Raw genomic sequence first — 57,671 nt, forward strand, 5'->3', positions numbered from 1 at the left:
TCGGCGGCAGAGCGGGCACGTGGTACGAGCGTGACCTCACCCGTTCAGCCGGAGACGGTCGGCTGACTCGGGGGACGCCACCGGATTCGATCAACGCCTAGCATCGGCCCGGTGTGGGACGTGAACCGCCTGACCAGGATCGCTGCCACGGCCGCTGTCCTGGCCGTGGGCACGCTGGCGTACTCCACGTACCTAGAACCGCCCGAGCCGCCCCCGCCACCGGGATCCTTCGTGGTGAAGCAGGCACTCGATCCCGCGGACCCGGCCCACCTGATCGTCCGGGAGGGCGATCTCGTCGAGGCCAGCGGTTCGGTCGAGGACGGCCGGTTGTGCGCGCCGGCCCCGATCGGCGGCATCTCCTGCCCGCACGGGATCAGGGTCACCGGCGTACGGCCGTCGGGTGGCACCACCCTGCGCGGCCGGTGGCATCCCGGCGCACTGACCGACGTCGCCGAGTTGCCGTACGCGCCGACGACGGCCGGCGAATTCGGGCCCGGCCCCTACCTGCCGGACAGCCCGCCGTGCCCGGAGCGGCCCGGCGGCTGGTCGCAGAGCCAGGACTGGGACGACGAGCCGGTCCGGGCCTATCTGCGCGAACACGCCGACCGGTTCGCCGAGCCGTTCGCGACGCACATCGGCAACGCCCGCATCCTCGTGGTCGAGGTCGTCACCGGCGACGCCGACGAGGTCCGGGCGACGCTGAGCGCCCTCTACAGCGAGAACCTCTGCGTGGTCGCCGCACCGGGCAAGCGCACCATCGCCGACGACACCGATCTGCAGGCCACCCTCGGCAACGCGGTCGGCACACTGATGGACGACCCGGCGTCGGGTATCTACCTGGCCGGCCCGGTGGACGGCCGGATGCGGGTGAACCTGGTCCAGCTGACCCCGCCGCTGTACGACAGGTTCGCCGCGATCGGCCTGGACCGCCTCGACCTCGACCCGTGGATCCGGCTGGCCGGCGCGTAGCTCACCCGTTCCGGATCGCTTGTTCGGCCACAACGGCCGCCATGACGGCGTTCCGGGCGGTTTCCTCCTATCGGGGCATCGGCAGGACGGCCGTACATCTGGGAATCTGCGCCGGTGAAAACGCGCTCCGGCACCCGCCGTTGGACCCCGTTGGCCGCCCTCGTCCTCACCGGCGCTATGGCGCTGCCGGCCTGGGCCGGACCCACGACGTCCCCACCCGTCGAGCCCGGCAACCTGCGGGTGATGACCCGCAACGTCTATCTCGGAGCGAGCCTGACGCCCGCGCTGGCCGCCCAGGACACTCCCGCGTTGCTCGCCGCGGTGACCACGATCTATTCGAGGGTACGGGCGACCGACTTCACCATCCGTGCCGAGGGCCTGGCCGACGAGATCAAGCGGGAGAGTCCCGACCTCATCGGCCTGCAGGAGGTCACCACCTGGACGACGAGCGGCCCGGGAACCGGCCCGTCGCAGGACTTCCTGGCCATTCTCCAGCAGGCACTGACCCGGCGCGGCCTGCACTACGCGGTGGCGTCCACATCGCCGGGTTCCGATGTCGGCCCGATCCCGCTGGCCGCCCCCTGCGCCTCCGCGACTATCGGCGCGTGCACGCTGCGCCTGCAGGACAGTGAGGCGCTGCTGGTGAACGAGCGCACCCCGGGCCTGCACTGGTCGAACCCCCGGCACGGCGTCTACCAGGCGCGACAGTCCGTGCCGCTGCCCGGTGTCCCGCCGATCCAGCTGGTGCACGGCTGGGCGTCGGTCGAGGCCAGGCATCACGGTGTCGCGTTCCGGTTCGTCACCACCCACCTGGAGACCCAGCAGGCCCCGTCCGTGCAGCACGCCCAGGCGGCCGAGTTCCTCGCCGGTCCCGCCGCCGGCCCGGGCACGGTCATCGCCGTCGGTGACTTCAACTCCGCGGCCGACGGCAGCACCACCGACACCTACCGGCTGCTGACCGGACGTTTCCGCGACGCCTGGACCGAGGCGTCACCCGGCGGGCCCGGCAACACCTGCTGCCAGAGCGCCGAGCTGAACAACCCGGACCCGCAACTGACCTCCCGGATCGACCTGGTCCTGCTCGCCGGCGCCGCGTCGGCCAAGTCGGCCCGGGTCGTCGGCGCCGACCCGTTCCGGGCCGCCGTGCCGCGCTACACCTCCGACCATGCCGGCGTCACGGTCACCGTCGACTGGCGACGCCCGGCCGGCCGATGAGACCAGGACGACGTTGACCCCCGACATCGGCTGAACGGGCGCTGAACCCGCAAAGCGGCTCCCCGGAGCAGCACACATGGTCGTATTGCCAACGGTGGCGCACCTGGCGTCGCCGTTGGCGAAAAGGTCTGTCAAAGGAGGACGCCATGTTTGCCTCACCGAAGAGTCGCGGGCCGGGAAGCCGTGCCGTCGCGGCCGTGACAGCAGGCGTGATCGGAGGATTCGCGCTGGTGGCCCCACTGCCGGCCGCGGCCGCGGCCGGGCAGGCGAGTGGGACGAAGGTCGGCTGGAACTGGTCGAGAAGCAAGAACAGCGACTCCGTCTCGGAGTGCTCCACCAGGACGGCCCGGATATCGGTGAGTTACAGCGGCGAGCATCGTGTCGTCCTCCGGTTGAAGAACAACATCTACTCCTCCTCGCCGACCTATGCGGACGTCAAAGCGGCGAGCGGTGGATACAACACCGGATATCTGCACAGTGGCCGGCCGTACTCCTCCGGGGTGTACACCGTGTCGACGGGCGCGATCATCGACACCCTGGGAGTCGGGGTCTACGACAGCGCCGACACGTTCCTCAGTTCTGCCGCGAAGAAGTTCTCGGTGTACTGCGGGTACACCTACACCTTCGACCTGTACGACACGGACTGAGCGCCATCGGGATCGGCAGCCGTCACACGGCCCGCAGTGCCCGTGCCGTGGACCGGGCGGCGACCGGGGCGCCGAGCCGGGCGACGACCGCCTCCCGGAAGGCCGGGCTGTGTGCCGCGATCGCCTGCCGCCGGGCGAACCACCGCACGATGTCCAGGTACCGGTACCGCTGGTAGCCGGCCGGTTCGACCAGGTGCGCGTCGGCCAGCAGCTCCATCAGCCGCTCGGCCTCGGTCTCCGGCAGGTCCAGGAGCCGGGCCGCGGTGTCGACCGTGACCTCGGGAACGTCGGGCAGGGCGACGAGACCGAACGCGACGGCGGCGAGCGGATCGGCGGCACGCAGGGCGGCCAGGTCGCGTTCGAACGGTGCCTCGACCCGGATGCAGTCCTCGTGCAGGGCCACCGGCTGGCACATCTCCACCCGCAGCCGCTCACCGATCGCCGCGATCGACCAGGTGGGCCGGGCGGCGAGTCGTTCCGCGCCGAGACGGACCGCCAGCGGCAGATGGGAGCAGGCGTCGGCGAACCGCAGCGCCGCCTCCCGTTCCGCGTCGACCCGGTCCCGGCCGGCGATCAGCCGGAACAGCTCCACCGAGTCGGCCGGCTCGAACGCCGGCAGGGTCATCCACTGCGTGACCGGCAGACCGGGGAGGCGGCGGCTGCCGGTGACCAGGGCGGCACAACCGGTCCCGGCGGGCAGCAACGGACGCAACTGCCCGGCGGTACGGGCGTGGTCGAGCACCACCAGCAGGCGCCGGCCGCAGGTGACGGTCCGCCACAGCGCGGCCCGCTCGGCGGGGTCGTCCGGTATCGCGGTGTCGGCGACACCGCACGCCCGCAGGAAACCGGTCAGCACCGTGGCCGCGTCGACCGCCTCGCCCGAGGTGGCGCGCAGGTCGGCGTACAACTGGCCGTCGGGGAATCTCTGCCGCAGACGGTGACCGAGATGGATCGCCAGCGTGCTCGTGCCCATGCCGCCGAGCCCGGCCAGCCCGACCACCGGAGCGCTGATGCCGTCGGCGGCCAGCAGCCCGCTGACCTGGTCGATCAGCCGCTCCCGCCCGACGAAGTCGCGGATGCCCGGCGGCAGCTGCTCCGGCGCGGCGGTGACGGCCGGCTGCCGCACCGGGGTGGCCGGGACCGGGGACGGCTCGCCGCCCAGGATCCGCTGATGCACGTCGCGGAGCGCCGCACCCGGGTCGAGGCCGAGTTCGTCGGCGAGCAGGTCCCGGATCCGCTGGTACTCGCCGAGGGCCATCGCCTGCCGGCCGGTCCGGGACAGGCCCAGCATCAGCAGGGCACTCAGGCCCTCGTCGAGGGGATGCTGCTCGACCAGTGTGCTCAGCTCGGTGACCGCGGCGCCGGCGCGGGGCGAACCTACGGCGAGAGCGAGCCGTTCCTCGGTGGCGGTGTGCCGCTCCCGGTCGAGCCGGACCCGCTGAGCCGCCGCGTAGGGCCCGGGCACGTCGGCCAGCGCCGGGCCCCGCCACAGGCCGTCGGCCTCACCGAACGCCTGCTCGGCCGTGTCGTGGTCGCCGTCGTCGCGGGCCGCGCGTGCCCGTACCACCGTCGCGGTGAAGTCCGCCAGGTCCAGGCTGCCCGGCGCCAGCCGCAGCTGGTAACCACCGTTGACCGTGGTGATGACCTCGGCGCCGAACGACTGCCGCAACCGGGAGATGTACGTACGCAGAGTGAGTGCGCTGGTCCGTGGCGGGTCCTCGCCCCACACCGCGTCGATCAGCGCGTCCAGGGTGGCCTGCCGCCCCTCACGCAGGGCCAGGGCGGTCAGCACGGCGCGCTGCTGCGGTGTGCCGAGGTCGAGCTCCTGGTCGTCGGCCCAGGCACGGACCGGGCCGAGCACCCTGATCCGCAGTCTCCGGCCTGCCGCCACCGTCATCGCACCTTCCCCCGTCGTCGCGCCCGGATCCATTCAAGCCGGTCGGTGCGACCCGCCGCCACCAAGGGTGACCAGCACGTCAATGTTCCACCAACGCTTCGTCGACCTCGGCACCGCTGAATGGGCGTGACTTTTCCGACCGACCAGCCCCGGAGGCTGACATGAACCTTTCACCCGCCGATCTCGCCGGCCTCACCGCCCAGATCGCCGGCCCCGTGCTGGCGCCCGGCGACGAGCGGTACGCCGAGGAGACCGCCACCTGGAACCTCGCGCTGACCCATCATCCGGCCGTCGCGATCGGCGCCACCCGGGTCGCCGACGTGCAGGCCGCCGTACGCTTCGCCGCCGCCCACGACCTGCCGGTCGCCGTGGTCGCCACCGGTCACGGCGCGTTCGTCGCGGCCGACGACGCCGTGCTGATCAACGTGCGCCGGATGAACGACATCAGCATCGACCCGGACGGGCGCACCGCCACCGTCGGCGCGGCCGTCGAGATGCAGCATCTCGTCGACGCTGCCGCCGGGCACGGGCTCGCCCCGCTGGCCGGGTCCTCACCGAACGTCGGCGCCGTCGGATTCACCCTCGGCGGTGGTCTGAGCCCGGTGCTCGGCCGCCTGCACGGCTACGCCGCCGACCACGTGCACGCCGCCGAGATCGTCACCGCCGACGGGGAACTGCGCCGCGTCGACGCCGCCACCGAACCCGAACTGTTCTGGGCGATCCGGGGCGGCAAGGGCAACTTCGGTGTCGTCACCTCGCTCACGATCGGCCTGTTCCCGATCACCGGCTTCTACGGTGGCGGCCTGTTCTACGCCGGTGAGCACGCGGCCGACGTGGTCGCCGAGTACCGGGCTCTGGTCGCGGCCGCGCCCGACGAACTCACCGTCTCCCTGGCGTTCCTGCGGCTGCCGCCGGCGCCGTTCGTGCCCGAACCGCTGCGGGGCCGGTTCACCGTGCACGTGCGTGTCGCCTACCTCGGTCCGGCGGAGGAGGGCGAACGCCTGGTCGCCGGCCTGCGCAAGACGGCACCGGCACTGATCGACGCGGTCGGGCCGATGCCGTACAGCGGGTTCGCGGCCATCCACGCCGACCCGGTCGACCCGATCCCGGCCTACGAGGTCTCGGCCGAACTCGCCGCCTTCCCGGACCTGGCCGCGGAGGCGCTGCTCGCCACCGCGGGGCCCGACGTGGACCTGCCGGTCCTGATGGTGGAGATCCGGCAGCTCGGCGGCGCCCTGGCCCGTGCGCCGCGGACGCCCAGCGCGGTGGGCCGCGCCCGAGGCGGGTTCCAGCTGTTCGCGGCGACCGCCGGCGCGCCCGGCATGGCACGGGAGATGCGTCCGGCGCTGGACGGTGTGATCGATGCGCTCGCTCCCTGGGCCAACGGCCACACCCAGATCAACTTCCTGACGGGGTACGACCTGAGCAGCGCCGAGGTCGCCAGGGCATATCCGCACGAGACCTATGAGCACCTGATGCGCGCCAAGAAGCGGTACGACCCGCGCAACCTGTTCCGGATCAACCACAACATCCCGCCGGCCGCCTGACACCGTCCGGTGGGAAGGCGGCGAGCTTGCCGGCCGCGGCGGCGACGATCGTGGCGAACTCGGTGTCGGTGACGAACTCCGGGTCGCTGCGGTACCGGTCGACGGCGACCGTCAAGACCAGGTCACCCTGGGCCACCGCGGCCGTCACGTCGCGTCCCCAGCTGGGATCGCCCTCCCGCCACGTGGTGTTCCAGTCGTCGGCCATGGCGGCCGCGTCCGGGCCGGTGCCGGTCAGCCGAACCCGGGTGATCCGGTGTTCGGTCTCGTTTACGGTGTCGGTGTACTCCGGGCAGGCGGCGGGATAGTCGGTGATCTTCCGGACCGTCTCACGGGCCCATCGGGCTCCCGGCGAACCGATCGACAGGGTGACGGACCGGCCGTCCCGGACGAAGATCCGGTGGTAGGCCCACGCCGAGGTGGTCGTGGCCGTGTCGCGGCAGGCGAGGGCGTATCCGTAGGTCCGTTCCCCCAGCGGGGAGTCGTTCATCTCGGGCTCTGTGAATCCGGGCGGCATCTCGGCCTCGGTGAGCAGCGCGGCCGCCAGGTGATCGAGGTCGGGCGGTTCTGAAGCCGGGACGGTGGCGAGGGCGGCGGCCACGGCGACGGAGAGCGCGGCGATGCTCGGCATTCCCCCGACGGTAGGTGGTGGCGGGCCGCCGGGACGGGCATTCCGGCGAACCGGGCGGGGTTTCGGGCCTACGCCTTGAGAGGCGGCGCGCGGTGGCGTAGACAGAGATTGTCCTCAATGGGATGTCAGGGGGTGCGCCGTGTGGCGCCGACTTCTGCTCGTGGCGTTCGTCGTGCTCACCGGTGCGGTGCCGGCCACCGCCGCCGTCGCCGAAGGCCGGCGTCCGGTCTCCGGGCTGCTGCCGTTCCCCAGCGACCGGTTCACCGTCGCTGACCGGAGCAGTCCCACCGGGCGGCGCGTGCACTTCCCGGCCGGTGCGCTGCCGGCGAACGTGAGCGGGGTGCCCATCGACCCGGCCGAGTGGAACCGGCAGGACGGGTTCAGCCCGGGCACGCCGATCCTGGTGCACGTGCCCGGTGTGGATCCGGTGGCCAGCGGCATCGCGCCGGTCACCGACATCGGGCGGTCACTGGCACGGGACGCGCCGATCGTGCTGCTGAACACGCGGACCGGGCAGCGTACGCCGTACTGGGCGGAACTCGACGCGCACGCCGCCGACGAACCGGAGCGGCAGCTGCTGATCATCCGGCCCGCCGTGGCGCTGAGCGAGGCGACCCGCTACGTCGTCGTGCTACGGGGGCTGCGTGACCGTACCGGCGCGGTGATCTCCGCCCCGGAGGAGTCGTCGTCGCGGCGGCTGGCGGGGGAGATGGGGCGGGCCGGGGTCGGCCGGCACCGGGTGTATCTGGCGTGGGACTTCACCGTCGCCAGCACGGCCGGGCTCACCGGGCGGGTGCTGCGGATGCGCGACGACGCGTTCGCCGGGCTCGGGCGGGCCGCTCCGGGGTTCACGATCACGCAGGTGACCGACTACACCGTCGAGCAGGACGCCCGGATCGCCCGGCAGATCCGTGGGACGGTCGCGGTGCCGAGCTATCTGACCGGTGCCGGTGGGCCCGGGGCGCGGCTCCACTATCCGGCGGGCGGCGACCTGCCGGTCGCGTCGGGTGCCACCTATCCCGCCGGGTTCGTGTGCAACATCCCGCGCGGGGTGAGCGCGGCACGGCCGGCGCACCTGTCGCTCTACGGGCACGGGCTGCTCGGTTCGCCGACCGAGATCAACGCCGGGAACGTCAAACAGATGGCGCAGACGTACGGCTTCCTGTTCTGTGCGACGAGCTGGATCGGGCTGTCGTCGGCGGACGTGCCGTTCGTGGCCGGCGTCTGGAGTGATCTGAGCGCTTTCCCGTCCGTACCGGATCGGTTGCAGCAGGGTTTTGTGAATTTCCTGTTCCTCGGCCGGGTGATGGTGGCCGCCGGCGGGTTCGCGACACATCCCGCCTTCCAGGACGAGCAGGGGCGTAGCCTGCTCGATCGGCGCGGTGGGCTGCACTACGACGGCAACAGTCAGGGCGGCATCAACGGGGGAGCGCTGACCGCCATCGCCCAGGACTGGACGCGGTCGGTCCTCGGCGTGCCCGGCATGAACTACAGCACCCTGTTGCAGCGCAGCACCGCTTTCGCGCCGTTCCAGCAGCTCCTCGACCAGTCGTATCCGGACAAGGCCGATCAGCAGATCGTCTTCGGGCTGCTGCAGATGCTGTGGGACCGGGGGGAGGCCAACGGGTATGCCCAGCATCTGACGTCCCGGCCGCTGCCGGGCACGCCGGTGCACCAGGTTCTGATGCACGTCGCGTTCGGTGACCATCAGGTGTCGCCGGCGGCCGCGCAGGTGCAGGCCCGGACCATCGGGGCGCGGCTGCACCGGCCGACGCTGGCTCCCGGCTGGTCCGACGAGGCGGTGCCGTACTGGGGCATCGGGGCGATCCGGTCATATCCCTACCGGGGGTCGGCGCTCGTGGTGTGGAACAGCGGTGAGGCGTACGCCCCACCGCCGACCAACCTGGCACCCAGTGGCCCGGAGTACGGCCCGGACCCGCACGAGTTCCCCCGGGCGCAGGCGTCGGCCCAGCTGCAGAAGGCGACGTTCCTGCTCACCGGCCGGGTGGTCGACGTGTGCGACGGCGGCCCGTGCCCGTAGGTCGCTTCAGGCGGCTGCCAGTGCGGACAGCAGACGCTGCACGTCCCAGTACGCGCGCAGTGAGGTGATGCGCCGGTCGTCGCCGACTGCCCTCGCGCACGCGGATCCGGTGCAGGCACTGGAGGACTTCGTGCTCGCCTGGCTGCACTACGCCGCCCGGATCCACCCGATCGCGTCGGTGTTGCCGGCCTCCCGCCGCGACCGGCCAGTTCCGGGCCGGCCTGGACGCCGCGCTGACGACACCCATAGTTCAGTGAGCGGGAGGTCAGACGGCGTACATCTCCGCATTCTCCTGCCGGCCGTGTGTGGTGAGCAGAAGCTCCCACTCTCTGCCGAGGGCGAGATCGATCCGATGGTCGCGGGCGATGGCCTCCTTGAACCACGCGATGGTGGCGGGCGCCATGGCGAGAATCTGGTTGTAGTTGAGAGCTGCCGGATTGAGGCCGAACAACAGTCCGGTCTTGAGAAGCGTGCCCGAGGTGGCGATGGTGTGCCCGAGCAGCAGCATCGAGGTGAGCTTGGCGTGCTCCAGCTTCCGCTGTTCCCTGGTCCCGCCGGTGGCGTAACTGCGCAGAAGCCAATATCCGCGGATGATCGCGGACACCACGCCGGGAGTGATTCCCATCGTGAAGAAATGGCGCAGGTCGTAGCCGTTCGTATACATGTGCCGGGCGACGTCGGTCCAGGGAACCTTGACGCCCGAAGGGCCCAGCGCGAACGGGGAATCGATCTGGCCGAGCTGGAGCAGGGTGAAGAACGGCGGCTGCAGGCCGGCGGGCGTGTAGACATCCGAGAGCAGATGCCGCACCTGGGTGATGAGTGCACCGATCAGGCCGACCGGATCTGCTCCGGCCGGGACCTGAATCAGTTGCCCGACGTTGTCGATGTAGGTCCCCGTGCCGCGCATGAGATCGGCCAGACCGACGAGAAAACCCAGCGCCGGATCGTGGCCGGGGCTCTGCAGCCGATGGGTGGCCGGCCGCATACCACCGACCAGACCGCCGGTCGCCGCCGTGGTGGCGGCATCGTAGGGCACCTTGGCCAGTTTCTCGAACCCCTTGAAGTAATGGCTGTGGATGTCTCGGGCGCGGTCACGGTCCTGAAGCCATTTGGTGAGCGGCGATCCCGTGTACTTCTCACCGAGGAACGTGGAATCCCGGGGAATGCGGACGAGCACGACGTCGAGCAGGGTCGCGATCGTCCCGGCTAGCAGGACGACCGTCCAATCGGTCTCGTCCCAGCTGACGTCGCCGTGTTCCGCGGCGTAACGGCGCAGGCCGTCACTCATCCGGCCGTGCGGGACGACCTGCTGGAGCGGGTCCCGGGTGAGATCGATGCCCAGCAGATCCAGCCGGGCTTCGGCGAGCTCGACCAGCTCAGCGAAGTCTCCACCGGCCGCGACCACGGGTATGGCGTACCGAGTACCGGCAGGCGTCTCGCCGATCGGGGCGGACGCCATGCGCGGCGGGGCCGCCGGGGCCGGAACAGCGATCCCCAGGGCCCGCAGACGGGCACGCACGGCGTCGAGTTCGGACTCGACCGCGTCCAGGCCGTCGCCGACGCGGCGTTCGCGTTCGAGGACCTCCCTGAGGTCGAAGTCCACCTGGTGGAGCAGGCTCTGCAACTCGGTCACCGTGACGGCCTGGTAGGCCGTCACGGTGGCGGCGGCCGTCAGCTGGTCAGCCGGCACTGACCGGTTCCCGCCGCTCGAAGGACTCCTGACTGGTCTGCAGACTCATCAGGGCCTGCTGAAACGCGTCCAGCTCGGCCCTGAGCGCGGCGAGGCGCTCCTCGTTCTGTGTGGTCTGCGCGAGGCCGGCCTCCATCCGGTGGGCGAGGCCGGCGATGTCGTCGGTGAGCTCGGTGATCGCCTGCTGGTGGTGCTTGAGGACCTGCTGGATCAGATACTCGCGCCGCTTCTCCCGCTCCCGCTCGTTGGTGGCCAGCAGGTAACGCGTGCCCTGATGGACCGCGACGCCGAGAATCACCACCGTGCCGATCCCGGTGACCATCGCGCTCAGGCCCAGCAGCCCCCCGAACCCCAGCGCCGCCAGACCGGTGGTGATGCCTGCCCCGCCGAGACCGGAGACACTGCCGGCCATGCTGACGGCGGCGATCGGGGCTCCGAACGCGGCCACCTTGGAGATGATTTCCTTGGTGGTGGACTCCATCTGGCTGGTGGTGACCTTGCCGGAGGCGAAGTCCTCCTCGGCGATGGTCAGCTTCTCGGTCGCCTGCACGACGCCCTCGGCCGTCTCGGGGAACGCGAGGTCGGCGACCAGCACGATTCGCTCACGCTCGGAGTCGGCGGCATGCCGGTCGGCCCGCGAGATCCGCACCAGATCGCGGACCAGCATGGTGAACACCGGTTCGCGCTGGTCCTCCGCGAGGAGATCGTGCAATTCCCGGGCCAGTTCCTCCGTGGCGTCCGGTGCCTTCACGCCACGCTGTGCCGCCGTGATCTCACCACGCAATGCGGAGCGTGCGTCGTCCTCGAGGCCGATCGTCGATGCGAAAAGGTAAAGGTTGGCGATCTCGCGAGGATCCAGCACGCCGTCGACCAGTGCCAAACTCACCAGAACACGGCAATAGAGCAACTTCGCCTCGCCCTTGAGGCCGGCCAGGTCAACGGGCTCCTCGGAGTGGCGCGACAGGCTGTCCTTGACGTCCGCGACCTTCGCCATCACCACCTCCTGGGCATCGTCGGCGGCCTCGGCGACCAGCTTCATGGCTGCGTTCGTGCCGTCGGCGACCCTTCGCCCAGCCGCGTCGGCAACTGCTTTCAGGCGCCCCAGTCCAAGGTCAAGCGGTTTCATCGTCGTCCCTTTCACGTTCTTCGGCGAAAGGGTATCGGGAGCCACCGACAAAATGATCTCCCCCGAACGGCCGGGCTCCTCCGATTCACACGATTCGGATTCTCCTCGCATTCGCCGCGACGCAAAGGCGTTGACCGGCATGGCATTATCCGGCACGTTACGTCTAATGCTGCCCACTTTTGTGGGGCTGTCCTCGGCCGCTGGTTGGGATCGGCGTCGGATGCCGTTCCCGTACCGCCTCGCGATATGGTCCGCAGGAATGGCGGCCGTGCTTCTCGCCGCTTGCGATCCCGGCACGGCCGACGCAGCGATGCGGCGTTTCACTGTCGACCATGAGGATGTCCGAGGAGGGGTCGAGTGACCGCAGATCCGGCGGGCGGCCCGCGGCCGGCCGGTGCTGTGCCCGAGCCGGTCCAGGGTCGTCGGCTGTGGGCGTTGGCCGGCGCGCCGGTGTTGGCTCTCGTCATCGCCGCGGTGACCGGTGTGCTGGTGGGTTTCGTGGTGGCTGCCGTTCAGATGGCCGACGCCGGCAACGGCTGGGCGGAACTCGCCGCCTTCCTCTGGGGCCTGTTCGTCGGGACCGTGGTCGCCCTCGTCGTGTACGTGGCGGCGCTGATCGTCGTGGCGCGACGGTTGTTCGCGCCGGGGCGACGTGCGGTCCCGGTGCTGTCGACCCTGCTGGCGCATGCGGTGGTCGTCGGGGTCGTCGCGGGCGTCACGTCCGGTCTGCAACCGACGACCGGCGGCGGGGTGGCCGGCGTGCTGCTGTTCCTCGCCTTCGCGGCGTGCGGCCCGGCGGCCTTCGTCGGATACGGCACCACCGGCAGGCCTCGTCTGGGAGCCGTCATGGTCGTGACCGCGCTGACGCTCGGCACCGTGCTGGCCGTCGGCCTTTCTGATCTGGCTCAGTGACTTCGGAGCACCTGACCGATCTTCGATGGCACCCGCCGAACTCGGGCACAGGGTTCGATATTCTGGTGGGCTGCCCGACGGAAGGATCACGCATTGCCCACTGACCGTGTCGACCTGCCCGAGTTTCGGCGCCTCACGTGGCGTGACGTCGACCCGGCGACCCGGCCCCATATCGGCTCGGCCGAACTGACAAAGTTGGTGCGGTCGCTGCCTCCGGCCGCTGAGGTGCCGCCGGCCGGCACCGACTGGCGGCTCGCCGACCTCTGGTGGGACCGGATGACGGAAGCCCTGGTCGAGCGCCTCGGCGAGTGGGTGGTCGGCTGGCAGCACACCGTGGTGATGGAGGACTACCCGGGTCGCGGCGTCATCCCGATCTGGTGGAGCGTGGAGCTGCCGATCACGACGCCGGACGAGACCTTGGATCGCCTCGCCGAGGCGGTGATGGCCTGGCACGAGCTGACCGTCGAACTCGCCACCGACGCCCGCGGCCGATTCGCCGCCGCAGCGCCGCCCACGACGGACGGCACCGGCGATCCGGTTGCCTGGCGGGCCGTGAAGGCACCCGGCATCAGCCGGTCCGACCCCGGACGGTTCACCAGCACCATTCCCTACCCGCGGAACCTGAGCTGGGCCGACGTCGACCCGCGAGGGCGGGACTTCGACCCGGCGACGGTCGCGGCCGCTGTCGCTGAACTGGTCACGGCCGGCAACATCCCGGCGCAGGAGGCGGACTGGCGCTTGCGGGACCTGTGGCTGGAAAGCGTATCGATCGGTTTCGCCGAACGGTACGGGCTGTGGGCGGTCGGCTGGCGCTGGTCGGTGGGCGAGGGCGACCTCGACGGCGGGCCGGTCGGCCACTGGTGCTGCTTCTCGCACTCCGTCACGACCCCGGAGGCCACCGCCGCTGCCGTCGGCGCCGCACTGATCGAGTGGCGTGACTGGCTGGAGGACATCGCGGAACGGTTCGACCGTTTCCTGCCGCTGGCCGTCGACGACCTGGACGGCTGGGAACGTGCGGTGGCGCACCTGGTGACCGCGGTCGGTGACCGTACCCAGTACGACTCCGGCTGGTACGGCTGCTGCACCACCGTCCTCGGGTGGTTTCTGGAAGCGGCCGGCATCGCCCCCGGCCGCCGTGAGGAGCTTCTCGATCACGCGATCGGCGGCCGGTTCGCCAGCTGGGTCGAGCCGGACCGGAAGACCGTCGCATCGGTGGCCGAGCTCCTGGCCGGGCAGGTGGCGGGTGCCTGACCAGCTCACGACCTGGTTGCATGTCCGCGAACAGGTACCGTGGGGCAGCATCGTCGCCCACCTGCCGACACCGATTCTCGCTGTCCGCGACGGGTTCACCGCCCATGCCGGGACCGGTGCGGACCCGCGACGGCGAGGTCTGCTCCTGGCCGCGTACGACGAGGTCCGTTGTGCGGCGGCGACCAGCCCGGGCCTCACCGCGGACATGACGGCCCGCTGGAACGGCATGCTGCTGGGCATCCCGGCCCCCGGTTTCCGGCGGGACCCGGCTTTCGCCAAGAACGGCCGGGAGCGGTACGGGCTCCACGCCGACACCCGGCAGCGGTACGAGTCGTGCCTGGCGCAAGCCACCGACCTGGCGATCCCGGTGGCGGCGCGCGCGGCACGGGCCTATCTCGATGTCGCGTTCTTCCACCCGTACGACGACGGCAACGCCCGCCTGGGCGGCTTGGTCCTGCACTTCGTGCTACGCCGGGCCGGCGTCGAACTCGACGAGGTCGGGCCGATCCTCACGATTGTCCGCCGCGCCGACGACACCGAGGGAGCAGCCGGCCTCGCCCGTCTGGTGCACGGCATCGCCACAGCCACTCACCGCCGCTGGGTCCGACGGTGTCACGACCTGGCCCGCTGCGGACCCGGCTGATCGCGCAGGCGCAGCAGGAGCCGGGCCGAGCCCAGGCCGGAATCCCTTTCGGGGTGGCGGTAGGGCGCCGAGGGCGTGAAGGACCCGGAGTGCGGCGGCGAATTCCGGTGGGCCGGCGGTGTAGGGGAGTTCGAGTTCGGCGCTCAGGAGTGGTCCGTGGCCGGCGACCGTCCATTGTCGGTGGGTCCGATATCCGTCGGCGTCGGGCTGGCCCGCGATGATGGCCACGCTGCTGCCCGACCTGTCGGGTGCGAGTGCTGCCAGGTAGAGGTCCGGAGCGTCCGGGTCGAACGGTTCGGTTCGCCAGGTCGGGACCAGTCCGGCCAGCAGGCGGGCGAACCGGTCGGGTGCGGAGCAGGCCGGAAACGGGTAGTCCGGCGAGTCGACGGCCTCGCGCAGGGCCGGCTGTGTCTCGGCACTGTTCATGTGGGCCCGCTTGCGGCGGGTGTGAGTTCGTAGATCGCCCGGCTGGTTTGTCCGTCGTCGAGGTCGGCCAGGGCCAGGCGGTCGACGCCGACCTGTTTCACGTGGCCCGGTCCGGATCCGGTGTCGACCCAGACCCCTACCCGGCCGCCGGCCGGGAGTGCGCGTGGTCCTTCGACCAGGATCGACCGGTTCACGCGGCGTGTCTTGTCTGGTCGAGGATGCGTCGCACCGCGGCGCTGTGCTCAGCCGCCTGCGTGCGTTCGGCCTCCTGCCAGGCGCGGGCCCGACGCAGCCGCCGTCGCCACATCACTCGCCGCACGATCTCGGTGAACACGCTCGCCTCCGATCAGGGAGGCGGCGGGCGCATCACGGGACGCCCGCCGCCGACTCGGGGCGACGACGAACACGAGACTGCTCAAGGCCTCGAGATGCCCGCCGCCGCTACGACCAGCCTTGCGATCACCCAGGCGGGTTGAAAGCAGAATCGCGTTGCCACAGGGGGTCGCGCGCGGTTGGCAACACCGGCAACACTGGACGCGGGACAAGCACAGGGGGCAAGCCTGTGGAAACGTTCGGAGCGGCCCTACGCCGCTACCGCGAGGCGCGCGGCCTATCGCTGCGCGCCCTGGCCAAGCTGGCGCTGATCGACTTCGGCCACCTCAGCCGCATCGAGTCCGGCGACCGGCCCCCGCCAGGCCTGGCCACGGTCGCGATGCTCGACGACAAGCTCGATACCGGCGGCGCTCTGGCCGTCATGCTCCACCAGCCGTGGATCCTCGACGGCGGCCTATGGCACCCGGAGGACACCGAGCGCCTCGCCGGTGAACTGGTCGCGGTGAAGCCGACGGCGGAGAACGCCGGCCGCCTCGCCCACCAGTGGCTACTCGCCGAGCCCCCGCAGGTGACCGAGTCCCGGGCCGGACGCCGTATCGGCATGGGCTTGGTGCGCCAGGTACAGAAGCGGGTACGGCAACTTCGGCTGCTCGACGACCATGTCGGCGGCACCGACACCTACGCCATGGTCACCGCCGAACTCACGGCCACCCTCGACCTGCTCCGCACCCGTTCATACACCGAGGAGATCGGCCGGCACCTGCTCGTCGCGGTCGGCGAGCTGGCGCAGCTGGCCGGCTGGACGAGTTCCGACGCCGGCCGGTATGCCGAGGCCGAGCGGATCTACCTGCTCGGCGTGCGCGCCGCTCACGCGGGCGGCGACACGGCGCTCGCCGCAAACAACCTGTCGAGCCTCGCCTACCAGGTTGCGAACGTGGGCGACCCGAAGCAGGCCGTGCAACTCGCCCGGTCCGCGTACGCCGGCGCCCGCCACGTCGCTACAGCGAAAACGCGGGCGCTGCTCGGGGAACGGGTGGCATGGGCTGCCGCGCGGGCCGGTGACGCCCAGTCCGCCGACAAGGCGCTGGTGAAGGTCGAGAGGGATTACGACGGGCAGCAACCAGCCGACGACGAGCCGGAATGGGTCTACTGGCTGTCACCGGAGGAGGTTGAGGTGATGGCCGGCCGGGTGTGGACCGAGACCCGTCGGCCGCTGCGGGCGGTGCCGATCCTGGAGCGGGCGATTGCCGGGTACGGCGACGACACGGGCCGGGAGACGGCGCTTTACCAATCGTGGATGGCCGAAAGCCTGGAGCAGGCGAACGAGGCAGACCGGGCGGCGGCCGCGGCGACGAAGGCGTTACGCCTGTCCCGCCAGGCCGGGTCGGTGCGCGCCGACGACCGGATCGGCGTGCTCCGGAGGAAACTGCGGAGGCATCAGGGTAACGCCGCGGTGGACGCGTTCCTGGAGGAGTCGGTCTGACACGGTGCGGCCCCTGGGATGGCGGCCCTTTCGAGGGCAACCATGCGCCTGGCTGCCGTCCTGCTGCGAACCTCGGATCCAAGCAATGTTGCAGTCCACCAACAGCCGTACCCGCTCAGCAGCAGCACTACTCGCTGTCATGGCAAGCCCCGAACTGGCGAGCCGGCCGAGCGGTCATCGGCCGGCTCCTCGACCGGATCCCGCGCTGTACGGCGGGATCCGGCACGGCACCTACCTGTGCGGAGAAGTACGGACATCCCAGCGGGCGCGGCCCGCCGTCGACGCGGGACTATCCATGCTGGATGGCCGAACCGGGCCACCGCCCGGGTCCGCCGAGGATCAGCTCCGGCGCGCTACGGAGCCTGGACCAGGCCCACCCCGCGGTCGGCCGGGTCCACACCCGGCGCGAATCCGTTCGTCGTCGCGCTGGCGAGCAGCTTGGCGACCACTGCGGCGCGGGCCGTCGTCGCGGGTACTGCGGTGGTGAGGATCTGCTCCCACCACAGTGCGGCGATTCCGGCGACGTGGGGCGCGGCCATGCTCGTGCCGTTGAGGCTGAGCAGTCCGCCGCCGAGCCTGGCGGAGATGACGCCGACACCGGGAGCGCTGATGTTCGCGAACGTGTTGGAGAAGGGGGCGACCTGCAGGGCCCTGGCGGGTTGCTGCAGGGCCGCGACCGAGATCACGCCGTCCGCGGCGGCCGGCATCTCGACGCCGATCTCGAAGTCCGGGTTCACCTGCCGGCGGCTGGCGTTTCCGGCCGCTGCGACGATCACGCTGCCGTTCTCGAACACCTCTCGGCTGCGGACCATCCCCATCAACGCGTCGAAGGCCCGCACGTTCGCCCGGTACGCCTGAAGCGCGGCGGAGGTGGCCAGGTCCGCCGGCATGCCGGCTTCCACCTGCTGCCGTACGAATCCGGGAAGGTCGATCCCGATGGACATCGAGATGACGTGGGCGTTCTGTTCGACTGCCGCCCATTGGATGCCGCTGAGGATTCCGTCGGTGCTGCCGCTGCCGTCGTCGCCCAGGACCTTGCCGATGAGCGCCTTGGTGACTCCGCGCGCGACGCCGATCCGGGTGCCGTCGACGTCGCGTCCGAAGATGGTGCCCGCGCAGTGGGTGCCGTGGCCCTGCTTGTCGCCGTTGCCGGACCCGGTGAAGTCCTTCTGCACCAGCGTGACGCCGCTGAACGCCTTGTGCCCGGCGTCGATTCCGGTGTCCAGGACACACACCGTGACCCCCGAACCGGTGAGGGCCGAGACGTCGGCGCCGACCGCTTTGACGCCCCAGGTCGGGCCGGTCGCGGCGGCTTCCGGTTCGGGCTGGGTGCCTTCCATGTCCACCGGCCGGACCAGTGTGATCGGCATGACCGGCGCGATGGCCCGCACCTGCGGATCGCGAGAGAGTGTGCGGATGTCCCGCTTGTCCAGCGACTCGACCTCGATCTTGGCGTTGCTGGGCGCGGTGCCCTCCCGTTCGGAGATCGCGGCCTCGAACGGGCCCGCCATGTTCTGTCGACTCATATTGCGCAAGATCGTGTATTTAGCCATGAGTTTTCCTCGCCTGCTTCATGCGTACAGCTGGGCAATCCTAAAAAGGATGAGTGCCCGTAAAAGGTACAAAAAGCCCGGCCAGTCCGCGTCGGCGGGGCGAGGTTGGGACCCGTTCGGGGTGGCATCAGCCAGCCCCAGGCGTGCCGGGTGATCGCGATAGCCGAACCCGACCACCATCACCGCGGCAGCCCGGGTTGCAATGCCGGAGTCTCCCGCGGCCCACATTCCGGATCTGGGTTCGCCCAGGCGGCACTGCGTGACATCGGCGGCCGCGCCGGTGACGTGATAAACGAGTATCCAGAAGTCGGGTGGCGTACCAAGATCGATGAGTGACCGAATCCTGGGCCTCCCGGCATTTCAGCCTGACTAACCCGCGTGACGATGGCAGCACCGATCTTCCCAGGCTGCTGAGGCGAATCGCGGACGAGATCGAGAATCGCGACCTCGACCCCATGGACATCCTCGACCTGACGATCGCCCAGGAGATAACCGAGGACGGCCCATGGTGGTCCGCAACGCTCTACTGGTCACCGGATGCCGACGATCCGCACCCTTCACGGTCCCAGTAGCGGGTTGTCGGCGGCAGGTAGGTGCGTCGGTGTCGTCGCGTCGAAGACTGATCTCCATGACGGGCCGCGGGAGCAAAGGTCGGCGGACCAGTTTTCTGCCCAAGCCGCATCAGCCCTCACCTAGCCCGGGCTGACACCTTCGACCACCGCGGACTCCGGCAAGCCGAGCGCCTCCCGGACCTGGCCGGTCAGGGAACTGGTGACCGGCACCTTCCCGGCCGCCACCAGGTAGTCGGCGACAGTGTCGGCTTCGGAGGCCTTGCGGTACGCGGCCGCGCGCTTCTGGAGGTGCTCGTCCAAGGCGTCGATGATCGGCTGGACGTCGGTGGGCCAGTGATTCTTGCGAAGTCCCTTGGAGAAGGCGGTGGTGGCCTTGGCCGCACCGGCCGCGAGTTTCTTGTGCCGGGCCAGGTTCGCACTGGTCGGTGCGGGGGCGCTCATCCACTTCTCCCGGGCGGCGTTCGAAGCGGCGCTCAGCTTCGCGTACGTCTCTCCGGCCTTCTCGACCGACATGGCCGCGGCGGCAGGGGCGTCGGCGCCCGGCGCGGCACTCGCGGCCGGCAACGCCGGGGCGTCCTGGGCGGCGCAGCCGGTCAGCGACAGGCCCACAGCGACGGCAGCGACGACGAAGGTGCGCTTCACGAACGGTCGCCCTTTCCCTGGACGGGTTACTCGCCCGGCACTGTCGGCAGGCCACCGCCACGTTGAAGGAAAGTCGTCCGACGAGGGAGAAGGCGCCGTGGAAGAGGACTGCCAGGCGACGGACCAGGCGTCGCAGGGATCCCGACTGGTAGGCCGCTCATTCACCTGCCATGGGTTCGGTGCGCCCGGGCTTCGCCATACGCGATCGGCCGCAGATGCGAATGTGCAGAAGAGTGATGGATCATCGATGAATGCGGCTTCGGATGGAACTGTTTGTCGACGACATGGATGTCAGCGTCGGTTTCTATTGCGATGTTCTCGGGTTCGAGGTCGACCGACGCGCCGAGGACTACGTCAGTCTCCGTCGAGGTGCTGTCGTGCTCGGCCTCGGTCCCGTGGCGAAGCTGCCCGAACATACGGTGGGGCGGGGATTCACCAGACAACGGCTCACGGGAGACAAGGGGGCCGGCGTCGAGATCGTCCTCGAGGTCGACGGGTTGGACGAGCTGCGGGCGCTGTATGAGCACTGCCGGCAGCGGGCAGCGATCAGTGAACAGTTGGGGTTGCGGTCGTGGGGGCTGCACGACTTCCGGCTCGCTGACCCCGACGGTTACTACCTTCGGGTCACGCACGGCGATTCCGCGGCTCAAGGACGCTGACCGTTGGCACCTGGACTGGTGGGCGAACTCCGTCACCTGCCCGGCCATCGCCGCGATCGGACCTCGGCCGACGCACCGGTCGTCACGCCGGGCGTTCTCTGCGGCACGAGAGCTATTCCGATCTTGGCCGAGACGCGCTACCCCGGATGATGGATGCTGTTGGTTCTCGGTGGTTGTTCCGATCGTTTACTTCTGTATTCGCAGTTTTGTGTCGTGTCGTTGTTTCATGTCGGGGTGTAACGTCTCGGGCTGTGGCGGGGGTGGTCGCGGTACAAGGGATCTTGAATACGTTCATGACACGTGCGCAGATGGCGGATGCGTGGGGCCGGCGTTGGTGGGCGGCTGGCGTCGGCCTTCTTCGAATTGTGGCTCGACGCTCGCGATTCTGCGGGCATTCCGGCTCGGTCTGGGGTTGCCCATGTTCGGAATTTGTTCTGCGTGAATTGTTGTGGCTCAACTGACGGGTGTGGATGCCCCTCGCGGGTCAGTGTTAGGATGAGATTTTGTCGTCGCCATGTAAAACTGTGTGTCTTGGAGTCGGCTGTGTCGCAGGCTATTTTTGTAATCGTCGGTGCGTTGATCGGCGTGCTCGGTGCTCTGGTGAACGAGTTTGCAAGGTCTAGGCGCGAATACGATAGGGCTCGGAAAAAGGATCTACGCGAGGTTGCCGTGTCGCTCGCCGGCCAGGTTTCGCGTATCAGTATTCTTTGGATCAACCTAGATCCGGGTCCGGCTGACGACGCCGTTCTCGCTCAGATGAGGGATGCTCACTCCGAGATCAACATCGCATACGAGCGACTGCGGCTGATTGCCGAATCTCGCGGTATTCAGGAGGCGGCTCGACACGTATCCCACCACGCTTATTGGCTCGTCCGGGCCGCCGCCGTGGGCTCGCTGAAGGATGCGGAGCTTCTTCATCGCAAGATGAAGTCGTGTTTGGCGGAACTGTATGTCGAAGTGAGGCGCGAAGTGGGAATGAGATCACCTGGCGAGGTCTATCAAGATCCCGAAGATGGTCTGCCTGAACCATCTCTGCCGGTGATTTCTCCAGGCCGGCCAGAAGATTCATGATTCCGGCCACGCTGGCCCTAAATGGCGATTCGCGGAAATCGAATTGGCATGATCGAAGGAATTCTCATCGGCGCGACAAAGGCGTCGGCCAGCCGTGGTCGCCATCGATCGTTACGGCGGCGGCCGGTCTCCGTGCGGATCGCGGCGGATCCGGATGGTGTGGCCGGCTTCGCCGTCAGGCCACGGTGAACTCGGCCAGTTCTGTCACTGCGGTCTCGAGATTCGCGTGTACGCCATTCGCCATCATCCGCACGAAGCTTGGATCACCGGCGTTGGCGGCCCGTCGGATGCCCTCGGCGGAGGCGTGTACCCGCTGACGGACGATGTCGATGAACTCAGCGACCGAGCCGTCCCAGCCGTAGGAGTCCAGGAACAACCGCAGCCGGCGGGGGCGCTCGGCGAAGGCGGTGAAACCCTCCGCGGTCACGACGTGGCGCGCGTGCAGCGGTACCCATGCGAAGGCGGTGAACGCCAGGTCCCACTCGACCGTGACGGGGCCCGCGAAGTCCCAGTCGAAGAATCCGACCAGACGCTCGCCGGTCCAGACAGCGTTGTACGGTGCCGCATCGTTGTGGCCGATGATCAGGCCGGGCCGCCACTGCGTCCCCGACCGCCAGATCGCGTCGGCCGGGGGAACGAAACCGGCGGCAGCAGTGTGGAAGTCACGCAACCAATGCGCGACCTGCCGCAACGCATCGTCGCCATGGACCCAGCCGGGCCACGGCCGCGCCGATCCGACCACCGTGCCGGGCAGAAAGGACAGCACTTCACGGCCCTGTTCGTCGAAGCCCATCGCTTGGGGCACCCGGTCGAAGCCGGCGTCGTGTAGATGGCGTAGCAGATCATGCACTGCCGGGGTCCAGGGCCCGGGAACGCGACGGACCGTGTCACCGATCCGCACCGCGCCACCATCGTTTCCACCGGGGAGACGCTGTTCAGTCACCAGGCCATCCTGCCGTGGCGTGACCGCCGCATGAGAGGCTGGTTCGGCCGATCCGCAAAGGGGCCGGGCGGGTGTGTGAAGTCCTGCGATGCGTTGGCTGGTCGAGGACGAGTTCCAGCAGCAGCGTGCCTGCTTTTCCGGCCACCGCAAGCTCTGATGTCGTGTTTACTGCGCATCTCCCTCGACGGCCTCAGTAGCCGCAACACCGAACCCCTGCCCGAGGCCGCACCCCCGATGGGGACACCCGGCAACGACTGATCGGTGACCTCGGAATTCGTGGTTCACCATCGCCCTGGTCGTGATCTCGTACCGAGGAGATCCGCCACGGCAGCGCGGCAGCAAGAAGAGCAGGGCGGGGAAGGCTCCTCGACAAGCCCTTGCGGGACATGATCAAAAAGACGCTCAAGGCATCCGAACGAGGCGACCTTCCCCACATGAACCTTCCTCGGCACGGTCACAAGCCGTCGAGGTGGCCCGCCCTTGACAACAATCCTCGACAGGGGATCAGCCGAGGCCGATCTGGCGGGTGAAGGTCCCGCTGTCCATGAACAGGAACTCCTCGCTCATCACGCCGCGGCGGTTCCAGATGCCGACGGTGACCATGTTGACGGCGAAGCGCCGGCCGGTCGGGGCGATGGTGCCGCCCTGGCCGTCGGGCATCGGCTGGCTGAAGGTGCCGGCGACGACTCCGGTGACCGCGGTCAGGGTGCCCTTGGCGATCCGGATCGGGTGCTTGCTGATGCGGGTGTCGGGCGCCCAGACGAACTGGCCCTTGAGGTCGGCGATGTGCTGGTCGATGCCGTCGGTGAAGCGGCCGTCCGCGTAGTGGACACGGATGTTCTCGGCGTGACTCTCGTGCAGCCGGTCCCACTGCTGGCCCGAGTAGACGACGAAGTCGAGTTCGTCGAAGGTCTTGAGGTGGCGGTGCTCCTGGCGGGTCAGCCCGGAGGGCCAGGGCAGTTCTTCGCCGGTCTGGGCGGGGTCGCCCATCAGTTCCTGCAGGCGGGTACCGGCCAGGGCCGGGTCCTCTCCGGCGGCGACGGTGGCGAGAGCGATGGCGCCGAAGGCGACTCCGGCGCCTCCGCGCATCAGCGATCGTCGGTCGAGCATGTGGACTCCTTCTGCTGGGCTTCCCTCAGGAAGCTTCAACCTTCAACTAAATGCTGTGCAGGGGACGTCTTGCCGTGTTGTTGGCGGTGTGGTGCGGGGGTCAGGCGGTGATGCTGACGGTGAGGGCGGCGCGGTAACCGGCGGCGACGTTTCCGCTGACGGTGGCGGTCTGCAGGGCGGCCTGGTCGTCGCGGAACACCATGTCGCTGGTGAGGGTCACGCCGGACAGGTGGGTGGCCGACCGCCCGTACGCCGCCAAGTCGTAGACCGTCTCGCAGACGTCTTGGGGGAAGGCGAGCTGGGAGGTGACCAGGACGGTGTCGTGGTCGGTGATGCTGGCGCGGTCGGGGTAGATCTCGAAGTGGATGTGGGGCCAGCGGCCCGGGTAGCAGCCGGGGAAGACGCTGGTGAAACCGACTCGGCCGCTGCTGTCGGTGATCTGCACGCCGCGCAGGAAGGTCTCCTGGGTGACGCCGTCGCCGTACATCGAGTAGCGGCCGACGCTGTCGCACTGCCAGATGTAGACGGCGGCGCCGGTCAGCGGTCGTCCGTCGGCGGACAGGTCGTGGATGGTCAGGTCGAGGTCTAGGGGGACGCCCTCCGCCAGTCTTGAACTGCCCAGACTGGATCGGATGTCCTTGCGGATCACGCCACTGCGCTCGAGGATGTCGGGCCCGTTGGAGCCGTCCCCGGGAAACGGGCCCTGGGTTTCTTCGGGGATTTCGGCCGGTAGCGCCGCTGATTGCGAGGCCTCGGGCCGGGCCACGGACCGACTCGGAGCCGCACTGCCGGGTCGTGTGACGGGCTGTTCGGTGCAGGCGGCGATGCCGAGCGTTGCAGCGCCGGCGCCGACGGCGCGCAGGAGCTGGCGGCGGCCGAGGATGGTGGCGAGGTCGAATCCGAGACCCTGGTCGGTCAGTTCCTCATCCGGCCGGGGGAGTCGTCGTCCCTGATAGGCCGGTGTCGACCGTCGCTGCATGGGAGCCTCCGTTCTCGGCGGGCCTGGATGCCTGCCGGATTCGCCTGACTGAACAGTAACTGCTTAGTCAGGTATTTGCCCGCGAAGTCCTGTGACATCTCACATACTCGTCTGGCCGCCGGCGGCAGTCCGTTCGGCTGATGCGCGACGAAATGCGCGTAGGCCATCGATCCCGAGGCGAGGATTGCGGCGGGTCGTGTCAGCAGGCCGATCCTCGGCCCAGTTGTCGAAGGCGTGTGCGGCACCGGGCGCCACCGTCAGGAGCCGCACCGGGCGGGTGGCGTGGTCGACGCGGGGGACCCGGCGCAGCGAGGAAGCAGGGACGGGCCCACCGACACGATGACCGTATGGTCGCGTGTTCGATCACGATGCGGGCCTGTCAAACGGGCCGGGATATCGTAGCGGTCACCTCGGAAAGGCGGAGATCAACCGATGGCGCGATCCTTGTCGATGGATCAGTTGACGGCCGGCGCCCACGCCTGCCTCACCTTCACCGATCAGGACGAGCGACTCGACCTGATCGCCGCCTTCGTCGCCGAGGGCCTGGACACCCGGCAGCGGGTGGTGTGCCTGACCGACGCGGTGAGCGCCGCCGACCTCTCCCGGGAGCTGGACGGCCGGGCGGTCGGCTGCGACAGCGCGCTGGCCACCGGCCAGTTGCGCATCGCGGAATTCGCGCGGACCTGGCACGACGGCATCACCGCCGAGCGGCTCCTGGCCCTGGTCGACGACGAACTCGCCTCGGCCGGGGCGGCCGGCGCGCCGGGCGTGCGCATCACCGCCGACATGGGCTGGGTGACCCGTCCCGGCGCGGCCGCCCAGGAGCTGATCCGATTCGAGCGCAGCCTGGCGTCGAGAGCCGTCGACAACCGGCTGACCGCGATCTGCCAGTACGACCGCACCATCTTCGACCCGGTCACCCTCGCGGTCACCGCGGAGGTCCACCCCGAGGCCGTCGCTGCGCAGGTCTACTACGAGCACCCGTTGCTGCGGATCTGCCGCCAATACCGTCCGCCGGGCCTGCGCATCGCCGGCGAGCTCGACTTCCAGCGCCTGGACGAGCTGTCCCTCGCGCTGGCCGAGACGATACGACTCGACCACGCCGTGGATCTCGACCTTCGCCAGTTGCGATACATCGACGCCGCCTGCGCCGGGGCAATCACCCAGGCAGCGGCCCTGCTGCCGGCCGATCGGCAGGTGACCGTGCACTGCCGTCCGCTCGTCGCCAAGATGCTCACGCTGTGCGGCGGGAGTGGCTTGCTGCGTATCCGGGCAACTACCGACGCATGAGCGCTCCCGAACCGAAGCCGGAGGGCCTTCGGGTGAGGCACGCTCACCTCGAACAGCCCTTCACCGGCGGCGACCTCTACAGCCTGCGATCCGCTGTGGCGGCCCACATGACGCCGTTCTCCGAAACGCTGCGCGAAGCGGTCATGATCGTCGTCGGTGAGCTGGCCAGCAACGTCGTGCGGCACGGAGGCGCCTCGGGAACACTGCTGCTGCACGTCGAGGACGACACCGCCGTGTGTACGGTGTCCGACAGCGGGCCTGGTCTGCCGGGAGCGGACACCGTGGGCACGCAGCCGGTCCCGCCGCAGACGCTGGGCGGCCGCGGCCTGTGGATCATCCGCCGGTTGTGCCGCAGCCTCGACATCGTCACCGGCCCGGACGGTACGGCCATCACCGTGACGATCGACGGCGACCAGTTGACGTAACGGTCATTTCGCCCTCGCGATCACCGTCGCCGGCAAGGTGTCGCGACGCCGGCCTGCCGCCCGGTGCCACCACCGGCAGCAAAGTGGTCCTGGACTCCCGCGGCCCGCGTTGTGCCCCGGGCCGGTTGATCCCTCGGGGCCGACGATCTCGTGTCGGCCCCGAGGGATGCGGTGGAGGGGTGAAACCGGGTCTCGGGGGAGATGACCGGCGTTCGTCGGGTTCAGTGACTCGCCCGGGAAGTGTCAGGGCGGCGAGCGTGGGTTGTTGCCTTCGGCGCCGGGCGGGTGGCCGCCATCGTCTGCCGCCGGCACCGGAGAGATGCCGGATGGTGGGTGCGAGGGTGCCGGCTGGGCGGCGGAGGGGGCGGATGGTGCCGGCGGCGGGGGAGGTTCGTCGAAGCTGGCGCTGATGAGCGCGTCGAACTCGGCGCGGACCAGCTCCGGGTCGCCGCTGATGATTTCGGTGAACTCTTCGTCGAATCCGCGGTCCCATTCGGGGGACAACGCGGTGCCCGCCTGCGCTACGGGATCCTTGGTCATGCCGGTCACCACCCGCCACGTCCGGTCCTACTGGGAAGGGAAAGCTGGCCTTGGCGAACCGCCAGGTCAGCCGGTGATCACCTTCTGCTTGGTGTGCTCTCGTCCGGCCACGCTGATCTTGCGGGGTTTGGCCTTCTCCGCGATCGGGATCCGCACGACGAGCACGCCGTTGTCATAGGCGGCGTCGATGTGGTCGGTGTCCAAGGCGTCGCCGAGGAAAAGTTGCCGTGAGAACACCCCGAGCGGGCGCTCGCTCAGCTGCGCCGTGGCCTGCTCACCCAGAGCGATGGGGCGGCGCTCGGCGCGCACGGTCAGCACGTTGCGTTCCACGTCGATGTCGATCCCGTCGGCATCCACACCGGGCAGGTCGAACGCGATCACGAACTCGTCGCCGTTGCGGTACGCGTCGGCGGGCATCGCCGTCGGCCGGGACCAGGTCCCGGTCACCGGCACCCCGAACAACTGCTGGGCGATCCGGTTGACCTCGGTGAAGGGCTCGCTGCGCATCAACATGGCTCCCACCTCCTGCTGTCTCGACTTGGCAGTCAATGCGCGATACCGTCTTTCTAACACGTCATCGCGACGATGACAAGCGCTTCGTCATCTCAACGATGACGTGTCAGGAGGACGAGAACATGTTCGACGCACGGGCCACCAGCGCGGGCCCGCCGCCCGCCGAGCGCGATCTCGCGGACGTCACCGCCGTGCTGGTGGCCACCGCACACGCGGCTGGCCAGACCACCGCCGACCACCCGGCTGTCAGTGGCCCTGACCTGCTCAACGCCCTGGTCCTGCTGCGCTGGGCCCAGACTGAACTGGCCGGCCTCGAACCGGTCCTGATCGCCGCCGCCCGCACGGCGGGAGTCTCCTGGCAGACCCTCGCGCCCGCGCTCGGCGTGGCCAGCCGCCAAGCCGCCGAGCGCCGCTACCTCCGCAGCACCGCCGCACCCACCCGCCGCCCTGACGACACCCGAGACGACCGCGTCCAAGCCGAACGCGACCGCCGCGCCGTGCACCGCGCCGTCGCCCAATGGGCCAACGACAACACCGCCGACCTGCGCCGGCTCGCCGGCCAGATCACCGCACTGACCGACCTCGACGCCGCCGCCGACGACGACCTCGCCCAGCTGCACCAAGCCCTCGGCGACCCGGACGCGACCGCATTGCCCGACCTCCTCGCCGCGACCCACCAGCACCTACCGGGCCACCCCGACCTGGCAGCCCAGATCAACGCCATCACCGGCCACACCGACCAGATCCGCCGCCAACACCCTCGCCGCACAACCGACACAGGGAGCTGATCATCGCGACCGGCACCGCACCGATCGAACCGTAGAGCAGCGCAGCCCGCCGTCACGAAATCATGATTCAGCACGCCCATCGACCCCGGCAGATACGAGGCCGCAGGCCGGGGCGAGCGGCCACCGCCACGGTGACGGTCGCCGCCAGGGCCGCTCCGGCCAGCCAGGTCACGTCGATGACCGACCATCATCGGCGTTCCGGTAACGAGGCTGGGGCTACTTCTCGTGTCGTTGGGACCGGATGGCGATCAGGGTGATGACGGCGGTGGCGAGGTTGAGCAGGTCGCCGATGGTCTGGGCGATGACGGTCCAGTCGATCATGGTGTGCTCCCGCGTTGGTGGTGGCGGGGTGGCCGGCCGGGCCCCTGTATGGATTGACTGAAGCAGCAGGTCAGGGTGTTCGGCACGGGTGGTGAACGAAGCCGAACCGGATAACCGGGGCCAGCTGCGGCGGACTGCTGGTCGACCACCGCGATGGGCACGACGGTCTACGTTGGGCAGATGGTGTTCGCCGAACAGCCACCGAACAGCAGTCCCAGCCTCGATCCGGAAAAGGTTCACACGCTGCCCGAGCTCGCGGCAGCGCTCGGCGCGTTGCGCGGGACCCGCTCCTACGCCGCGTTGATCAAAGCGGCGGAACAGCTGCCACCACGTGGAGGTCGGCGGCCTGCGCTGTCCAAGGCCACCCTCAACTCCCTGGTGAGTAAGGCCGAGTCGGTGCCGGAGCGGGACACGGTGGTCACGTTCCTGACGGTGTGCGGCGTCCGAGGACCCGACCAGGATCCGTGGCTGGCGGCGTGGGAGCGGGTGAAGACGCGGCACCAGCGACGGCCGGCCGGCGCCCGCCGGGTGCGGGAGGCCGATCCGCGGCGGCTGGGGGTGCACGCCTCGATCCAGGTGACCGCGGGCACCGATGATCTGCCGCCGTATGTGCGCCGCGACTTCGACGCCGAGCTGCGCAACACCGTCGACGCGGCCGCCCGTACCGGTGGCATGGTGTTGCTCTGCGGTGGTTCGTCGGTGGGAAAGACGCGGGCGTTGTTCGAGGCGGCCGGTGCGGTGCTACCGGAGTGGTGGCTGTTGCACCCGGCCGACGCGGCGGGGGTGCGTGCGTTCGCTCAGGCTCCGACGCCGCGGACGGTGGTGTGGCTGGACGAGCTGCAGCGTTACCTCGATCAGCCGGGCGGGCTGCCGGCCGGATCGATTCGCGACCTGCTGGCGGCCGGCGTTGTGGTGCTGGCGACACTGTGGCCCGACGAGGTGGCCAACCGCAGTGCGCCGCGAGTTCCCGGTGAGGACGATCGGCATGCCGAGGATCGGGAGCTGCTGAAACTGGCCCGGATCATGGACGTGCCGGCCACGTTCAGCATCGACGAGCGGCGCCGTGCCGAACAGCGGGCCGACGACGGGCGGATCCGGATCGCGCTCGAGCATGCCGACCCCGGGGTCACACAGGTTTTGGCCGCAGGCCCGGAGCTGATCCGCCGCTGGCGGCATGCCCCGGCCGGCGAGTGTTACGGCCAGGCGGTCATCACCGCGGCCCTGGACGCGCGACGGGTCGGCGCTCAGGCACCCCTGACGATCGACTACCTGGAGGCGGCCGCGCCCGCCTACCTGACCCCGGCGCAACAGGCCACCGCCCCGCCGGACTGGTTCGGCCAGGCCATCCGGTATGCCGTCAAGCCGGTGCAGGGTGCCGCGTCCTGCCTGACCCCCGTACCGGTGGGCATGGGCCAGATCGCGGGTTATCTCACCGCCGACTACCTTCACCAGACCGCCCGCACCATCCGCCGTACCGAAGCCGTTCCCGACCCGGTATGGCAGGCCCTCGTCACCCACCATCCCCACGACTGGTATCGGCTCTCCGACAACGCCGAACGCCGCGGACAGCCCGAACACGCCATCGGCCTCTACCGCAGACAAGCCGGCACCGGTGACGTGTTCGCGGCCGCGAAGTTGAACGGCCTACTGGTTGAGCAGGGCCGGGTGGAGGAGTTGCGACAACGTGCCGACGCCGGCGATGAGTACGCGGCCAAGTGGTTGGTTGAGCAGCGTCAGGCGGAGAAACGTAGGCAACAGCCCGAGGATGGGATCGCGGTCGAGCTGCTGATCGAGCAGGACCAGATCGAGGAAGCGACCAGGCTGTTACGGCAGAGTGCCGACGCCGGTGACATGTCGGCGGCCCTCCGATTGTCTGGCCTGTTGGCCGGGCAGGGTCGATTGGCGGAGTTGCGGCAACGCGCTGACTCCGGTGACGTATTCGCGGCCGGGAGGTTGGCTGCCTTACTGGTCGAGCAGGGCCGGGTGGAGGAGTTGCGGCGACGCGCCGATGCGGGTGACACTTTCGCGGCTGCGAGGCTGGCCGGGTTGCTGGCCGAGCAGGGCCGGGTGGAGGAATTACGGCGACGCGCCGATGCGGGTGACACGTTCGCGGCCATGGGTTTGGCTGACCTGTTGGTCGCGCAGGGCCGGGTGGAGGAGTTGCGGGACCGCGTCGACGCGGGTGACTCGTCCGCGGCCGGCCGGTTGGCTGACCTGTTGGTCGCGCAGGGCCGGGTGGAGGAGTTGCGGCAGCGCGTCGACGCCGGCGAGGTGTCCGCGGCCGGACCGCTGGCCCGCTGGCTGGCCGAGTACGAACGGGTGGAGGAGTTGCGGCAGCGCGCCGACGCCGGCGACTTGCACGCGGCCATGAAGTTGGTCGACCTGCTGGCTGAGCAGAACCGCATCGATGACCTCGAAGGTGAGATGCGTGCCGGAACCTTTAAGGCAGCAGCGCGACTGGCTCAGATACGCAGGCCGCCCTGGCGTCCGGAAGCGACGAAATAGATCTGAGTTGCACCCAGCCTGATGAGCCGGCTCCCACGGCCTGACGAAGCAGTGAAGTCATGGCGCACTACGCGGCGCCGCGGCCCGGCCAGGAGATCGTGACGACGCCGTGGGACTTGTCGAGAACCGCGGCGTCGGCGGGAAGCGCGGCCCGGTCGGTGCCTTCGGGCCAGTAGCCGAAGGTGACGTCGGCGTTGCCGCGGCCGTCACGGTCCCAGGCGCGGACCTGCTCGGCCAGGGTGGCCGCAGCCGTGGCGGCGTCGCGCCCGTAGGCGCGGGCGACGAACTCGTGCCGGCCGTCGGTCGGATCCAGCGTCAGGTACGCGACGCCGGCGTCGCGGACGACCCCGAACGGGAACCAGCGACCGCCGGGCCCGGCCATGACCTCATCGTCACCCTCGACCCGGCAGAAGCCCGGCAGGAACCAGGCGAGCCAAAGGCTCAACCTTTCGAACGACTCGCCGCTGGCCACGGTCACTCCGGACCCGGCGGTCACCGGCTCACCGGCGAGCGCGTCGTCCAGCACACTCATGTCGACCGGAACACCCGAGTCGAACCGGACCCGCATGCTGTGGCCGGCAGGCGACAGCAGGGTGAAGACCTCGTCGGCGTGCGCTTCGGCGCCCTGCAACCCGACGAAGCCGGCCACCTCGACCGACGTACTCATCAGCGGCCCACCCGAGTGCCGGAACGCGATCGTACGGGTGACACCGTTCATGATCAGCGGCACGACGAGGGTGGCGTCCGGAGCCAGCATGCCCCGTAGCCCGGGGGCCAGGTCCCACATGCCGACGGTCACGATGACCGCGTCGAACGGGTCCTCACCGGCGAGGCCCTGCCCGGCGTCGGCGGTGAGAAGCCGCACCCGGTCGCCGTAGCCGGCCTCGCCGAGCAGCCGTTGCGCCCGGCCGGTCACCTCCGCGTCGATGTCGACGCTCACCACCGTGCCGCCGGAGCCGACGAGCTCGGCGACGTATGCGGCGTTGAGGCCACCCGACCCGATCTCGAGAACCCGGTCACCGGGTTTCAGACACGCCTGGTCCAGCATCGCGGCCTGGATGTAGGCCGCCGACACCGACGACAGCGCCACACCGTTCTCGTCACGCCGGGTGATCACGGCACGGTCGACGGCGTAGGCGTCGTCCAAAGACACCCCTTCGGGCAGGAAAATCTCACGGGGTACGGCCAGGACGGCCCGGGCGACTTCGTCGGTGCGTACCCAGCCGTTCTCGCGCAGCGTGGCGACGAGCGCGGCCCGGCGCGCCTCGGACGTTTCCGGGGATTCCGTCATGGTCGAGTTCGCTTTCTTTCGCTGGAGGGCGGCCTCATGTGAAGCACCGGGGACGGGCGCGGGCCGCGTTCCGGAGCACATCATGCCGACCAGCCGGATCGACCGCAGATCGCTGTGGCGCGCCCGATCACAACCCGGCGGGTGACAGCTGCACCAGTGCCGGGGTGTTGAGGTACCGGTCCTCGAATGCCTCGGCGGCCATCGGCCGGCCGAAGTGGTAGCCCTGAGCGAGCCGGTACCCGACGCTGTGCAGGTGCTCGGCCTGTTCGGCGGTCTCCACGCCTTCGGCGACCGCGGCGATGCCGAAGTCGGTCGTGAAACCGATGATGTTCTTGACGATGATGGCGCCCGCCCGGCCCGCGGTGTCGCCGCTGACGAATGACTTGTCCACCTTGAGGACGTCGACCGGGCAGGTGAGCAGCAGACTGAGCGACGAATGCCCGGTACCGAAGTCGTCGAGTGCGACGCGCAGACCGAGGGTTTTGAGCCGGTGCAGCTGCTCGATGGCGGTGTCGGCGTTGAGGACGGCGGTCTCGGTGACTTCGATCAGCAGGCGACGGGTGTCGGCGCCGGTCTCCTGGAGGATGGCGGCGACCGTGTCGACGAACCCGGGGTCGGCCAGTTGCCGGGCCGACACGTTGACGCTGATCCGGGTCGGGGCGGTGGCGCCGTACCGGGCCCAGGCCGCGTTCTGCCGGCAGGCCTGGGCGAAGACCCAGGCGCCGAGTTCGCCGATCACGCCGATGCGTTCGGCGACGGGGATGAACACGTCCGGCGGTACGAGTCCACGCGCGGGATGCTGCCAGCGCAACAGCGCCTCGACGCCGGCCGCCTCACCGCCGGGCAGGCTGACGATCGGCTGGAACACCAGGAAGAACTGATCGTCGCGCAGGGCTGTGCGCAGGTCGGCGGCCAGTCGGGCGCTGTCGTCGGCGGCCAGGTCCATCGCCGGGTCGAACCATTGCCAGCGGTTGCCGCCGGTGCCCTTGGCCGCGTACATCGCCACGTCGGCGCGGCGGAGCAGTTCGGCCGGGTCGTCATCGGGCCGGGAGGTGGTGACGCCGACGCTGGCTCCGCAGCGCAACGTGGCGCCTTCCAGTTCCGCCGGCTGTTCGAGGGCGGCCATCAGCTGTTCGAGCAGTGCGGGAAGGTCGTCGGCGGACTCGATCACCACGGCGAACTCGTCACCGCCCAGGCGGGCGAGCAGTCCGGTGGTGCCGAGGGTGTCGGCCAGGCGCCGGCTGGTCTCCTGGATCAGCATGTCGCCGACGTGATGGCCGAGCCGGTCGTTGACCGCCTTGAAGTCGTCGAGGTCGAGCAGAGCGACGTGAAAGGTTTCACCGTCGGCGAGCAGCCCGCTGGTGTGCTGTTCGAACAGGGCCCGGTTACCGGCGCCGGTCAGGCTGTCGTGGGTGGCCTGATGGGCGAGGCGAACCTGGTAGGCGCGCAGCTGGTTGAGCTGCCCGTCGACGGTGCCGAGCAGCCGCTGATTGTCACGCAACGCGATGACCTGCCGGAACACCACGAAAGCGGTGAGGGCGACCGCGATGATTTCCATCGCCCGGACCTGGACCGGATCGTCGATGTCGGTCGTGAGCAGCACGATGTCGGTGACGGCGATGGCCAGGTACGGCACCAGGCTGATCCGCGGTCGGGTACGGCGTGGCCGCGGCTCCCGGGCACCGGCCCGCTGCTGGCTGAACGCCGCCAGATGAATGCTGAACGCCGCCACCGGTACCGCGATCAGGCTGGTGGACAGGTACGGCCGGTCGATCAGCAGCGGGGACAGACTGCCCCACGCGCTGCTGACCGCGCTCCCGATGGCCAGGATGTAGACCGCACGCCGGTCGAGACGCCCCGCTCCCGCGAAAGCGACCTTCACGAACGTCGCCATCGACAGACCGGCGACGACACTGATCGTCAGCATCGGCCCGGCGGTGCCGGTCTGGGCGACCCACCGCTCGTGGTCACGCAGCGAGAAATTCCAGATCAAGGTCCCGACCGTCAGCAGTACGATCCCCGCGTCGGCACCGAACCGGATCCAGTCGCCCCGGCTCCGCTGCCAGGACGGCAACCGCAGCAGCGCCCACAGCACCATCGCCAGGACACCGAGGTAGAGAACCAGCGAGACCGGCCCGATCTGCTGGGACGGGGCCGGGCCACCGACGGCGTCGACGGCGTTCGCCACGATGCCGAGAGCCAGCAGTCCGCAGGCCACGGTCATGTGCCGCCAGAACCGGCGAGTGCCCTCGTCCAGGTCGACGTTGCGGCCCGCTGTCCAGCAGGCCCGTCCGGCCAGCAGCGCGGTCACCGGCACCGGAAGCCAGCCGACCCACGGATGTGTCCAGACGTGGACGAGCCCGGCCCCCAGCCACGCGGCGTTGACGGCCACGATGGTCGCGGTGGCGAGCAGCAGACCGCGTTCGCGGCCGGCCGATGTCGGTTGCGGCACTTCGGCATGATCCTTCCCGTAGCCGTTCGTACCGACACGTCGGCGCGCGCGTGGCGAACCTGAGGAACTTCTATTGCCGTACGGCAAAGATCGTCGACCTTTGGCGCCGGAACCGGGCGGACACCACGGTCGTCGAAGCCGCATGCGACGCATGCCCACCATCGCCGTCCTCGCCATGCTTCTCGCCGCTGGATGTGCTCGACCGCTGCCACCGGACTCCCAAGCCGTGCCGACCCAGGCCGGATCCGTCCCGGCCTCACCTTCGGCCACCGATACGAGGGAAGCCGAGGTGTACGAGCAGGTCCTGCGTCGTTACCTCAACACCCCGTCGGAGAACTCGTTCCCCGACCAGACCTTCACCACCGTGTACGTACTCGACAGCGTTCGATCCGACGCCGGCGATCCCACCGGCGACACACTCGCGGGTAGGCCCCTTCCGTCGGACGTCAAGGTCCGCATCACTGCCGCGCTCGGTCCAACCGCCGCTGTCACCTTCATCTCCGACAAGGCCAGCGTGCTGGACACCACCGACGGCTGTGCCACGGTACGAGACGGCGGAATCCTGATCACCCTCGGCACCATCGACGGCGATGACGACCAGGTGACCGTGGGCATCAATGGCTACGTGGCCTGTCTCGGCGCCACTTGGCTCACCTACGTCGTGCATGACCAGCCCGGAACCGGATGGAATGTCACCGGCACCACCGGCCCGATGGCCATCGCCTAGGGCCGGGGTGCACGGCATCGATCAGGCCGCGCCCGAACAACGGGGCGCCGTCAGACAGCCGGCGCAGCTTCTCCGGAAGCCCGCCAGACGGCGGGGCCCCAGCGTAGTGACTCCGCCGGTTGTGTTCGGTGCAGCCGGAACGTGGTCGCCGGCTCGAGTGTGTCAACCATGACGGGTGGTCGGGCCACGGCCAGCCCGTTCGGCGCGAATCGTATGCCGAGGATCTCGGGGCCGGACTGAACGACCAACTCGCCGTGGTCCGAGGCATGCAGCCCACCGATCGCGCCGGCGACGACGAATCGGCTCAGCTCCCCGCCTCCCGGGTCCCACGCGCGGATGGTCCCGGTGGCGTCGCCGGTGAAGAGGATCAGTTCGTCGCCCACCACGCCCGCAGTGGCCGCGTCGACCCGGGCATCGTGGGACAGCACCGTCTGCTCGCCGTTCGCGTACTGCACCATCACTGTGGTGTCCGCTGTCCGGACGAGACGGCCGGCCGTTCCGGCGACGGCGAAGCACTCGGCATCTTCGAACTCGATGTCGAGTTCACCCATCCGGGTCCCGGTGCCGATGTCCCAGAGCGTGGGTCTACCGGAACCGTGCACAAGGACAGCACATGTCCTTCCGGCCACGACGGCGGAGGCATCGAGCCTGACCGCTGAGCCGGCCGTCTGCGTTTGCGTCCCGCGCCCGCTGTCGAGACGGCGGCTGAGAAGGATGCCATTGATGTCCACACTCAGCACACCGGGTCCGCCGTCGACGTCGCCGAGTGTCACCGCTGTGACCGGGCTGGCGTGCGCTTCATTCTCGCTCCAGTACGGCTTCCCGTTGGCCAGATCGAGTACGTCCACAGCCCCCTCGGCAGTGCCGATCACCACGAGTTGGTGACTCGATGAGATCGCACTGACCGTCCCGGGGCGTACCCACAGCGGATGCCACCCGAAGGCGCCTCCGGTTGATACCGCGGCGAGCGCCCTGGCGAGATCGGCGGCGTGGTGACGGGTTGCCGCCAACGCGAGCCGTTGTGCCCGTTCCGCACGTTCGGCCGGCTCGAAGCCGCCCGCAACCGCCCAGCGGTAGGCAGCAGTCGTTTCGTTCTCGACGGGCTGGCGATCGAGTGCGGCCAGCACGGTTGTGGGGTCGGCTGTCAGCAGGAAGTCGGCGTCGTTCAGGAGGTCGCCGAGACGGCCGGCGTCGGCCGCGTGCTCGGCGATGTGCCGTCTGACATAGGGCTCGACGAGGTCCCATCGCTGGATGGGAGCCGCCGGCGAGCTCGGGGGCAGCCAGGAGTGCACCGAGTCGAGAAGTCCGTTGACGACCGCCACCGCGTCGGCGGACTTCTTGAGGTGATCGGCGAGCCCTTGATGAAACAGCCGGTAGACGGTGGTGCCGTCGACCTCCGCACTCTGACGCAGATAGAAGCGGATGGTGTCGAGAGCGTCGAGGACGACCGCGGCGCCCGGTGCGTCACCAGCGGTGAATGCCGCCGCGACATGTCCGAGCAGCCGCGCGGGCATGCCGTCACCGAGACCGTGGGCGGCGGCTACCAGGATGGGCCTGATCCAGATGCTGCCGGTCGCCCTGGTACGCAGGTCGAGATCGAGAAGATCAGGCAGCGTACGGGGCGCGCTGCGGCCCACCTCGATGGCTTTCGCCCGCTCGCCGATCGGCTCGGCGAAGGTGTGCAGCACATACCCGCTGAAAAGCCCGGCGACCAGGAAGGCGCCCCATTCACGGTGCGAACCACCCTCGGTGAGCGTGTCGGCCACAGCGCGGGCGAGCGTCTCGGCGCCGCCGACGTACTCGACGTGATCCCACCGGGGATCGGTCAGCAGAAGACTGCGCACGTAGGCGCTGATGTCGCGGTTGAGGACCCGTTCCTCCACCTTGTCGAGGTCCAGCACACTGCCGTCACGTTCGGCCACCGCCCGTAGCGGCTCGAATTCGTCCCACGGCCGTACGCCGACCAGCATCCGGATCGGCTCGCCGTCGGCACGTGCCACCCGCGTGAGCGGAAGCAGCAGTTCCTGCATGATCTGCGCGGCGCCGACCGCTTCGTCCAGTGCGTCGAGGATGATCACCGGCGGGTTCGGCAGCGTCGTGAGTGCCTCGATCAGTTCGCCCGCGGTCGGTTCCGGCACGTCGGTCAGGAGGCCGAGCTGACGGGCCACGGAGGCGACGATCTGTGCCAGTGTCCGGGCCCGGGCGTGGACGGCAGCCATCGTGTGGTTCGGGTACGGCGCTTGCTCGACCGCCTCCCAGACCGCCCTGGTGCTGTCGCGCAGCAGCGGATGGGCCGCGCAGACCAGTACGCCGATCAACGAGGACTTGCCCACGCCGGGGCTGCCGGTCACGATGCGCAGGCCGACCCGGTCCTGCAGGTTCAGCCACGGCGACAGCAGCCGTAGCTCCCGCCGGCGCCCACTGAAACAGCCGGACAGCTCGTCACCGGTCAGCACTCCGTGCCCGGCGGCCCGGGCCAGGAAGTGCATCGGGTCCAGCGCCTCGTCCAGGTCGTCGAGGAACGGCGCGACGGCGGCGTCGATCCGGGTCCGGGCGGCGTGGCGGCGGGTGTCGGCGTACTGACGGTTCGGGAAGAACGGCAACGCCGGGACATTGGCGCTGATGTCGACCCGGCTCGCTGTCACCTGCTGGGCGAGGGCGCCGGCCGCGTCCGCCCGGCGCAGGACCTCCCGGCGGATGAGCTGGGCGATCGTGTCGATCGGGGCGTACCGGAACGACCGGTTGATGTCGAGGCGGCCGGCCGCCAGGTCGTCGAGGACCGCGATGACCGCGTCGGTGAATCGTCCGGCGTACGCCGCCTCGTCGGGTGCGGCGGCGGCGATCACCCAGGATCGGGCGGTCTCGTCGTTGACGGCCGGCTGCCAGAACAGCCGTGCGGCGCTGCCGCCGTGACAGACATCCAGGAGAAACAGCGTCATCGGTACGGATGACTCGGCGTCGACGATCCTCTTCAGCCAGTCGCCGACATCGGTGGCCTCGTGGTGTTCACCGTCCGCGCCGATCACCCGCAGGCTCCCGGACGGGGTGAGGTAGCCGTGGCTGAACAGATGGATGACCACGACGTCCGAGTCGGCGGCGTCGTCGATGACCTTGCGGACGGCGGCACCGAGGTCCTGGGCCGTCAGTGCGGACAGCGCTCGGGCGTCGTACCCCAGCTTGTTGAAAGCTTTGACGAGGGCCTGCATCCGCTCGGCGACCCGGGGGAGGTCTCTCCACCGGCTCAGGCCGCGTTCCTCGCCGGGTGCCGCAGCGGGCCGGAACGACGACAGCCCGATGCAGATCGCCTTGTGGGTTTTCGACGGTGGGAGCGTCGGTGTCTCGGCAGGCGATGGGGCGCCGGTCAGGACAGCGTGGATGAGCTGCTCGGCCTGGTCGAGTTCCGGGCCGGGCCTCGGCGGCCGGGCCAGATCCACCAGAAGACGATCACCGTGAATCGGTAGGTTCGTCAGGAAGGCGAGGCGGGGGGATTCCGGTCCGACGGCGCGGTACGGGTCCTCGTGGGTGGAGAACGTCCATGTGGGGACGTCGATGCCGGCGAGTCGTGTGACCTGGACGAGTCCGCTCACCAGGGCGAGATGATCGTCGGCGGGACAGCCGAGGATGCCCAACGGGGCGGCCGGGTGCGCTCGCAGCGTGAGGAACAGGGTGGCCACCTCAGCCTGAAGGCGCGACAGGTCAGGCTGCAATCGTTCGATGCGTGCGGCGGCGTTCTGCACGAGCCCGGCCGGTGGTGTCGCCATCGGTTGCTTCGGTGGCTCGTGGAGCCACCCTTTCCAGCGATCCATGCCGATGGCGGCTTCGACGGTGAGCGTCTCGTGCGGTCCGATCAGCGCGTGTGTGTAGGTGGAGCGGCCCGAGCGGCCGTTGTTGGACCGGTGGAGGACGACGGCGGATCCGTCGGTGAAGGTCAGGTAGGACAGTGCCGTTCGCGGCGGGTCGGTGCCGGTCTGTTCGAGCTGGAGATACGGTCGCAGCCGGTTCCACCACATGATCGAGTCAGCCGGCCGCTCGAACGTGCTGCTGAGTACGTTCATCTGGTTCAGTGCCGTCGACCATCCGAAGAGGGCCTGATGGAGAACCGGCGGTGAGGTGTCGGTCACGGGGCGGCCGCCAGGCTGGTGAACTCCACGCGAACCATGCGGGCAGCGTAGCGGTGTCGATCCAACATGGCCCTCCTCAGGTAGTCTCCTGCCTCCATGCTGGGGTCCGCCGATGGATCCAGATCAGAATCTGCCGACCGTCCCCAAAGCTTTACAGGTGGTTACCGCACGGCTGTCGGGTGTGGAATGCTGTCCTGACACAAATTGACGCTAATCGCCAGCCGGACTCGGGAGAGTGGTGAGTGCCGCACGGGGAGTTCCTGGCCGAACTGGACAGGCTCTACACCGACGCCGGTCGCCCGTCGTTGCGACGGGTCAGCCAGGAGATTCGTCGGCAGAACGACATGCCCGACACGGTCAGCCACGAGACGGTCGGCGCGATCCTGCGCGGTGACGCGCTGGTCCGCTGGTCGAAGGTCGAATGTGTGGTCCGGCAGCTGGCCGTGATGTCGGTGCACCGGCCCGATCCGGACGACGAGGTGCGTCGCATCCACGCCCTGTGGACCGCCCTGTCGAACACCCATGATCTGCCGCCCGAGCCGCCCCGGCCACCTGATCCGGTCCCGCCGCCGCCGGTCCCGACGAGTACACCGGCGGTGTCGCCGCTGCCCGGTGGGACCGCGCCGGCCGGGTTCGCGCCGCAGCGCAACGCCGGCTTCACCGGCCGCCGGGAGCAACTGGAGCTGATGGCGGCGAAGCTTCGCGCCGAACCGCGGCTTCCGCTGGTCCTGTTCGGTCTGGGTGGGGTGGGCAAGACCCAGCTCGCCGCGGAGTACCTGCACCGGCACGCCGGCGAGTACGGCCTGGTGTGGTGGATAACGGCGGAGGATCCGACCCAGGCGACGGCCGCGCTGGCCACCCTCGGTGAACGGCAGGGCTGGCCGGTCAGCGTCGACCGCGCGCAGACGGTCCGTGGTGTGCTGAGCAGGCTGGAGAGCGGCGACGTGCGGTGGCTGGTCGTCTTCGACAACGCCGGCCCGCCCGACGACATCCGTCCGCTGCTGCCGGAGGTGGGCGGCGATCTCGTGGTGACCACCCGCGACGCCGCATGGCTCGAGGTGGGCGCCGCCGTGGAGGTCGACGTCTTCACCCGTGAGGAGAGCGTCGAGCTGCTCTGCGCCCGCGGTCACCTGATCGGTTCCGACGAGGCCGACCAGCTGGCCGATCGTCTCGGTGATCTGCCGCTCGCGCTGGAACAGGTGGCCGCCATGCAGTCGGCGGCCAGGATCCCGATCGAGGAGTTCCTGCGGCAACTCGACGACGACCGTGGGCTGCAGGTCCTCAAGTCGGTGCCGTCGGGCACCTATCCGACCACGGTGGTGACCGCGTTCGAGGTCGCCGCCAACCGGGTCCGGTCGGAGTCACCCGCCGCGGCGCAGCTGCTGGAGATGGCGTCGTGCCTGGGTGCCGAGCCGATCTCGTTGGCACTGCTGTATGCGGGCAGCCGTCAGTTGCCGCCCCCGCTGGGGCGGATGCTGGACCAGCCGGTCGCTCTGACCGAGGCGATCCATCGGCTCCTGCGGTACGGGCTGGTGAAGCAGATCAACGACGGGCAGGCCGTCCAGGTCCACCGGCTGGTGCAGGCGATCGTGCGCGACACATTGCCCGAGACCCGGCGGGCGCAGGCGTACGCGAATGCCCGCCAGCTGCTGGCGACGGCGAACCCGGCTCGACCATGGGACCCGCTGACCTGGGACATGTACGAGCGGATCGGACCGCATCTGCGTCCGGCCCGGATGATCGAGGCCACCGACTCGGACACCCGCCAGGTGCTGCTCGATCATGCGACCTACCTGTATGCGATCGGCGACTACGAGGGCAGCCGCCGGTTGAGTGAGGCCGCCCTGGACGACTGGTCGCCCGACGGCGATTCCGACGACGTGCAGGTGTACGAGTGCCAGCGGCGTGTGGTGGCCGCCCTGTACGCGCTGGGCCGCTACCGTGAGGCCTACCGGCGGGCCGAGGAGGCTTGGTCACGGATCAAGAATCTGGCCGCGTACGGTCCGGACCACTCCACCGCGCTCGGGTTCGCCGACCTGCTGGCCGTGTCGCACCGGGTGTTCGGCGAGTACGAGGACGCGTTGCGGCGTGACCGGGAGACCGTGGAGGGGTGGCGGCGGACCCGCGGCGACGACGACACGGCCACGCTCACCGCCCGCAACAACCTGGCGGCGAGTCTGCGGGCGGCCGGCGATTTCCGCGGCGCCCACGACATCGACACGCAGCTGGCCGATCTGCGTCAGCACCGGCGCGGACCCGACCACCAGGACACTCTTCTGTCGGTGTCCAATCTCGCCCGTGACCTCTACGGCCTCGGCGAGTACAAGGCCGCGTTGAACCTGCAGCAGTCGACGTGGGCCGCCTACCGTGCGTTGCTCGGCGACTGGCATCCGCTGGTCCTCGCCGCCTGGCGCACCATCGTGCTGGGCCTGCGCAAGACTGGGGAGCTGGAGACGGCCGCGGCTCAGTCGGGGACGTTGTACGTGGCCTGCCAGTTGCGTCTCGGCACCGATCACGAGGTGACGCTGGCGGCCATGATGACGCACGCCAACACCCTGTGTGCCAACGGCGACCCGTACCGGGCGTACCACCTGTCCGCCGAGGCGGTCGACCGCTACCGCCGGACCTACGGTGTCCGCAACCCGCTCACGCTGGCCGCAGCCACCAACCAGGCGATCATTCTGCGCGCCGTCGGTGAGAGGTCCCGGGCCCGTCACGTGGGGGAGGCCGCACATCGTTCGCTGCGGGAGGTTCTGGGCCGCGAACATCCCTACACGATCGCGGCCGCGATCGGCCTGGCCAACGATCTGGTGCTGGCCGGCGAGCTGGACAGCGCAAGACTCCAGTTGACCGCCACTCTGGAGGATGCCCGGCGGGTCCGTGGCGAGAACCACCCGGACTCGCTGATCTGTGCGGTGAACCTGGGTCAGCTGTTGAAAGACCCCGGCGCCCAGCAGTCGCTGCTCGACGGCAGTATCGATGCTCTTCAACGCGCGCTCGGCGCCGGCCATCCGGTGGTGAAGACGGCGATCGCGGGCCGGCCGGGGGAGTGTGACATTGAGCCCCCGCCGGTGTGACGGCGCCGTCACAGGGGAGAATGGGCACGTGATTTGTCCGTTTAGGGCCCCGCCGGTGACCGGCCGCCGCTCATGAGCGAACGACAGGCGCTGGGCCTGCCGGTGATGTCGGTGGCCACAGACTGGCCGGACGTCGCCGAGTTGCGCGCCTCCGGGTGGCGGCCCACACCGTTTCGCGACGTGGTCCTCAAGGTCCACCAGCGATGTAATCTCGCGTGCGACTACTGCTATGTCTACACTCTGGCCGACCAGAGCTGGCGGGACCGGCCCCGGGTGATGTCACCCTCGATCTGGCGCGCCGCCGCCGCCCGGATGGGCGAGCACGCCACCACCCACCGGCTGCCGTCCATGCGACTGATCCTGCACGGCGGAGAGCCCCTGCTGGTCGGCCCGGATCAGCTCGACCTGCTGATCGGCGACTTCCGGGCGGCGATGCCGGCCGGTTGCCGACTGGACGTGCAGGTCCAGACCAACGGCGTACTCCTGGATCGGCCGATGCTGGACCGGCTGGGCGCCGCCGGTGTGGCCGTCGGGGTCAGCCTTGACGGGCCGCAAGCCGACAACGACCGGCACCGCCGGCTGCCCAGCGGTGCCGGCAGCTTCGCCGCGGTCGACCGGGCCCTGCGTCTGCTCGGCAGCGCACCGTACGTGTCCTCGTTCGCCGGCATTCTCTGCACCGTCGACCCCACCATCGACCCCCTGGCCTGCTACGACGCACTCGTGCGGTACTCGCCACCGCTGATCGACTTCCTGCTGCCGCACGCGAACTGGTCCGCGCCGCCGCCGCGCGGGCCCGGCGGCACGCCCTACGCCGACTGGCTTATCACGATCTTCGACCGGTGGTACGGAGCCGCCCGTCAGGAAACCCGGGTCGGGCTCTTCGAGGACATCATGGGGCTGGTGCTCGGTGGAACCGGGCATTCCGAGCAGGTGGGCCTGAGCCCCGTCGCTGTCGTCGTGGTGGAGACCGACGGCACCATCGAACAGGCGGACTCCCTCAAATCGGCCTACCCCGGTGCCTGCGCGACCGGCCTGACGGTCCTGGCCGACTCCTTCGACCGCGCGCTGTCGCATCCCGGGGTGGTGGCGCGGCAGATCGGTCTGCGGGCACTCGCCGACACCTGCCGCCGCTGCCCGGTCCACAGTGTGTGCGGCGGCGGACACTACGCCCACCGCTATCTGGCCGGGGAGGGATTCCGCAACCCGTCGGTCTACTGTGCCGACATGCGGCGTCTCATCGACCACGTGATCGGCCGAGTGACAGTGGACCTGCACCGCAGGCTCAGGAGCGACACATGATGGAGTACCACCGCATCACCGACGGCCGTTTCGCCGATCTCGCCTCCGGGCTGGGCGGCCCGGCCGCGGTGGACGATCTCGCGGGCGCCCGCCACAGCAAGAACCTGCTGCTGCTGGGCTATGTGGTCGAAGCCTGGCGGGGTGACGAGGCCCGGCAGGTCACCGATGTCCTGATCGCTGCCGACCGGCACCGGCCGGAGGCGATCGCTGAGGTGATCAGTGATCCGTTCGTCGGCGCGTGGCTGGCCGCCACCGCCCGCCGGATCCGTGGCCTGGAGAGTTCCGACATCCCCCTCGACGACGATCTTGCCCAGTTGGGTGCGCTGGCCGCGGCGGCAGCGGTCCGGGCCGGTATCGACGCTGAGACGCACACCCGTACCCGCGGCGGGGTGGTGACCCTGCCGACGATCGGCACCGCCCGTCCCGGTGCGGACGGCGCCGCTGTCGTCCGGGTCTCCGGCGACCGGATCGCCGTGACGACCGGTGGGGTGACCGTCGGCAGCGGCGACCAGGATTGGCAGCCGGTACGTCTGCTGACCGCCCGCCGCGACGATCTGGCCGTCGCGGTGCCGCTGGAGGACGCCAACCCCTACCGCGGCTGCTATCACGCTCCGCCGGCGGAGCGGCTGGGCACGTCTGACGTACGACGCTGGCAGGAGCTTTTCACCGCCGCCTGGGAACTTCTCGCCGCCCTGTTGCCCGAACGAGCCACCGAACTCGCCACCGGCCTGCGTGCGGTGGTGCCGTTGGTGACCGAGGATGTCGGCGAGGCGCGCAGCGGCACCGCACGTGACGCGTTCGGTGCTGTCGGGACCACACTGCCCCGATCCGGCGCCGATTTCGTTGTCACGCTGGTCCACGAGTTCCAGCACTCCAAGCTGAGCGCGCTTCTCGACCTGATGTCACTGCACGTGCCGGGCGGCCCGGAACGGCATTTCGCGCCGTGGCGTGAGGATCCGCGGCCCACCGGCGGCCTGGTCCAGGGCGTCTATGCGTTTCTCGGTGTCGCCGACACGTGGCGGGCGCTACGGGCTGTGAGCGGGCTGGAGCGGGAGGCGACGCGTGAATTCGCCTTCGCCCGGCTCCAGTTGGACGTCGGTCTGCGTGCGCTGGAGCAGTCACGGGAGCTCACCGCACGGGGCCGTGAGTTCGTCGGCCATCTGCGCGCCCCGGTGGACCGGCTGATGGGTGAGGCCGTGCCCGCCGCGGTCGCGGCGGAAGCGGCGGAGCTGCTCGCACAACGCCGTCATGCCTGGGGGCGATACTCGCGGGTTGTGACCTCGCCGCGATCTTCGAGCCGCTAGGATCGACGTGCACACCGTGGCGGCAGGTGCGGTCGTGTCCTCGATTGGCAGTCAATCGGGGTTCGACAGAGCGGTCGAAAGGCACGGACATGCGGCAGACCGGGGATTTCCCCGTCGACGAGCACACGGAGTCCGCCCTGCTCGACGTGCGGCGCATGCCACTCGAAACGCTCCTGCGTTCCCGGGACGCCGCCTTGGACCACGCCCTCGCCCGGCAGTTGGACAATGTGCGAAACCCGGGCGAGAACTACGCGGCGCACGGTACGACACCGGGGCGTTGACGACCCGTCCGCAGCAGTCTCGGTCCGCGCCGGTCAGGGTGGCCTGGGAAAGCGATACCTGTCGACGTATGGTGTAGTCAGAGCTGGGCTGCGCGGTGAGTTGACGTCAAGCCGTGTCACCATGCCTCTGAGCGACGGTTCGTCGCATCCTGGTCCGGCCTGTGGGGCACGCCCCACCTGCTGCCAACGATGGCGGCTGCGTGCCGGAACACCCGTCAGCGCCACCGCAGGAGGCACCGAATGCGCGAGGGGATGCGGCTCTCCGAGAACGACGACACCCAGACGGTGATCATCGATGTCCGTGACGTGCCGTTGGAAACACTGCTGGACGGCGGTAATCCCGCTCTCGCTCATACCCTGAGGGCAGTGGCCGCTGAGTTGGTTCAGCCGGCCGGCAACTATGCCGCCCATGGCAGCACGCCGTTGCCGTAGCGAGAGCGGGACTGCACCTCAGGTGGGCGGCGGCTCGATGTCGCACTCGATCCGGTTACCGGCCCGGGCCGCCACACACTCGGGGTGATTCTCGCCCAACGCCCGGGCGAGGTCGGCGACCGCACGATCCAGCAGCGGCCGGCCGGCCTGCTCGTCGTTGTCGGCGATCAGATCGAGCGCCGCATTCACCGTGCAGGCCAAGGTGTACGGGTGGCTGTCGCCGCGATACTGGCGTGAGGTGGCAAGCGTGCTCTCGGACAGCCGCCGCGCGGCCGTGACGTCTCCGGCCGCGGCGAGGTCGTTGCCAAGGCTGCTGGCAGCGCACAGGGTGTAGCCGTGGGCGGGGCCGAGGGCGGCGCTCATCCGCGTGTGGCTTCGCTCATCGTAATCCAGCGCCAGGTCGCGTTCGCCCAGCGTACGAAGGATGATCGCGAAGTTCACCGTCGCGGCCAGTGACAGGGGGTGATCCTCGCCGAACACCCTTTGGTACCGATCGACCGCTTCGGCGGCCAGTTCACGCGCGGTGTCGAGATCACCGGTCACCCGCCGGCTGTTGGCCAGCGTCATGACCGCCGCCAGCGAGTGCTCGTGCTCGGGGCCGTACCGGTCGATCGTGGCGTCGTGATGCTCCTCGGCGGCCGCCAGCGCGTCGGCATACCGCCCCACCTTACGTAGCGTGATCGCCATGGTCCGGCTGGCGAGCAGGACCCGGGGGTGCTTGTCGCCCCGCTGCTCGCGGAACGGCGGCAGGATCCTCTCCTGCAACGTCAGCGCCTCGGCATAGCGGCCGAGCCCGTAGTAGTCGCGCGCCAGGTTCGTCTGGGCGAACAACAGCCTGTTGTCGTTCTCGCTGACGTTCTGCTGCCAGGTCTCGACCACGGCGGAGTCGATCTCCTGGGCGGTCGAGAAGTCACTGAGCATGCGCAGGTTCACGGCCCGGTTGCTCTTGGCGTCGAGCGTTGCCTGATCCTCCTCGCCGAACTCCCGCAGGGTCCGATTTACGGTGTCGGTGTCCATTTCCAGCGCCTGCCCGAACAATCCCGCCACCCGGAGGCAGGGCGCCACCTCGGTAGCGGCCAGCAGGGTGAACTCGTGGTCCGGGCCGAAGGCGGGGTTGTTCAGGAATCGTTGGTGCACCGACTCGGCCAGTGTGCGGGCGCGCTCGTTGAACCCGAGCAGCCGTAGCGACACCGCGAGGTGGCGGCCGACCAGGAGGGTCAGCTCACCGTCGGGTCCCAGGTCCGGGTTGTTCTCGACCTTGGACCAGGCCTCGTTGGCGGTCTCGCCGAGGCGGCGGGCACCCTCGAGGTCACCGGTGAGCCGTAGGTAGATCGACTGGTCGAGCACCACCCGGCGGGCATCGGCCACGGGGGACTCCACCAGGCCGGCTGGGAGGACGTGCGGACCGATCTCGGCGTGCAGCGCCCAGGTGCTGTCGTCGACCGGATAGCCGGGGTTGGCCGATGCCAGCACCTGATGCACGTTGGTGCGGCTGCGGTCGGTCGCGTCCGGGGTCAGCTGGTCACGAAGCACCAGCTGGAACAGCCGGTGCACCTGGATGCGCTTGTTGGCGTCCACCTTCGCCAGCCCGAAACGGCTGAGCTGCCGGATCGTCCGGTCGAGCGCCGTCTCGTTGCGCAGCACACTGCGCAGTGCGGGGGACACCTGGGCATCCCGGCCGCGGCGCAACAGGGCCCCGGAGATCGGCTCGGCGCCGAGCGACGCGAACATCTCCAGCAGTTCGGCCGCCGCCGGAGTGCCGGCGCGCAACCGGTCCAATGCCAGACGCAGAAGAGCGGCGATCAGGGTACGGGTCGTCGCGGGCTGCCCCGGCGAGAGTTCGGTGATGTACCGATCGAGGTGGCCGAGGTACTCCGTCACCGACATGCCGGTCGCGGCCTGTGCCGACGCGGCCTGGTCGATGGCCAGCGGTAGGTCGCCCAGCCGTGCGGCGAGTTGCTCGGCCGACTCCGGCGGGGTTTCCGGGCTGCGTCGCTGGACGAGCGCGACACTCTCGGTGCGCTCGAAGACATTGACCTCGATCGGGTCCCAGATCTCCGACCAGGTCGGATTGCGGGACGTCAGAATGACGTGCCCGCCCTTGGTGGGGATGAGGTTGGCGATGTCGTTCGGGTCGTTGGCGTTGTCGTAGATCAGCAGCCAGCGCAGCGAAGAATGGGTCAGCGCGTCCAGGACCAGGCGGGCGGACTGCTGGAGGTTGGCCGTCTCCGGCGTGCCGAGCCGCCGGCCGAGGTCACGCAGTGACTGCAGCACGAGGGTCTGGTGCTCGGCGGGAATCCACCACACGACGTCATAGCGCTCGGCATACCGGTAGGCGAACTCGACCGCCAGCTGCGTCTTGCCCACACCGCCCAGACCGTGCAGCGCATGTGGCAGCACCGATGCCTTGGCCCGCTGATCCAATGCCTTCTGCAAGGTACGCAGTAGCGCTTCGCGGCCGGTGAATGCCGGGTTACGCAATGGGACGTCCTGCCATATGCGCAGAACGTCCACCGGTCCCGTGATCGCTTGATGGTGCGCTTGCGGCGCCGTCGCGCGCGGGTCAGTCACAGCGATACCCCGTCCGTCCGTGCGGGCGAGACGGCTGATCGAGGGTGTTGCTGTCGTGCCCAGCCACCCTCCCTCGGACCGTCTTTGCGGTGAAATAGGTGATTCGCTGGAATCGTATCAGTATGTGCGGACAGCGGAGGTTGCCCGGACCCCTCGGGACGACTCCCCGTCCGTTGGGCACCCACCCCGCTCACCGGCTGAAGCTCTTCGTCGCGAGGGCTATGGCTGCCAGCCTGAACGTGGGGGTCACTTCGGGATTATTTCGGGAGATTCTCCGAGAGCCATCAGCGGAAAGGGTGAGCCGCTGGCAGATAGCGTCAAGTGTTGACAAGTCAGCCCGCCGACCCGCGCCTCCCCAGGCTCCTAACAGGACACAGTGCCCGGGTCCGCCTTCACCATGCACCCCACTACCCACCAGCCGGGTTCCGGCGATCTGGTCAGGGCAGCGTTCGCGCGCCGCCCGGGACGGCGATGACGTCCCAGGTCAGGGTGAGAGAACGAGGAGTACGGGCCAGCGAGTCGGTCGTCCAGTCGATCTCGGCGGCCGGTCTCGCGAGCCGAAGCCCAGGAAAGCGGCGTAACAACTCGGCGAGCAGAATCTGCAGCTCCATCCGCGCCAGTGCGGCGCCGGGACAGTAGTGCGGCCCGTGGCCGAAACCGAGATGCGGTGCCCCGATCCGATCCAGCCGCAGTCGGTCACCCTCATCGAAGGCCCGTTCGTCGCGGTTGGCGGACGCCATGGCGACCAACACCGGCTCGCCGGCACGAATCAGGACCCCGCCGAGTTCGAGATCCACCACCGGATAGCGGGCGAAACACGCCGAGGTGCTCAGCGGGATCCATCGCATCAACTCCTCGACCGCGGCCGGGATCAGGCTCGCGTCCGCACGCAGGGCGGCGAGCTGATCCGGGTGAGTGAGCAGCGCGAACACCATGTTGGGAATCTGCCGGACAGTCGTTTCGTGTCCCGCGATGAGCAACGCCACCGCGAGATGCAGCATCTGCGGGCCATCGCTCATCTCGCCGCGGACCTGCACCAGAGCGCTCAGCAGGTCGTCGGCAGGCGACCGGCGTCGCTGCGCCAGTTGCCTCGCCAGATATCGGTAGAGCTGGCCGAGATTTTCCCGGACCTGTTCAGGGCTCAGGCCCGAAGTGCTCAGCGCAGCGTCCGACCAGCGCTGCACCTGCTGCCGGTCGGCAACGGGTACACCGAGCAGCTCGCAGATGACAGTCACCGGTAACGGGACGGCCACCGTCGATACCAGGTCGAACGGTTCGGCCCGCAGTACGACCCGGTCGAGCAGTTCGGTGACGATCTCATGGGTGCGGGCCCGCAATTGCTGCACCCGCCGCCGGGTGAAGGCGGATGCGATCGCGGCACGTAGGTGCGTGTGCTGCGGCGGGTCCGTGCCCAGGATGCCGGCGGCGAATGACTGGGCCTGCAGGCGGGGTTCGTCGCGGTCCCGTGAGGCCGCCCGGCTGAAGCGTGGGTCGCTCAGCACCACACGAGCGTCGGCGTAGCGGGTGACCAGCCATGCCGGTTCACCGTAGGGAAGCCGTACCCGGACCACCGGTTCGGCGTCGCGGAGGGTGGCGTACTCGGGATCCAGGTCCAGGCCGGTGCGTGGGCAGGTGGCGAACGGGTAGGGCTTGACCTGGGTCAGTGGTGTCATCCTCGGCCCACCGAACTCCTGGCTCAGGGTCGGCTCGGAGGTGTGGACACCGGGCCGACGCGCTCCGAGACGATGATCATTCCGTCTCGGAGCGGTGTGGTCGATCGGCGCTTGGCTGTACCGAACATGTCTGGTCCTCCCTGCATTCGGGTCAGGAAACCACCGCGGCGTGCGGTGACGCCGTGCCGGCGCATGGGGACCCTAGAAGCCGGGCGATCAGGCCGGCAAGCATCAAAATCGACGGTGTCGGCAACGCGGCGCAGGTATTGACGACCGGCACGGCCATGTCGTACCCGGCTGCGCCGGATGAACGCCAGGGCGAGGAATCGGCGGATGCCGCACAGTGGCAGCGGCACCCGACGACGGCCAGGTGATGACGGCCACCCGGCGGGTCGAACGCCGGCACGCTGACGCTGGGTGCCGAACACCTTTGCGGTGCCCGACGGCCCACTTCCGCCGGGAATCGATCCGGCCGTCCAACCTCGTCCAACATCGGCGGTACGCAGGCTGCCGCCGCTCTACCGTGGCTGTCGAGCGAGGAGGTGCGACCAGGCATCGACGATCAGCGTTCGTGTATCACCGGGCAGACACCAGGGCAGGGATCGGCGCCGACCGGCTTGCAAGGAGAACCGTGACTTCTGCCGCGAACGGGGCCACCACCGGGGTCCACCGCAGATTCGAGACCGGGCCGCTGGCCGACGGTGAGATGCCGCGTTGGGTTGATGCGCTGGTGGCGCTCACTATCGGTGGTGCCGCCGAGGAACCCACCGATCCCGAGTACGTGCGCACGACGGTGCAGGACCGGGTTGCGGCAGAAGGCGGGTGCCGTGCCGCGACACTCGTCCACGAGGCTGCCCGGCCGGTGGTGTCCGCCCGGCTGGTCGAATGTCGGCACCCGTTGACGCTGCGCACCGATCTGCGTATCGAGGATCTGGCGGCGTTCACCGGACCACTCCCGCCATCCGACGTGGTCGCCGTGATGTCCCGGCTGCTCGACGCACTTCCCGGAAGCTGGCCGGTGCGCGCTGAACTGCCCGTCCGAGGCCCGGCCGCCGCGTGGGCGGCATCCCTGGCAGGGGCCGGTTTCGTCCCGGAGGTGCTGACGGTCCGCCGGGCAACAGCCGATGTTCCACCGGCCGGCGGCTGCCGGGTGCGACCGGCCACGCCTGCCGACGCCCCGTTCGTACAGGACTGCCTGGCACGGGCGATCCACAACGGGCTGGCCGGTGAACCGCCTGCCGTCGACGTCGACGAATGGGCGCGCCGGCGTTTCGCCGACCCGTTCCATTCCGGTGCCACGTGCATCATCGCTGAACGTCGAGGCCGACGCTTGGGGCACGTCTACGCCACTGTCGGGCCGGACCGGTACCGCCGGATCCGGCTGGCGAACATCCACGACGTCTACGTGGTGCCCGAGGCCAAGCGGCAAGGCGTGGCGCATGCCCTGACCGCTGCCCTTGCCGACCACCTCAGCCGCTCCGGCGTACCGATGATGGAGGGCGAAGTGATCATGCGAGGCGATCCGCAGCAGGCACTACGGGCAGGCCTTGCCGCGGTGGGGTGGCGCGAGGACCGGATCCGCTGGGTACGCCCCGCTCCGCTCTGACCAGTCCCGTCCGGGTCCCGCTGTGGTACGGCCGAAGCAGCAGGTCCGATGCCGTCCCGCCCGGTCCGAGCTCGGGCTGGAGCGGCCCCCGACGGCAGGCTGTTGGGAACCAGCCGGCATGGGACCGAGCGGTCCGGAACCGGTTAGCGTCACCCTGGCCGCGTGGCTCCGCGAACATCCCGCCTAGCGGCATCTCCGGTTATGACGGTGACGAACTGCACCGCTCAGCCATCACTGTGAAGACTTGCTGAATTGATAACATTTGCAAGTTGTCAAGGCGAGTGTCGTCGTGAGCGGGGTTGGCTGAGCGTGTCGGTGCCGTTGTATCAGGCCAAGGCCGAGTTGTTCCGCACGTTGGGCCATCCGGTACGGATCCGGGTGCTGGAGTTGCTGCAGGACGGGCCACGACCGGTGCGGGAACTGCTGACCTTGATCGAGGTCGAGCCGTCGAACCTGTCGCAGCAACTCGCGGTGTTACGCCGGGCGGGCCTGGTGACGTCGTCGCGGGAAGGCTCATTGGTGATGTACGCGTTGAGCACCCCGGACGTGGCGGATCTGCTGGCCGCCGGGCGGCGCATCCTGGGGTCCACGCTCACCGACCGCGACGAGCTGTTGGCGCAGCTGCGCAGCCAAGGCCAGCAGTGAGCCTCGTCCTGGCGGCCCGGTCGCTGGGCGTTCGGTTCACCGGTCTGCTGCCGCAGCGCAGCGACCTCGCGGCGGCACGCCGGGCACCGCTGGCGGACCTGCTCGCCGGGCTGACGGTGGCCGTCGTGGCGTTGCCGTTGGCGTTGGCGTTCGGGGTCGCCTCCGGTATGGGCGCGCAGGCCGGCCTGATCACCGCGGTGGTCGCCGGGGCGGTCGCCGCCGTGTTCGGCGGGTCGAATCTGCAGGTGTCCGGGCCCACCGGGGCGATGACGGTGGTGCTGGTGCCGGTCATCGCCCAGTTCGGGCCCACCGGGGTACTGATGGTCGGGGCGATGGCCGGAGCGATCCTCATCGGGTTGGCCGTCGCCCGCCTCGGCCGGTATGTGCGGTACCTGCCCACCCCGGTGATCGAGGGTTTCACCGCCGGCATCGCCGTGGTCATCGCGTTGCAGCAACTCCCGGCCGCGCTCGGAGTGGTGGGCGCGCACGGTGACAAGGTGTGGGCGGTGGCCGCCGATGCCGTGGTCCGGTTCACCCGCGACCCGCACCCGGCCCCCGTCGCCGTGGCCGTGGGCGTCGCTGCACTGATGCTGCTGGGCGGGCGGTGGCGCCCCGGTCTGCCGTTCTCCTTGCTGGGCGTGGGCGCCGCGACGGTGCTGGCCGAGACCACCCCGATATCGCTGATGCGGATCGGGGCCCTGCCCGCTGGGGTTCCGGCCCCATCGCTGGGCTTCCTCGACGTCCACGCCGTGCGTACGTTGTTGCCTGCCGCCTTCGCTGTCGCGGCACTCGCCGCGTTGGAGAGCCTGTTGTCGGCCAGCGTCGCCGACGCGATGACCGTCAACGAGCGCCATGATCCGGATCGGGAACTGTTCGGTCAGGGCCTGGCCAACCTCGCCGCCCCGGTGTTCGGTGGTGTCCCCGCGACCGCGGCGATCGCCCGCACCGCGGTCAACGTGCGTGCCGGCGCGCGCTCGAAACTCGCCTCGCTGACCCATGCCGTTGCTCTGGCCGTCATCGTGCTCGCGGCTGGGCCGCTGGTCGGGCGGATCCCCCTGGCGGCGCTGGCGGGGGTGCTGCTGGCCACCACCGTGCGGATGGTCGAGACCGGGTCTCTGCTCGCCCTGGCTCGTTCGACCCGCGGCGACGCGCTGGTCTTGATCCTGACCTTCACGGTGACGGTCGCTGTCGACCTGGTCACCGCCGTGGCCATCGGTGTCGGTGTCGGCGTCGTGCTGGCCCTGCGCGCGGTCGCCCGTACCGCCCGCATCGAACAGGTCCCGCTGGAACCCGGCGACCACAGCGCGGAGGAACACGCCCTGCTGGCCGAGCACATCGTCGCGTACCGCCTCGACGGGCCGCTGTTCTTCGCTGCCGCGCATCGGTTCCTGCTGCAACTGTCGGAGATCACCGACGTGCGCGTGGTGATCCTGCGCATGTCACGGGTGTCGACCGTCGACGCGACCGGGGCCCACGTCCTCGGCGATGCCATCAACCGGCTGCACCACCGCGACATCACCGTGTTGCTGTCCGGCATCGCGCCCGGCCACGAGCAGATCCTGAACACTCTCGGCGTCGCCGAGACGCTGCGCCGCGACGGGCGAATATTCCCCGACACCCCCTCCGCGATCAGGTACGCCCGCACCCACGTCCTACACCACACGAGCACCGGTGCGCAGCCTGAGTCCGATGGCGCCGGACACCTCGGCACCGGGTAGGGCTTGCACCGGCTCCACGACATGACGATCCCCGTCGCAGAAAGCCCTCTTCCATCCCCGCCCCTGGAGCATCTCCATCCGACTACTGCTGCCTTCGCCTACGTCTACTTCCTGCGCTCCCGGGGTGTTCTGCAAGGGCTGGCGTCCGGCATCAACTGGGTGTTCCGGGACGAGAGCATGCACATGGCGTTCGCTTTCGACGTTGTCGACCAGGTGCGCGCCGAGGAGCAGGACCTGTTCGACGCGGACATGCAGCGGCAGGTCCGTGACATGCTCGCCGAGGCCGCCGAAGGCGAGGCCCAGTTCGCGGCCGATCTGCTGGAGCAGGGTGTCTCCGGGATGTCGCTGGGGGACATGCGCGAATACCTCCAACACGTCGCCGACCGGCGGCCGGCAGCGCTCGACATCGACCCGATCTATGGCAGTAGGAACCCGTTCGCGTTCATGGAATTGCAGGACGTGCAGGAGTTGTCCAACTTCTTCGAGCCGCGCGTTTCGGCCTACCAGGTAGGGGCCTCCGGAGGCGTCTCCTTCGACGACGACTTCTGATCGAACTGATATGGCCGGAGCCCCGCGGGGTCCCGGCCATATCGTGTGGCGGTACGTCAGTGAGGCCATCGATCTGGTCTCCTCCACCGCCGACAATCTCGAAACGGCGATGAACCGAATCCGGCTGCCCGTCCACGTGATCCTCGGCGGTATCCCGATCCCGCTCGACCGGGTCGTCGACCAGAAATTCCTGCTACTCGGGGAAGCATCGGCGCCACGGGGTCAACGTGCAGGTAATAGCCGATACGGAAGGCCGTCTCGTCTGCCCGAAGCCCGCACCCACGCCGTCATCGAGCCCTTGCCCGGCGCCAAGGTGATGACGTTCACCGACGAGGGCCACCATGGTGCCCGGATCGTGCAGGCCATCCTCGCACTGCAACATGTTGAGACTCCCACCTGATCAGGATTAAAAGCATCAGTGTCATCGCCGCGGTGTGGTCGACCAGCGAAAGCGGGGAAAAGCCGGGTTCCGGCGTATGAGGTCCCCCGCTTCCGGTTGAACGGCGGGCGCGATAGGTTGGATAGGTCCATGCGAGTGGCGTAGATTTGCAATTTCCTTCCACCATTCATCCGGACTCCCTTCGATCAAATCTCGTAGTACCGGGCTTCGCTCCAGGAGGTAAACGGAAAAATCACTCCAGTCGTCTTGGTCTTTAACTGAAGGAAGGTATTTGGCGGATGTGAGTTGATAGTCGAGAATATCGGCCAGCATCTCAGCGAGAGATTCGACCTTGTTTCTCGTCATGGGGTCGAGTTCATCGACTTTCACACCGCCGTAAAAGTACTGTCGCAGTGAGGGGTCATCAGCGAGGCGTCCGATGAAAGAATGAAGCCGATCAAGGCCGGTGTTCATCGCGGCAAGGGTGGCCACCGAGTTGCCGACCTTCATCTGCTTGACAAGCTGTCTGCTCTGCCAACTGAGTATCGATAGCGACGCTATGACACCGCAAGCGCCAACGATCTGGGTTACTTCAGCGATCGACAAAGTAGATTTGCCTCCTCAAATATCGTTTTTGATCGATCCTAGGCGCGTCGCGCAACAGCGATAGCCTCCTGGGCGGTCGCAGTCGCCGCTTCGAGGTGCGCCTTGCTCAGGCTCGGGCCGTGACCCGGAACCGCATCCGCACCTCGTGGCTGGCTGACAGATCGGTGTCTTCCCGGCCTATCGGTCCGAGCGCGGGCACGCGCTGGTCGATCGGCAGTTGTATCTGCCCGCCGGGTGGACCGAGGATCGGGTCCAGTACCGGGCCGCCGGGATCCGGACGAGGTCGGCGTCGCGACGAAGATCGAGCTGGCTCGGCAGATGCTCGACCGGGCCTTCGCCGCGGGAGTGCCGGCGGCGTGGGTGACGATGGACGAGGTCTACGGGCAGGCGCGTTCGTTGCGGGCCTGGCTTGAGGACCACGACCGGTCGTATGTGGTCGCGACCCGCTGCAACGATGAGGTGCTGACTACCAGCGCGGGCCGGGTCCGCGTTGATGAGCTGATCGCCGGCCTGCCGGGCCGGGCCTGGTCACGGGTGTCGACCGGCGCGGGCGCCCACGGACCACGCGAATACTGGTGGGCCCGGGTCCCGATCCAGGTGTCCTGGAGGCTCGGCCGAGGGCACTGACTGCTCGCCCGGCGCAGCATGAGCACCGGCGAGCTGCCCTACTACGCCTGTTACGGGCCGCGAAAACCCGCCTAATGGCCTACGCAGGCCACGTGGATCATCGCTGCCGTAGCGGTCACCGCCGGGGTCGCGCTCCTGCCGCGTGGCGATGGCAGGCCACAGATCCCGGTCGGCGCGGAACCCGGCGGCGTGGATCGCGCGGACGGTGGCCTTCAGGCCGCGCACCGGCTGCTCCGTGACCAGCTCACCCGCCGCGTTGCGGCACTGCTCGGCCATCGGCGGTTTGGTGCACCTGCAGTTGCCGGTCTCGCAGTCGGCGATCTGCAGCGTCCCGTTGGTGCTGCGCGGGATCGCCGTCTCGTCCTCGTTGGGCACGTAGTGGATGAACCGCCAGCGACGTCGTCGCAGAATTTTGCGTAGTCGACGGTGTAGAGGATGAACGTGTGCCAGCCGATGTCGACGAGCTCGGACGGGCCGATCGGCTGGGCCGTCGTAGCGCTGGCGCCGAGGAACGCGAGCGCCTGGTCAATGATCCGGGCCGGCATGTTTCGACCCGCGAGTGGCTTGCCGAGCATCCGCGGATCCGACAGGTCTTCATCCCGAAGAATGCCTGCTGGCTCAACCTTCAGGAACCATGGTGGCGCATGTTTCGCCGGCAGGGACTCGTTGGACAGCAATTGGCCAGTGGCAACGACATCCGCCGTGTGACGGTGGTGGCCACCGCCCAGCTCAACGCGAAGGCCAAACCCTGGATCTGGGGACGGCCACCGCCACCGAAGCGCGTCTACCGGCTGAAGATGATGTACAGGATTTAAGGAACGACGCACTAGAGCGCGTGAGTGGAGGTGCTGTGCGTAACGGCTCCGGCTTTGACATGCTCGGCTTGAGGGACATGGCGACAGAAAAACCTTGTCGTGGGTTCGGATCAGGTTCCACACAAGACCGACACCCCCGACGAGGTCACGCCAAGTATGCGCCCCGCGCACGTCTACGCCCGGATGCCAGCCAGACAACACACCGAACTGATTGACGCCCTGCACGGCTCCTGGCGTACCGCCACCCGCATGATCATCATTGTGCTGTCCGCCGCTGGATCACCCGCCACTAGAAGGAAGGCCTGGCCGGACTACCGGACCGGCCCCGCAAAGGCAGCCTTCGCCTCGGCGACCGCATCCATCGGCTCCTGCTGACTCCGAAAGCTTGGACCACCGCCGCCTCTGGCTAGCCCTCGGCCGACCCCAGATCAGCCTGTCCACCCTGCGCCCGCGAACAAGCCCGCTGGTCACGGCCCCGGCTGATCGCGAAAAACGGCCCCGACCGCGACCAGGTCTGCACCGACATCCGCGACCGCATCACCGCCCTGTCGGCCGGATCGGTCGTGATCATCACGGGGTGCCTACTGGTCGAGGGTCAGTTCCGGCGCAGTGGACGCGGACCGGACCTCCGGCCGAGAGCTCCGATCAGGTCGAGGGCGAGGCAGACGAAGAGCGCGACGCCCCAGTCGTTCCACGGCCCCCAGGAGGCGACCGGGGGAGTGCCCTGGACCAGCCAGACGATCAGCCAGATCACCGTCATCGTTACCACCTCTCCCGTC

At 69.3% G+C, this 57,671-nt stretch carries 48 protein-coding genes and 4 pseudogenes (1 of these 52 only partly in view); 32 read left to right on the forward strand and 20 right to left on the reverse strand.

The features are described from left to right. The 4 genes from ACFO0C_RS43360 to ACFO0C_RS43375 form a co-directional block, all read left to right on the forward strand. A protein-coding gene (locus ACFO0C_RS43360) for a GNAT family N-acetyltransferase (protein ID WP_378072698.1) crosses the window boundary here: on the forward strand, positions 1 to 101 show its 3' portion. Its footprint begins 439 nt before the window's first position; the window shows 101 of its 540 coding nt (coding positions 440-540); its start codon lies beyond the left edge, outside the window; it ends in the stop codon at positions 99 to 101. A gap of 10 nt (positions 102 to 111) precedes the next feature. Further along, complete coding sequence (locus tag ACFO0C_RS43365; RefSeq protein WP_378072699.1) at positions 112 to 969, forward strand: hypothetical protein; 858 nt, start codon at positions 112 to 114, stop codon at positions 967 to 969. Between the two features lie 114 nt (positions 970 to 1,083). Continuing rightward, positions 1,084 to 2,184 (forward strand): endonuclease/exonuclease/phosphatase family protein, encoded by a 1,101-nt coding sequence (locus ACFO0C_RS43370; RefSeq protein WP_378072700.1) that lies wholly within the window; start codon positions 1,084 to 1,086, stop codon positions 2,182 to 2,184. Positions 2,185 to 2,330: 146 nt separating this feature from the next. Then, a complete protein-coding gene (locus ACFO0C_RS43375) occupies positions 2,331 to 2,831 on the forward strand; it encodes a hypothetical protein (RefSeq protein ID WP_378072701.1) in 501 nt (166 codons plus the stop codon). A gap of 22 nt (positions 2,832 to 2,853) precedes the next feature. Here ACFO0C_RS43375 and ACFO0C_RS43380 read toward each other — a convergent pair whose 3' ends face one another. Then, positions 2,854 to 4,728, reverse strand: a complete 1,875-nt coding sequence (locus ACFO0C_RS43380; protein ID WP_378072702.1) for an AfsR/SARP family transcriptional regulator — start codon at positions 4,726 to 4,728, stop codon at positions 2,854 to 2,856. Positions 4,729 to 4,889: 161 nt separating this feature from the next. Here ACFO0C_RS43380 and ACFO0C_RS43385 point away from each other — a divergent pair, with 161 nt between their 5' ends. Beyond that, positions 4,890 to 6,275: an FAD-binding oxidoreductase gene (locus ACFO0C_RS43385; RefSeq protein ID WP_378072703.1), complete on the forward strand. Its 1,386-nt coding sequence runs from the start codon at positions 4,890 to 4,892 to the stop codon at positions 6,273 to 6,275. On the opposite strand, the gene ACFO0C_RS43390 is transcribed toward ACFO0C_RS43385, so the two are convergent. Beyond that, the gene (locus tag ACFO0C_RS43390) at positions 6,247 to 6,903 is read right to left on the reverse strand and encodes a hypothetical protein (protein ID WP_378072704.1); all 657 of its coding nucleotides are present in this window, start codon (positions 6,901 to 6,903) and stop codon (positions 6,247 to 6,249) included. The genes ACFO0C_RS43385 and ACFO0C_RS43390 overlap by 29 nt on opposite strands. Before the next feature lie 139 nt (positions 6,904 to 7,042). Between ACFO0C_RS43390 and ACFO0C_RS43395 the strand changes: the two genes are divergently transcribed. Further along, entirely contained in the window at positions 7,043 to 8,944 is a 1,902-nt protein-coding gene (locus ACFO0C_RS43395; protein WP_378072705.1) for a hypothetical protein, read from the forward strand. 265 nt (positions 8,945 to 9,209) lie between these two features. On the opposite strand, the gene ACFO0C_RS43400 is transcribed toward ACFO0C_RS43395, so the two are convergent. Then, positions 9,210 to 10,634 (reverse strand): hypothetical protein, encoded by a 1,425-nt coding sequence (locus tag ACFO0C_RS43400; RefSeq protein WP_378072706.1) that lies wholly within the window; start codon positions 10,632 to 10,634, stop codon positions 9,210 to 9,212. Further along, positions 10,624 to 11,901 carry a tellurite resistance TerB family protein gene (locus ACFO0C_RS43405; RefSeq protein ID WP_378072707.1) on the reverse strand — a complete coding sequence of 426 codons (1,278 nt, stop codon included), beginning with the start codon at positions 11,899 to 11,901 and terminating at the stop codon, positions 10,624 to 10,626. Before ACFO0C_RS43405 ends, ACFO0C_RS43400 begins: the two co-directional genes overlap by 11 nt. Positions 11,902 to 12,117: 216 nt before the next feature. On the opposite strand from ACFO0C_RS43405, the gene ACFO0C_RS43410 reads away from it, so the two are divergent. The 3 genes from ACFO0C_RS43410 (at position 12,118) to ACFO0C_RS43420 (ending at position 14,566) form a co-directional block, all read left to right on the forward strand. Beyond that, complete coding sequence (locus tag ACFO0C_RS43410) at positions 12,118 to 12,672, forward strand: hypothetical protein (RefSeq protein WP_378072708.1); 555 nt, start codon at positions 12,118 to 12,120, stop codon at positions 12,670 to 12,672. A gap of 93 nt (positions 12,673 to 12,765) precedes the next feature. Next, complete coding sequence (locus tag ACFO0C_RS43415; RefSeq protein WP_378072709.1) at positions 12,766 to 13,923, forward strand: hypothetical protein; 1,158 nt, start codon at positions 12,766 to 12,768, stop codon at positions 13,921 to 13,923. Then, the gene (locus tag ACFO0C_RS43420) at positions 13,916 to 14,566 is read left to right on the forward strand and encodes a hypothetical protein (RefSeq protein WP_378072710.1); all 651 of its coding nucleotides are present in this window, start codon (positions 13,916 to 13,918) and stop codon (positions 14,564 to 14,566) included. Before ACFO0C_RS43415 ends, ACFO0C_RS43420 begins: the two co-directional genes overlap by 8 nt. A 422-nt stretch (positions 14,567 to 14,988) precedes the next feature. Here the strand turns inward: ACFO0C_RS43420 and ACFO0C_RS43425 are convergent, their stop codons facing one another. After that, on the reverse strand, positions 14,989 to 15,186 hold the full coding sequence (locus ACFO0C_RS43425; RefSeq protein WP_378072711.1) for a hypothetical protein: 198 nt from the start codon (positions 15,184 to 15,186) through the stop codon (positions 14,989 to 14,991). Further along, on the reverse strand, positions 15,183 to 15,326 hold the full coding sequence (locus ACFO0C_RS43430; RefSeq protein WP_378064690.1) for a hypothetical protein: 144 nt from the start codon (positions 15,324 to 15,326) through the stop codon (positions 15,183 to 15,185). Before ACFO0C_RS43430 ends, ACFO0C_RS43425 begins: the two co-directional genes overlap by 4 nt. Before the next feature lie 228 nt (positions 15,327 to 15,554). Here ACFO0C_RS43430 and ACFO0C_RS43435 point away from each other — a divergent pair, with 228 nt between their 5' ends. Continuing rightward, on the forward strand, positions 15,555 to 16,808 hold the full coding sequence (locus ACFO0C_RS43435) for a helix-turn-helix domain-containing protein (RefSeq protein WP_378072712.1): 1,254 nt from the start codon (positions 15,555 to 15,557) through the stop codon (positions 16,806 to 16,808). A 353-nt stretch (positions 16,809 to 17,161) separates the two neighbouring features. On the opposite strand, the gene ACFO0C_RS43440 is transcribed toward ACFO0C_RS43435, so the two are convergent. Beyond that, positions 17,162 to 18,334: a S8 family peptidase gene (locus tag ACFO0C_RS43440; RefSeq protein WP_378072713.1), complete on the reverse strand. Its 1,173-nt coding sequence runs from the start codon at positions 18,332 to 18,334 to the stop codon at positions 17,162 to 17,164. 359 nt (positions 18,335 to 18,693) lie between these two features. Here ACFO0C_RS43440 and ACFO0C_RS43445 point away from each other — a divergent pair, with 359 nt between their 5' ends. After that, positions 18,694 to 18,933, forward strand: a complete 240-nt coding sequence (locus ACFO0C_RS43445; protein WP_378072714.1) for a hypothetical protein — start codon at positions 18,694 to 18,696, stop codon at positions 18,931 to 18,933. A 120-nt stretch (positions 18,934 to 19,053) separates the two neighbouring features. On the opposite strand, the gene ACFO0C_RS43450 is transcribed toward ACFO0C_RS43445, so the two are convergent. Next, a complete protein-coding gene (locus ACFO0C_RS43450) occupies positions 19,054 to 19,575 on the reverse strand; it encodes a hypothetical protein (protein WP_378072715.1) in 522 nt (173 codons plus the stop codon). Positions 19,576 to 19,826: 251 nt separating this feature from the next. On the opposite strand from ACFO0C_RS43450, the gene ACFO0C_RS43455 reads away from it, so the two are divergent. Both ACFO0C_RS43455 and ACFO0C_RS43460 read left to right on the forward strand, forming a co-directional pair. Continuing rightward, entirely contained in the window at positions 19,827 to 20,234 is a 408-nt protein-coding gene (locus tag ACFO0C_RS43455; RefSeq protein WP_378072716.1) for a VOC family protein, read from the forward strand. Between the two features lie 543 nt (positions 20,235 to 20,777). After that, entirely contained in the window at positions 20,778 to 21,305 is a 528-nt protein-coding gene (locus ACFO0C_RS43460) for a hypothetical protein (protein ID WP_378072717.1), read from the forward strand. Positions 21,306 to 21,480: 175 nt separating this feature from the next. On the opposite strand, the gene ACFO0C_RS43465 is transcribed toward ACFO0C_RS43460, so the two are convergent. The 3 genes from ACFO0C_RS43465 to ACFO0C_RS43475 all read right to left on the reverse strand — a co-directional run bounded on the left by ACFO0C_RS43465 (position 21,481) and on the right by ACFO0C_RS43475 (position 24,337). After that, on the reverse strand, positions 21,481 to 22,398 hold the full coding sequence (locus ACFO0C_RS43465; protein WP_378072718.1) for a phosphotransferase: 918 nt from the start codon (positions 22,396 to 22,398) through the stop codon (positions 21,481 to 21,483). Positions 22,399 to 22,752: 354 nt separating this feature from the next. Further along, entirely contained in the window at positions 22,753 to 23,358 is a 606-nt protein-coding gene (locus ACFO0C_RS43470) for an ester cyclase (protein WP_378072719.1), read from the reverse strand. Between the two features lie 100 nt (positions 23,359 to 23,458). Beyond that, entirely contained in the window at positions 23,459 to 24,337 is an 879-nt protein-coding gene (locus tag ACFO0C_RS43475; protein ID WP_378072720.1) for an intradiol ring-cleavage dioxygenase, read from the reverse strand. Between the two features lie 450 nt (positions 24,338 to 24,787). On the opposite strand from ACFO0C_RS43475, the gene ACFO0C_RS43480 reads away from it, so the two are divergent. Both ACFO0C_RS43480 and ACFO0C_RS43485 read left to right on the forward strand, forming a co-directional pair. After that, positions 24,788 to 25,627, forward strand: coding sequence for an MEDS domain-containing protein (locus ACFO0C_RS43480; protein ID WP_378072721.1), 840 nt, complete (start codon positions 24,788 to 24,790; stop codon positions 25,625 to 25,627). Between the two features lie 32 nt (positions 25,628 to 25,659). Further along, positions 25,660 to 26,052 (forward strand): ATP-binding protein, encoded by a 393-nt coding sequence (locus ACFO0C_RS43485; protein WP_378072722.1) that lies wholly within the window; start codon positions 25,660 to 25,662, stop codon positions 26,050 to 26,052. A gap of 243 nt (positions 26,053 to 26,295) precedes the next feature. Here the strand turns inward: ACFO0C_RS43485 and ACFO0C_RS43490 are convergent, their stop codons facing one another. Further along, positions 26,296 to 26,601, reverse strand: coding sequence for a hypothetical protein (locus ACFO0C_RS43490; protein WP_378072723.1), 306 nt, complete (start codon positions 26,599 to 26,601; stop codon positions 26,296 to 26,298). A gap of 57 nt (positions 26,602 to 26,658) precedes the next feature. Continuing rightward, positions 26,659 to 27,105, reverse strand: a complete 447-nt coding sequence (locus ACFO0C_RS43495) for an Hsp20/alpha crystallin family protein (RefSeq protein WP_378072724.1) — start codon at positions 27,103 to 27,105, stop codon at positions 26,659 to 26,661. Between the two features lie 122 nt (positions 27,106 to 27,227). Here ACFO0C_RS43495 and ACFO0C_RS43500 point away from each other — a divergent pair, with 122 nt between their 5' ends. Both ACFO0C_RS43500 and ACFO0C_RS43505 read left to right on the forward strand, forming a co-directional pair. Then, positions 27,228 to 27,893, forward strand: a complete 666-nt coding sequence (locus ACFO0C_RS43500) for a hypothetical protein (protein WP_378072725.1) — start codon at positions 27,228 to 27,230, stop codon at positions 27,891 to 27,893. Between the two features lie 501 nt (positions 27,894 to 28,394). Continuing rightward, a complete protein-coding gene (locus ACFO0C_RS43505; protein ID WP_378072726.1) occupies positions 28,395 to 30,719 on the forward strand; it encodes a hypothetical protein in 2,325 nt (774 codons plus the stop codon). A gap of 67 nt (positions 30,720 to 30,786) precedes the next feature. Here the strand turns inward: ACFO0C_RS43505 and fxlM are convergent, their stop codons facing one another. Beyond that, positions 30,787 to 32,010: a methyltransferase, FxLD system gene (gene fxlM / locus ACFO0C_RS43510; RefSeq protein ID WP_378072727.1), complete on the reverse strand. Its 1,224-nt coding sequence runs from the start codon at positions 32,008 to 32,010 to the stop codon at positions 30,787 to 30,789. 127 nt (positions 32,011 to 32,137) lie between these two features. Continuing rightward, positions 32,138 to 34,462: a putative bifunctional diguanylate cyclase/phosphodiesterase gene (locus ACFO0C_RS43515; protein WP_378072728.1), complete on the reverse strand. Its 2,325-nt coding sequence runs from the start codon at positions 34,460 to 34,462 to the stop codon at positions 32,138 to 32,140. 289 nt (positions 34,463 to 34,751) lie between these two features. Here ACFO0C_RS43515 and ACFO0C_RS43520 point away from each other — a divergent pair, with 289 nt between their 5' ends. Further along, a complete protein-coding gene (locus ACFO0C_RS43520; RefSeq protein WP_378072729.1) occupies positions 34,752 to 35,189 on the forward strand; it encodes a hypothetical protein in 438 nt (145 codons plus the stop codon). Between the two features lie 50 nt (positions 35,190 to 35,239). Here ACFO0C_RS43520 and ACFO0C_RS43525 read toward each other — a convergent pair whose 3' ends face one another. Further along, positions 35,240 to 39,244: a caspase family protein gene (locus tag ACFO0C_RS43525; protein ID WP_378072730.1), complete on the reverse strand. Its 4,005-nt coding sequence runs from the start codon at positions 39,242 to 39,244 to the stop codon at positions 35,240 to 35,242. A 308-nt stretch (positions 39,245 to 39,552) separates the two neighbouring features. Here ACFO0C_RS43525 and fxsT (ACFO0C_RS43530) point away from each other — a divergent pair, with 308 nt between their 5' ends. The 5 genes from fxsT (ACFO0C_RS43530) to ACFO0C_RS43550 all read left to right on the forward strand — a co-directional run bounded on the left by fxsT (ACFO0C_RS43530) (position 39,553) and on the right by ACFO0C_RS43550 (position 45,703). Next, a complete protein-coding gene (gene fxsT, locus ACFO0C_RS43530) occupies positions 39,553 to 42,387 on the forward strand; it encodes an FxSxx-COOH system tetratricopeptide repeat protein (protein ID WP_378072731.1) in 2,835 nt (944 codons plus the stop codon). A gap of 72 nt (positions 42,388 to 42,459) precedes the next feature. After that, on the forward strand, positions 42,460 to 43,686 hold the full coding sequence (locus ACFO0C_RS43535) for an FxsB family cyclophane-forming radical SAM/SPASM peptide maturase (protein WP_378072732.1): 1,227 nt from the start codon (positions 42,460 to 42,462) through the stop codon (positions 43,684 to 43,686). Beyond that, entirely contained in the window at positions 43,683 to 44,990 is a 1,308-nt protein-coding gene (locus ACFO0C_RS43540; protein WP_378072733.1) for an HEXXH motif domain-containing protein, read from the forward strand. Before ACFO0C_RS43535 ends, ACFO0C_RS43540 begins: the two co-directional genes overlap by 4 nt. A gap of 89 nt (positions 44,991 to 45,079) precedes the next feature. Next, complete coding sequence (locus ACFO0C_RS43545; RefSeq protein ID WP_378072734.1) at positions 45,080 to 45,271, forward strand: hypothetical protein; 192 nt, start codon at positions 45,080 to 45,082, stop codon at positions 45,269 to 45,271. Positions 45,272 to 45,511: 240 nt separating this feature from the next. After that, positions 45,512 to 45,703 carry a hypothetical protein gene (locus ACFO0C_RS43550; RefSeq protein WP_378072735.1) on the forward strand — a complete coding sequence of 64 codons (192 nt, stop codon included), beginning with the start codon at positions 45,512 to 45,514 and terminating at the stop codon, positions 45,701 to 45,703. A gap of 18 nt (positions 45,704 to 45,721) precedes the next feature. Here the strand turns inward: ACFO0C_RS43550 and fxsT (ACFO0C_RS43555) are convergent, their stop codons facing one another. Then, the gene (gene fxsT / locus ACFO0C_RS43555) at positions 45,722 to 48,217 is read right to left on the reverse strand and encodes an FxSxx-COOH system tetratricopeptide repeat protein (RefSeq protein WP_378072736.1); all 2,496 of its coding nucleotides are present in this window, start codon (positions 48,215 to 48,217) and stop codon (positions 45,722 to 45,724) included. A 494-nt stretch (positions 48,218 to 48,711) separates the two neighbouring features. Then, positions 48,712 to 49,947, reverse strand: coding sequence for a cytochrome P450 (locus tag ACFO0C_RS43560; RefSeq protein ID WP_378072737.1), 1,236 nt, complete (start codon positions 49,945 to 49,947; stop codon positions 48,712 to 48,714). A gap of 631 nt (positions 49,948 to 50,578) precedes the next feature. On the opposite strand from ACFO0C_RS43560, the gene ACFO0C_RS43565 reads away from it, so the two are divergent. The 5 genes and pseudogenes from ACFO0C_RS43565 to ACFO0C_RS43585 form a co-directional block, all read left to right on the forward strand. Then, on the forward strand, positions 50,579 to 51,553 hold the full coding sequence (locus tag ACFO0C_RS43565) for a GNAT family N-acetyltransferase (protein WP_378072738.1): 975 nt from the start codon (positions 50,579 to 50,581) through the stop codon (positions 51,551 to 51,553). A 309-nt stretch (positions 51,554 to 51,862) separates the two neighbouring features. Beyond that, a complete protein-coding gene (locus tag ACFO0C_RS43570) occupies positions 51,863 to 52,198 on the forward strand; it encodes an ArsR/SmtB family transcription factor (RefSeq protein ID WP_378072739.1) in 336 nt (111 codons plus the stop codon). Beyond that, on the forward strand, positions 52,195 to 53,916 hold the full coding sequence (locus ACFO0C_RS43575; RefSeq protein ID WP_378072740.1) for a SulP family inorganic anion transporter: 1,722 nt from the start codon (positions 52,195 to 52,197) through the stop codon (positions 53,914 to 53,916). Before ACFO0C_RS43570 ends, ACFO0C_RS43575 begins: the two co-directional genes overlap by 4 nt. Before the next feature lie 90 nt (positions 53,917 to 54,006). After that, positions 54,007 to 54,465, forward strand: a pseudogene (locus ACFO0C_RS43580) (ribonucleotide-diphosphate reductase subunit beta); the annotation flags it as partial. A gap of 46 nt (positions 54,466 to 54,511) precedes the next feature. Further along, a pseudogene (locus ACFO0C_RS43585) lies at positions 54,512 to 54,817 on the forward strand (IS5/IS1182 family transposase); the annotation flags it as partial. 69 nt (positions 54,818 to 54,886) lie between these two features. On the opposite strand, the gene ACFO0C_RS43590 reads toward ACFO0C_RS43585, so the two are convergent. Continuing rightward, on the reverse strand, positions 54,887 to 55,450 hold the full coding sequence (locus tag ACFO0C_RS43590; protein ID WP_378072741.1) for a hypothetical protein: 564 nt from the start codon (positions 55,448 to 55,450) through the stop codon (positions 54,887 to 54,889). A 157-nt stretch (positions 55,451 to 55,607) separates the two neighbouring features. Between ACFO0C_RS43590 and ACFO0C_RS43595 the strand changes: the two are divergent. The 4 genes and pseudogenes from ACFO0C_RS43595 to ACFO0C_RS43610 form a co-directional block, all read left to right on the forward strand. After that, a pseudogene (locus ACFO0C_RS43595) lies at positions 55,608 to 55,868 on the forward strand (transposase); the annotation flags it as partial. 444 nt (positions 55,869 to 56,312) lie between these two features. Further along, on the forward strand, positions 56,313 to 56,456 hold the full coding sequence (locus ACFO0C_RS43600; RefSeq protein ID WP_378072742.1) for a hypothetical protein: 144 nt from the start codon (positions 56,313 to 56,315) through the stop codon (positions 56,454 to 56,456). Positions 56,457 to 56,520: 64 nt separating this feature from the next. Continuing rightward, positions 56,521 to 56,892 carry a hypothetical protein gene (locus tag ACFO0C_RS43605; protein ID WP_378072743.1) on the forward strand — a complete coding sequence of 124 codons (372 nt, stop codon included), beginning with the start codon at positions 56,521 to 56,523 and terminating at the stop codon, positions 56,890 to 56,892. Between the two features lie 156 nt (positions 56,893 to 57,048). Next, positions 57,049 to 57,461: pseudogene (locus ACFO0C_RS43610) on the forward strand (IS630 family transposase); the annotation flags it as partial. Between the two features lie 26 nt (positions 57,462 to 57,487). On the opposite strand, the gene ACFO0C_RS43615 reads toward ACFO0C_RS43610, so the two are convergent. Further along, positions 57,488 to 57,652, reverse strand: coding sequence for a hypothetical protein (locus tag ACFO0C_RS43615; protein WP_378072871.1), 165 nt, complete (start codon positions 57,650 to 57,652; stop codon positions 57,488 to 57,490). Positions 57,653 to 57,671 lie beyond the last annotated feature (19 nt).

The sequence above is a fragment of the Actinoplanes subglobosus genome (assembly GCF_042650585.1).
GTDB classification, from domain to species: domain Bacteria; phylum Actinomycetota; class Actinomycetes; order Mycobacteriales; family Micromonosporaceae; genus Actinoplanes; species Actinoplanes subglobosus.

Bases quoted from the DNA above. Each gene is read 5' to 3' on its own strand.
- ACFO0C_RS43480 (WP_378072721.1), top strand. From the start codon at position 24,788: ATGGATCAGTTGACGGCCGGCGCCCACGCCTGCCTCACCTTCACCGAT.
- ACFO0C_RS43535 (WP_378072732.1), top strand. From the start codon at position 42,460: ATGAGCGAACGACAGGCGCTGGGCCTGCCGGTGATGTCGGTGGCCACA.
- ACFO0C_RS43540 (WP_378072733.1), top strand. From the start codon at position 43,683: ATGATGGAGTACCACCGCATCACCGACGGCCGTTTCGCCGATCTCGCC.
- ACFO0C_RS43375 (WP_378072701.1), top strand. From the start codon at position 2,331: ATGTTTGCCTCACCGAAGAGTCGCGGGCCGGGAAGCCGTGCCGTCGCG.
- ACFO0C_RS43455 (WP_378072716.1), top strand. From the start codon at position 19,827: ATGCGGCTTCGGATGGAACTGTTTGTCGACGACATGGATGTCAGCGTC.
- ACFO0C_RS43440 (WP_378072713.1), bottom strand. From the start codon at position 18,334: ATGAGTCGACAGAACATGGCGGGCCCGTTCGAGGCCGCGATCTCCGAA.
- ACFO0C_RS43505 (WP_378072726.1), top strand. From the start codon at position 28,395: ATGGTGTTCGCCGAACAGCCACCGAACAGCAGTCCCAGCCTCGATCCG.
- ACFO0C_RS43470 (WP_378072719.1), bottom strand. From the start codon at position 23,358: ATGCTCGACCGACGATCGCTGATGCGCGGAGGCGCCGGAGTCGCCTTC.
- ACFO0C_RS43560 (WP_378072737.1), bottom strand. From the start codon at position 49,947: ATGACACCACTGACCCAGGTCAAGCCCTACCCGTTCGCCACCTGCCCA.
- ACFO0C_RS43500 (WP_378072725.1), top strand. From the start codon at position 27,228: ATGTTCGACGCACGGGCCACCAGCGCGGGCCCGCCGCCCGCCGAGCGC.
- ACFO0C_RS43495 (WP_378072724.1), bottom strand. From the start codon at position 27,105: ATGTTGATGCGCAGCGAGCCCTTCACCGAGGTCAACCGGATCGCCCAG.
- ACFO0C_RS43390 (WP_378072704.1), bottom strand. From the start codon at position 6,903: ATGCCGAGCATCGCCGCGCTCTCCGTCGCCGTGGCCGCCGCCCTCGCC.
- ACFO0C_RS43405 (WP_378072707.1), bottom strand. From the start codon at position 11,901: ATGCCGGTCAACGCCTTTGCGTCGCGGCGAATGCGAGGAGAATCCGAA.
- ACFO0C_RS43385 (WP_378072703.1), top strand. From the start codon at position 4,890: ATGAACCTTTCACCCGCCGATCTCGCCGGCCTCACCGCCCAGATCGCC.
- ACFO0C_RS43615 (WP_378072871.1), bottom strand. From the start codon at position 57,652: ATGACGGTGATCTGGCTGATCGTCTGGCTGGTCCAGGGCACTCCCCCG.
- ACFO0C_RS43525 (WP_378072730.1), bottom strand. From the start codon at position 39,244: ATGAACGTACTCAGCAGCACGTTCGAGCGGCCGGCTGACTCGATCATG.
- ACFO0C_RS43545 (WP_378072734.1), top strand. From the start codon at position 45,080: ATGCGGCAGACCGGGGATTTCCCCGTCGACGAGCACACGGAGTCCGCC.
- fxlM (WP_378072727.1), bottom strand. From the start codon at position 32,010: ATGACGGAATCCCCGGAAACGTCCGAGGCGCGCCGGGCCGCGCTCGTC.
- ACFO0C_RS43475 (WP_378072720.1), bottom strand. From the start codon at position 24,337: ATGCAGCGACGGTCGACACCGGCCTATCAGGGACGACGACTCCCCCGG.
- ACFO0C_RS43550 (WP_378072735.1), top strand. From the start codon at position 45,512: ATGCGCGAGGGGATGCGGCTCTCCGAGAACGACGACACCCAGACGGTG.
- ACFO0C_RS43380 (WP_378072702.1), bottom strand. From the start codon at position 4,728: ATGACGGTGGCGGCAGGCCGGAGACTGCGGATCAGGGTGCTCGGCCCG.